The organism is Neobacillus niacini (assembly GCF_023715415.1).
Taxonomy (GTDB): Bacteria; Bacillota; Bacilli; order Bacillales; family Cytobacillaceae; genus Neobacillus; species Neobacillus niacini_C.
The window spans coordinates 1-50,327 of sequence record NZ_JAMBOB010000019.1 but is presented as its reverse complement, the minus strand read 5'-3'; the positions used below and the strand labels follow the sequence as shown (position 1 = coordinate 50,327).

The 50,327-nt window shown below is 37.6% G+C and carries 45 protein-coding genes, 1 pseudogene and 2 riboswitches; of the genes and pseudogenes, 16 read left to right on the top strand and 30 right to left on the bottom strand.

Annotated features, from left to right (window positions below; translation table 11 throughout):
- Positions 1–137: 137 nt before the first annotated feature.
- From M3189_RS25465 to rpiA, 4 genes are all read right to left on the bottom strand, one after another.
- Positions 138–959 (bottom strand): pirin family protein, encoded by an 822-nt coding sequence (locus M3189_RS25465; RefSeq protein ID WP_251639449.1) that lies wholly within the window; start codon positions 957–959, stop codon positions 138–140.
- A 396-nt stretch (positions 960–1,355) separates the two neighbouring features.
- On the bottom strand, positions 1,356–2,015 hold the full coding sequence (gene fsa, locus M3189_RS25460; RefSeq protein ID WP_045517207.1) for a fructose-6-phosphate aldolase: 660 nt from the start codon (positions 2,013–2,015) through the stop codon (positions 1,356–1,358).
- A 35-nt stretch (positions 2,016–2,050) separates the two neighbouring features.
- Positions 2,051–2,944, bottom strand: a complete 894-nt coding sequence (gene gnd, locus M3189_RS25455; protein WP_251639447.1) for a phosphogluconate dehydrogenase (NAD(+)-dependent, decarboxylating) — start codon at positions 2,942–2,944, stop codon at positions 2,051–2,053.
- Between the two features lie 188 nt (positions 2,945–3,132).
- A complete protein-coding gene (gene rpiA / locus M3189_RS25450; RefSeq protein ID WP_251639458.1) occupies positions 3,133–3,789 on the bottom strand; it encodes a ribose-5-phosphate isomerase RpiA in 657 nt (218 codons plus the stop codon).
- Between the two features lie 82 nt (positions 3,790–3,871).
- Here rpiA and M3189_RS25445 point away from each other — a divergent pair.
- Positions 3,872–4,030 (top strand): annotated as a pseudogene (locus M3189_RS25445) (DUF188 domain-containing protein); the annotation flags it as partial.
- Positions 4,031–4,164: 134 nt separating this feature from the next.
- On the opposite strand, the gene M3189_RS25440 reads toward M3189_RS25445, so the two are convergent.
- A complete protein-coding gene (locus tag M3189_RS25440; protein WP_251639445.1) occupies positions 4,165–5,169 on the bottom strand; it encodes a DUF3231 family protein in 1,005 nt (334 codons plus the stop codon).
- A gap of 245 nt (positions 5,170–5,414) precedes the next feature.
- On the opposite strand from M3189_RS25440, the gene M3189_RS25435 reads away from it, so the two are divergent.
- Positions 5,415–6,038, top strand: a complete 624-nt coding sequence (locus tag M3189_RS25435) for an FMN-binding negative transcriptional regulator (protein WP_251639443.1) — start codon at positions 5,415–5,417, stop codon at positions 6,036–6,038.
- Positions 6,039–6,188: 150 nt separating this feature from the next.
- Positions 6,189–6,629, top strand: a complete 441-nt coding sequence (locus M3189_RS25430) for a YaiI/YqxD family protein (RefSeq protein ID WP_251639441.1) — start codon at positions 6,189–6,191, stop codon at positions 6,627–6,629.
- A gap of 4 nt (positions 6,630–6,633) precedes the next feature.
- Here M3189_RS25430 and M3189_RS25425 read toward each other — a convergent pair whose 3' ends face one another.
- Entirely contained in the window at positions 6,634–7,815 is a 1,182-nt protein-coding gene (locus tag M3189_RS25425; protein WP_251639439.1) for an AraC family transcriptional regulator, read from the bottom strand.
- A 249-nt stretch (positions 7,816–8,064) separates the two neighbouring features.
- On the opposite strand from M3189_RS25425, the gene M3189_RS25420 reads away from it, so the two are divergent.
- Together M3189_RS25420 and M3189_RS25415 are read left to right on the top strand one after the other, a co-directional pair.
- Positions 8,065–9,672: a glucose PTS transporter subunit IIA gene (locus M3189_RS25420; RefSeq protein WP_251639437.1), complete on the top strand. Its 1,608-nt coding sequence runs from the start codon at positions 8,065–8,067 to the stop codon at positions 9,670–9,672.
- Positions 9,673–9,845: 173 nt separating this feature from the next.
- Positions 9,846–10,445, top strand: a complete 600-nt coding sequence (locus M3189_RS25415) for a class I SAM-dependent methyltransferase (RefSeq protein ID WP_251639436.1) — start codon at positions 9,846–9,848, stop codon at positions 10,443–10,445.
- Positions 10,446–10,553: 108 nt separating this feature from the next.
- Here the strand turns inward: M3189_RS25415 and M3189_RS25410 are convergent, their stop codons facing one another.
- From M3189_RS25410 to M3189_RS25380, 7 genes are all read right to left on the bottom strand, one after another.
- Positions 10,554–11,867: an amidohydrolase family protein gene (locus M3189_RS25410; protein WP_251639434.1), complete on the bottom strand. Its 1,314-nt coding sequence runs from the start codon at positions 11,865–11,867 to the stop codon at positions 10,554–10,556.
- A gap of 78 nt (positions 11,868–11,945) precedes the next feature.
- Positions 11,946–12,045: riboswitch (purine riboswitch) on the bottom strand.
- 195 nt (positions 12,046–12,240) lie between these two features.
- Positions 12,241–13,101 (bottom strand): amidohydrolase family protein, encoded by an 861-nt coding sequence (locus M3189_RS25405; RefSeq protein WP_251639432.1) that lies wholly within the window; start codon positions 13,099–13,101, stop codon positions 12,241–12,243.
- 311 nt (positions 13,102–13,412) lie between these two features.
- Positions 13,413–13,796 (bottom strand): MazG nucleotide pyrophosphohydrolase domain-containing protein, encoded by a 384-nt coding sequence (locus tag M3189_RS25400; protein WP_251639430.1) that lies wholly within the window; start codon positions 13,794–13,796, stop codon positions 13,413–13,415.
- Between the two features lie 239 nt (positions 13,797–14,035).
- Complete coding sequence (locus tag M3189_RS25395; RefSeq protein WP_251639427.1) at positions 14,036–14,317, bottom strand: hypothetical protein; 282 nt, start codon at positions 14,315–14,317, stop codon at positions 14,036–14,038.
- 161 nt (positions 14,318–14,478) lie between these two features.
- Positions 14,479–16,935 (bottom strand): restriction endonuclease-like protein, encoded by a 2,457-nt coding sequence (locus M3189_RS25390; protein WP_251639425.1) that lies wholly within the window; start codon positions 16,933–16,935, stop codon positions 14,479–14,481.
- Entirely contained in the window at positions 16,907–18,763 is a 1,857-nt protein-coding gene (locus tag M3189_RS25385; protein ID WP_251639423.1) for an HI_0552 family protein, read from the bottom strand. Before M3189_RS25385 ends, M3189_RS25390 begins: the two co-directional genes overlap by 29 nt.
- 204 nt (positions 18,764–18,967) lie before the next feature.
- Complete coding sequence (locus M3189_RS25380) at positions 18,968–20,554, bottom strand: hypothetical protein (protein ID WP_251639421.1); 1,587 nt, start codon at positions 20,552–20,554, stop codon at positions 18,968–18,970.
- Positions 20,555–20,789: 235 nt separating this feature from the next.
- Here M3189_RS25380 and M3189_RS25375 point away from each other — a divergent pair, with 235 nt between their 5' ends.
- The gene (locus tag M3189_RS25375) at positions 20,790–21,125 is read left to right on the top strand and encodes a DUF6054 family protein (RefSeq protein ID WP_251639419.1); all 336 of its coding nucleotides are present in this window, start codon (positions 20,790–20,792) and stop codon (positions 21,123–21,125) included.
- Positions 21,126–21,286: 161 nt separating this feature from the next.
- Here M3189_RS25375 and M3189_RS25370 read toward each other — a convergent pair whose 3' ends face one another.
- From M3189_RS25370 to M3189_RS25360, 3 genes are all read right to left on the bottom strand, one after another.
- A complete protein-coding gene (locus M3189_RS25370) occupies positions 21,287–21,961 on the bottom strand; it encodes a uracil-DNA glycosylase (RefSeq protein ID WP_251639417.1) in 675 nt (224 codons plus the stop codon).
- Between the two features lie 128 nt (positions 21,962–22,089).
- Positions 22,090–22,863, bottom strand: a complete 774-nt coding sequence (locus tag M3189_RS25365) for an SDR family NAD(P)-dependent oxidoreductase (RefSeq protein ID WP_251639410.1) — start codon at positions 22,861–22,863, stop codon at positions 22,090–22,092.
- Positions 22,864–22,919: 56 nt separating this feature from the next.
- Positions 22,920–23,663: an SDR family NAD(P)-dependent oxidoreductase gene (locus M3189_RS25360; RefSeq protein WP_251639408.1), complete on the bottom strand. Its 744-nt coding sequence runs from the start codon at positions 23,661–23,663 to the stop codon at positions 22,920–22,922.
- A gap of 577 nt (positions 23,664–24,240) precedes the next feature.
- On the opposite strand from M3189_RS25360, the gene M3189_RS25355 reads away from it, so the two are divergent.
- The 3 genes from M3189_RS25355 (at position 24,241) to M3189_RS25345 (ending at position 26,400) form a co-directional block, all read left to right on the top strand.
- Positions 24,241–24,645: a CidA/LrgA family protein gene (locus tag M3189_RS25355; RefSeq protein ID WP_251639406.1), complete on the top strand. Its 405-nt coding sequence runs from the start codon at positions 24,241–24,243 to the stop codon at positions 24,643–24,645.
- Positions 24,615–25,307, top strand: a complete 693-nt coding sequence (locus M3189_RS25350; protein ID WP_251639404.1) for an LrgB family protein — start codon at positions 24,615–24,617, stop codon at positions 25,305–25,307. Before M3189_RS25355 ends, M3189_RS25350 begins: the two co-directional genes overlap by 31 nt.
- 256 nt (positions 25,308–25,563) lie before the next feature.
- Positions 25,564–26,400, top strand: coding sequence for a hypothetical protein (locus M3189_RS25345; RefSeq protein ID WP_251639403.1), 837 nt, complete (start codon positions 25,564–25,566; stop codon positions 26,398–26,400).
- A 347-nt stretch (positions 26,401–26,747) separates the two neighbouring features.
- Here the strand turns inward: M3189_RS25345 and M3189_RS25340 are convergent, their stop codons facing one another.
- The 5 genes from M3189_RS25340 to M3189_RS25320 form a co-directional block, all read right to left on the bottom strand.
- Positions 26,748–28,289, bottom strand: a complete 1,542-nt coding sequence (locus M3189_RS25340) for a BCCT family transporter (protein ID WP_251639401.1) — start codon at positions 28,287–28,289, stop codon at positions 26,748–26,750.
- 166 nt (positions 28,290–28,455) lie between these two features.
- Positions 28,456–29,547 carry a tartrate dehydrogenase gene (locus tag M3189_RS25335; protein WP_353057493.1) on the bottom strand — a complete coding sequence of 364 codons (1,092 nt, stop codon included), beginning with the start codon at positions 29,545–29,547 and terminating at the stop codon, positions 28,456–28,458.
- A 21-nt stretch (positions 29,548–29,568) separates the two neighbouring features.
- Positions 29,569–31,020, bottom strand: a complete 1,452-nt coding sequence (locus M3189_RS25330) for an aldehyde dehydrogenase family protein (RefSeq protein ID WP_251639399.1) — start codon at positions 31,018–31,020, stop codon at positions 29,569–29,571.
- Positions 31,013–32,095, bottom strand: a complete 1,083-nt coding sequence (locus M3189_RS25325) for an aromatic ring-hydroxylating oxygenase subunit alpha (RefSeq protein WP_251639397.1) — start codon at positions 32,093–32,095, stop codon at positions 31,013–31,015. The genes M3189_RS25330 and M3189_RS25325 overlap by 8 nt, the downstream gene beginning before the upstream one ends.
- A 38-nt stretch (positions 32,096–32,133) precedes the next feature.
- On the bottom strand, positions 32,134–33,174 hold the full coding sequence (locus tag M3189_RS25320) for an NAD(P)/FAD-dependent oxidoreductase (RefSeq protein ID WP_251639395.1): 1,041 nt from the start codon (positions 33,172–33,174) through the stop codon (positions 32,134–32,136).
- A 233-nt stretch (positions 33,175–33,407) separates the two neighbouring features.
- Here M3189_RS25320 and M3189_RS25315 point away from each other — a divergent pair, with 233 nt between their 5' ends.
- Positions 33,408–34,781, top strand: coding sequence for a sigma-54 interaction domain-containing protein (locus M3189_RS25315; protein ID WP_251639393.1), 1,374 nt, complete (start codon positions 33,408–33,410; stop codon positions 34,779–34,781).
- 492 nt (positions 34,782–35,273) lie between these two features.
- On the opposite strand, the gene M3189_RS25310 is transcribed toward M3189_RS25315, so the two are convergent.
- Positions 35,274–36,167 (bottom strand): LysR family transcriptional regulator, encoded by an 894-nt coding sequence (locus tag M3189_RS25310; protein WP_251639454.1) that lies wholly within the window; start codon positions 36,165–36,167, stop codon positions 35,274–35,276.
- A 253-nt stretch (positions 36,168–36,420) separates the two neighbouring features.
- Between M3189_RS25310 and M3189_RS25305 the strand changes: the two genes are divergently transcribed.
- A complete protein-coding gene (locus M3189_RS25305; protein ID WP_251639384.1) occupies positions 36,421–36,573 on the top strand; it encodes a hypothetical protein in 153 nt (50 codons plus the stop codon).
- A gap of 482 nt (positions 36,574–37,055) precedes the next feature.
- Here M3189_RS25305 and M3189_RS25300 read toward each other — a convergent pair whose 3' ends face one another.
- The 5 genes from M3189_RS25300 to M3189_RS25280 form a co-directional block, all read right to left on the bottom strand.
- Positions 37,056–38,171 (bottom strand): amidohydrolase, encoded by a 1,116-nt coding sequence (locus tag M3189_RS25300; protein ID WP_251639382.1) that lies wholly within the window; start codon positions 38,169–38,171, stop codon positions 37,056–37,058.
- A gap of 89 nt (positions 38,172–38,260) precedes the next feature.
- On the bottom strand, positions 38,261–39,163 hold the full coding sequence (locus M3189_RS25295; RefSeq protein ID WP_251639380.1) for a DUF6508 domain-containing protein: 903 nt from the start codon (positions 39,161–39,163) through the stop codon (positions 38,261–38,263).
- A gap of 149 nt (positions 39,164–39,312) precedes the next feature.
- Positions 39,313–40,173: an EamA family transporter gene (locus M3189_RS25290; RefSeq protein ID WP_251639378.1), complete on the bottom strand. Its 861-nt coding sequence runs from the start codon at positions 40,171–40,173 to the stop codon at positions 39,313–39,315.
- Positions 40,174–40,211: 38 nt separating this feature from the next.
- On the bottom strand, positions 40,212–40,652 hold the full coding sequence (locus M3189_RS25285) for a YybH family protein (RefSeq protein WP_251639371.1): 441 nt from the start codon (positions 40,650–40,652) through the stop codon (positions 40,212–40,214).
- A gap of 173 nt (positions 40,653–40,825) precedes the next feature.
- Positions 40,826–41,380 carry a YhcN/YlaJ family sporulation lipoprotein gene (locus M3189_RS25280; protein ID WP_251639369.1) on the bottom strand — a complete coding sequence of 185 codons (555 nt, stop codon included), beginning with the start codon at positions 41,378–41,380 and terminating at the stop codon, positions 40,826–40,828.
- Positions 41,381–41,529: 149 nt separating this feature from the next.
- Here M3189_RS25280 and guaC point away from each other — a divergent pair, with 149 nt between their 5' ends.
- Positions 41,530–42,513, top strand: coding sequence for a GMP reductase (guaC, locus tag M3189_RS25275; protein WP_251639359.1), 984 nt, complete (start codon positions 41,530–41,532; stop codon positions 42,511–42,513).
- Positions 42,514–42,579: 66 nt separating this feature from the next.
- On the opposite strand, the gene M3189_RS25270 is transcribed toward guaC, so the two are convergent.
- Together M3189_RS25270 and M3189_RS25265 are read right to left on the bottom strand one after the other, a co-directional pair.
- Positions 42,580–43,437 (bottom strand): alpha/beta hydrolase, encoded by an 858-nt coding sequence (locus M3189_RS25270; protein ID WP_251639357.1) that lies wholly within the window; start codon positions 43,435–43,437, stop codon positions 42,580–42,582.
- A 401-nt stretch (positions 43,438–43,838) separates the two neighbouring features.
- Positions 43,839–44,687, bottom strand: coding sequence for a DegV family protein (locus M3189_RS25265; RefSeq protein WP_251639355.1), 849 nt, complete (start codon positions 44,685–44,687; stop codon positions 43,839–43,841).
- 318 nt (positions 44,688–45,005) lie between these two features.
- Here M3189_RS25265 and M3189_RS25260 point away from each other — a divergent pair, with 318 nt between their 5' ends.
- From M3189_RS25260 to dapA, 4 genes are all read left to right on the top strand, one after another.
- Positions 45,006–46,088 (top strand): branched-chain amino acid aminotransferase, encoded by a 1,083-nt coding sequence (locus tag M3189_RS25260; protein ID WP_251639353.1) that lies wholly within the window; start codon positions 45,006–45,008, stop codon positions 46,086–46,088.
- 157 nt (positions 46,089–46,245) lie between these two features.
- Complete coding sequence (locus M3189_RS25255) at positions 46,246–46,827, top strand: M15 family metallopeptidase (RefSeq protein ID WP_285889823.1); 582 nt, start codon at positions 46,246–46,248, stop codon at positions 46,825–46,827.
- Positions 46,828–47,029: 202 nt separating this feature from the next.
- On the top strand, positions 47,030–48,226 hold the full coding sequence (locus tag M3189_RS25250) for a class I SAM-dependent rRNA methyltransferase (RefSeq protein WP_251639351.1): 1,197 nt from the start codon (positions 47,030–47,032) through the stop codon (positions 48,224–48,226).
- Positions 48,227–48,383: 157 nt separating this feature from the next.
- Positions 48,384–48,564, top strand: a riboswitch (Lysine riboswitch).
- 130 nt (positions 48,565–48,694) lie between these two features.
- Positions 48,695–49,573: a 4-hydroxy-tetrahydrodipicolinate synthase gene (gene dapA, locus M3189_RS25245; protein WP_251639349.1), complete on the top strand. Its 879-nt coding sequence runs from the start codon at positions 48,695–48,697 to the stop codon at positions 49,571–49,573.
- 147 nt (positions 49,574–49,720) lie between these two features.
- On the opposite strand, the gene M3189_RS25240 is transcribed toward dapA, so the two are convergent.
- Positions 49,721–50,095 carry a YciI family protein gene (locus M3189_RS25240; RefSeq protein WP_251639347.1) on the bottom strand — a complete coding sequence of 125 codons (375 nt, stop codon included), beginning with the start codon at positions 50,093–50,095 and terminating at the stop codon, positions 49,721–49,723.
- Positions 50,096–50,327 lie beyond the last annotated feature (232 nt).

The following is a 50,327-nucleotide window of genomic DNA, read 5'->3' as shown; positions in this document are numbered from 1 at the left end:
GAATGATGTAAGTTTGAGGTTCCCTGTCAGGTATCTTAATCTTACTTCATGAAGTGTACTGGGGTCTTTTTGTAATTTCTGGAGGAAATACCTTTCGACATGTATTATCTAATACACCAGGCACCATTAATTAGGTTTTAAATGCATCTCTCCCAGCAACTCTCAGATGAACCATTCGTAATCGTGATTTCCTGATCACCGGCAAGCTTTACACGGTGGTACGTTTCAATCGCTGTTTCATCTATATTTAGTTTATCTCCCTGATAATAGTAAATATTTCTCGTCATTGTCGCTGAAACGGATGGCAGGGTGAAGACTGCTTCCGGCTCCATATGAATAACGTAAATCCCCACATGATGACTTTTATCGTTTGCCCAAGAAGCAGAGTTTGGTTCTAAACTAGACTTGCCCTTCATACTTCCAGCAACCAGTCTTATGGTCGTTTTCTGTCCATTCGCAGCAGCCGACTGTACTTCCGGTATATCCTCAGCCCATAACATTTTATATTCAGGATCAGCGAATTTATCTTTTGCCGGTAGATTCAGCCATATCTGAAAGAATTCAAGTGGATTGCCTTTATCCTGATTTACGAGAGGAAACATTTCAGTATGCTGGGCACCCTTTCCTGCTGTCATCCACTGAACATCTCCATTCCCAAATCGTCCAGTGGACCCATATGAATCAAAATGATCAATAAGGCCTTCAAGAACGACGGTTACCGTTTCAAAACCTCTGTGGGGATGTACAGGAAATCCTGGAACCGTTTTGCCGTGATACATTCTAAACCCATCATGCAGTGTAAAATCCTCACCAAGATTTCTGCCTTCCAATGAAGCGTTAGGAACCTGTTGGTCATTTCCTGAAGGATACGCATCTTTATGATGGACTGTCATTAGGAACGGGTCTTCTGTCTCCCATGGAAATCCTAATTTTTGTATTTTCATGATTTTGTTTTTCATTTCTATTCCTCCCCTTTAAAAGTCACCATTGTGTGGAATTCCTTTTATTCCTTGATGCACTTATGAAGGACTAATCTCGTTGGGGACCTTCCTGATTTATCCTTCATTACCCTTATGAAGACCTAATCTCGCTGGGAACATTCCTGATTAGTCCTTCATCATCCATATGAATGACTAATCTCGTTGGGGACCTTCCTGATTTGTCCTTCATCACCCTTATGAAGGACTAATCTAACTGGGTACTTTCCTGATTTGTCCTTCATCGACCTTTCATACTGCTGTACTAAGAATCAACAATGAAATTTTAAAAAACTTTCATTTAAATAATGTAAAAGGACGTTATTTCCTATCCCGGCAAGGATAAGAGATAACGCCCCTTTAGTTTTTCAGCAATATTTATACTGTTTTCCAGTCAGCAGCAAATTTTTCAAGACCTTGGTCTGTTAACGGATGTTTTGATAATTGTTCAATGACCTTAAATGGAATCGTTGCAATATGAGCTCCTGCCAACGCCACACGTGTAACATGGTCAGGATGACGAACTGATGCTGCAATGATTTGTGAATCTAGATTTTGAACACGGAACATCTGAGCAATTTTTGCTACTAGTTCTACACCATCTTCATTAATATCGTCTAAACGTCCTAAGAATGGTGAAACATACGTAGCTCCTGCACGTGCAGCAAGCAATGCCTGATTGACACTAAAAATTAAGGTAACATTGGTTTTAACACCTTTTTTAGTTAAATAGCGGCAAGTCTCTAGTCCATCAAGTGTCATTGGAACTTTGATGGTAATATTCTTATCGCCACCGTTGATTTTAATGAGCTCGTCTGCTTCTGCAATCATTTGCTCAGCTGTTAAAGCATTTGGTGTTACTTCGGCAGAAACTGACTCAACCTCTGGAACGGCATTTAGTATTTCAGCAATACGGTCTTCGAATTTCACGCCTTCTTTAGCAACGAGTGAAGGGTTGGTAGTTACACCTGATAATACGCCAATTTTATAAGCCTTTTTAATTTCCTCTAGGTTTGCAGTATCGATAAAAAATTTCATGATCTTTTTCCTCCAATTTTTAATAAATAATATTTTTAGTTCTTTTCGACAGCATGTCCACCAAATTCATTCCGTAAAGCCGCTACAACTTTACCAGTAAATGTGTCATCCTCTAAAGAACGATAACGCATTAATAAGGACATTGCAATGACTGGTGTTGCTGTTTTGAGATCTAATGCTGCCTCTACAGTCCATTTTCCTTCACCTGAGGAATGCATAATCCCTTTAATTTCATCCAAATTTGGATATTTTGAGAATGCATTTTCTGTTAATTCCATCAGCCATGAACGAATAACGGATCCACTATTCCAAACTCTTGCAACCTTTTCATAGTCAAATTCAAAATCACTTTTTTCTAGTACTTCAAAGCCCTCTCCAATAGCAGCCATCATGGCATATTCAATTCCATTATGAACCATTTTCAAGAAATGCCCGCTGCCTGCTTTACCGGCATATAAGAAGCCATTTTCAACAGCTGTATCTTTGAAAAGAGGTTCTACGACTTCCCATGCTTCTGGATCTCCGCCAATCATATAACAAGCTCCATTTCGAGCCCCTTCCATTCCGCCTGAAGTACCCGCATCCATAAAGCTCACGCCAACTTCCTTTAATTCATTGTAGCGTTGAATCGATTCTTTATAGTGAGAATTACCTGCTTCAACGACAATATCTCCTTTTCCCACAAACGGTAAGATTTCACCGATAACGGAATCAACCACAGCATGTGGGAGCATAATCCATACAATTCTTGGATGATCCAAAGACTGAATAAGTTCTTTATAACTTGATACACCTGTAGCTCCATATTGCTTCATATTTTCTACTGCACTTGGATTCACATCAAATGCTACCACTTCGTGATGGTGATCCAATAAATTTTGTCCTAAGTTTAATCCCATTTTTCCTAAACCAATAAGTCCTACCTTCATTATGTTCTCCTCCAAGGGTGTAAATAATTTGTTTTATCTTCTTCTACTTAGAATGATTTAAGACACTTTTCGCTATACTTACTACATTATTCGAAAACCAAATTCCTTCATTACTGATGCTACAAATAAGACAAAAGTCATTGATTCCATTATTCTTCCCCCATGTTCGTATCTATTCTCTCTACTATCTATCCTCGGATTTTCGTTACTAGTGTGTTATCAACAATGGTAATAACCGTATCCGCCATATCTATAAATAATCCATTATCCACCACACCAGGTATAAGGTTTAGGTTTTTCTCTAAATCTCTTGGCTTCTTAATTTCTTGAAAGCTGGTGTCGATAATATAGTTACCGTTATCAGTAAGAAAAGGGGTTGCTTCCTTTTGCCGCAGCTTTGGATTACCTCCAAGCTCTCGAATGTACTTCATGGTCATTTCATAACCAAATGGCACCACTTCGACTGGCAGTGGAAAAGTACCTAATGTATCCACATTTTTATGAGAGTCTGCAACGACAATAAATGTTTTAGCTGCATTTGCAATTATTTTCTCTCTTAAAAGGGCTCCGCCTCCTCCTTTAATGAGATTTAACTCTGAATCGATTTCATCTGCTCCATCAACCGCTACATCAATTTGCTCAATCTCATTTAACGAAACAAGTGGGATGCCAAGCTCTAACGCTAATTTTTCCGTTTGTTTAGAAGTAGGTACTCCCTTAATGGATAGTCCTTGCTGGACTAAATGTCCGAGCTTAGACATGAAATAATAAACGGTAGACCCTGTACCAAGTCCAACGACCATACCATCTTTCACGAACTCAGCAGCTTTTTCTCCAACCTCCATTTTTTCAATCAAGGCATTATCCCCTTTCAACTAAAGCTGGATTCCTATGATTAATTTGTCCATTGTCTTGTAACTTGTTCCCCATACTAGGTATAGCTATACCAATGAAAACATTGATCAAATATTACTATCACGTTATTTGAGTGCAATGGCTCGAAAAAGCGGCAAGCGTACAAAGGGACTAATACCATTTACTGCAGAAGATAATGAGAAATTTAGGGAGCTTTTTAAAAGAGCAATTTTATGCAAAAAAAGCTGCCATATCGTCCCCTCTTGTGGAACATCCTGTGAATCAAGAGTATTCGGGTGGTGACAGGGACCTCAGCTAAAAAATACAGTGTTACTCCCTCACCAATTAGGGTAACACTGTATTTTTTACTTTTCTTTTGCAATCTCTTTTCTATTAGGAGCAAGTGGAGGCTGTTCTAACCATTTATTTTGTACCATGATATTAAACCATTTCTTCGTTACCATAAGATTTTGTAGAATGGTGCTTTCGTAAGTGGCAACAAGGTCTGTTCGCATTGCGGATGCTAACCCTGTCCCGTGATAGGCTTGTGCAGCTTGGAATAAGAAACCAGTAAGATACAAGATTAACTTATCAGAAAAAGGAGAATCTGTTGAAGTTGTAACTTCAGTTTCCCACGACTTAGGAACGGGTAAATTATCCGTTTGCATAATTTTTGAAAAAACTTTTATTTGTTGGTCGGCCGTTTTTCCGGCATCCTCTAAAAATTTTCTTACTTCTTTTGTTTGTGCGACTTGACTGAATGCGATTGAAAGAGTTTTTGCCATAATACTTTTTTTAAGGTTGAAAGAAATGCTTATGATTTCTGTGGCTGCTAAAGTTCTACCCTTTCCGAAAAGTCCATCTGAGAAATCTTGACTGGAAACATATTCAGGGTTTTCAGCTGGATAAAATAAAGGGTCTCTCTGAAAACTTCCTTTCTCCAGCAATAAATCAATGGTTTGATGATACATCCTTTTCCCATCATTATCACAAGAGTCGTAAAAAAATCTTAAGTCCTCTCTGACAGAAACGCCCAACGAAGTGGAGTGTCCTAGCAAACCATGTAAAGTCATGATGTGTAAATAATTCAGGCAAAATATATCTGTGAATAATCGTTGTTTCCCTTTAAAGAGGTCGGATTCTGTAAAACCAATTGGAACTGAAAACCCTTCGTTCTCTATAAAAGTTACAATTTGTTGCTTTTGTTTTTCGAACGTCTTAATAGCATCCTTAAAAATGGTTTTAATTGACTCGTCCTCAATAATAGAAACCATATATCTATTTACAATATCAACGGCTGTTCCATTTACATACTCTCCCCATAAAGTTCCTATTTCGGAAGATGTGAGTTTTAATTTATCCTTTTCCATTCCGTCACCTCTAGGATATTATTTACCAATACATCAAGAGGTATGAAGATTTTGTTTGATTTATGAAGAGGAAAAACACTGGATGTTAAGTTTATATATTAATGGGTAATTATGTTACGATGAAAAAAAGTTTTTGAAAAAGGGACTTAAGCTAACGATCCAGGTAAGTTCAAGTAGGACTTCTTTCAAGTTGTACCGAATTAATAGCTGATAACACTCTAACTTTTGTTGAAAGGCGGAACATCATGTATATTCCTAAATATTTTAAGGTCACAAATTTTGAAGAAACCAGGGAATTTATTCAAAAGAATTCATTTGGAACACTTATCACCACCAAAAAAGGGAAACCAATTGCAACTCACTTACCCTTGCAGTTGATTAAAAAAGGAGAGGATTACTATATAACAGGGCATATGGCTTATGGGAATCCTCAATGGAGAACATTCGAAACCGGTGAAGATGTATTGATTATTTTCCAAGGACCGCACGCTTATATCTCTTCCTCCTGGTATGAACAGGAAAATGTCCCGACATGGAATTATCAAGCTGTCCATGTATATGGCGCAGCCATCATTTTGAACGAAGAAGAGTTAAAACAGGACCTGACAATGTTGCTGCAAAAATACGAAAAACACCGAAAGAATCCTGTTTTATGGGATAAGCTTTCTCCACAGTTATTAGAAAAAGAACTAAAAGGTATTGTTGGATTTAAGATTAAAGTACAAGAAATTCAAGCTGTCGATAAACTAAGTCAAAATCGTAACGAAGAGGACTATCAGAACATCGTTAATAAACTATATGAAGAAAAAGATATGAACTCTCAACAAATCGCTCAAATAATGGAGAGGACATTAAAAAAGGACAAATAATAGACATATAAAACTTTCTTCAACTATCTGCTTCTTTAACAAATGAAGGAGTGAGAATTCTGACTCCTACGCACCTATTCAAAGGGTCAGGTTAGTTCAAGGGAAATCTTAGTTTAATATATCAGGTAATACCTTTCAGGAGTGATAAAGTTGAAAATTTATGTTGATGCAGATGCTTGTCCGGTAAAAGATATTATTATCGCTGAAAGCAGGAATGCTGCCATTCCTGTTGTCCTTGTTACGAGCTTCTCTCATTTTTCTACTGCGGAACAACCATCTGGCGTAGAAACCATTTATGTCGATTCCGGAGCAGATGCTGCAGATTATCGGATTATGAAGTTAGCAGCAAAAGGAGATATCATTGTTACGCAGGATTATGGTCTCGCTTCGCTGGGTTTAGCAAAAGGGTGTACGGTTCTTCACCATACTGGGTATCGCTATACCAATGAAAACATTGATCAATTATTACAATCACGTTATTTGAGTGCAATGGCTCGAAAAAGCGGAAAACGTACAAAGGGGCCAAAGCCATTTACCGCAGAAGATAAGGAGAAATTTAGGGAGCTTTTTAAAAGAGCGATTTTATCTTAAAAAATCAGCTCCCAGCCTCCCCATCTCGATACTGTGAGGGAGTTCTGCCTGTTTCTTTTTTAAAGACTCTAGAAAAGTAGGAAGGATCATCGTAGCCAATCATATAAGCAATTTCCTCAATGGATAGATTCTCTGTTTTTAATAGCTGTTTCGCTTGTTTCATTCTTAAAATCTGTTGATAAGCGGTTAAGGTCATGTTTGTTTCTTCTTTAAATTTTCGAGATAGATGGCTGGGATGTGTGGACAGTTTTGCTGCCAATTCTTCTTTATTGATTGGCTTATTATAAAAACTTAGAATATATTCAATCACTCTTCGGGTCATGATACTGTATTTACTTAACGAGTTGGATACAACTACATCGCAATATTCCTCAATCATGGTGTCTTCTAATTGATGCAGGGCTTCCACCTGATTGGCATTTTCAATTTCATAGGCGAATTTTTCCGAGATCCGATGAATCATGATGGCAGGGACATCACTATTTCTTGCTGATGTCCGCAGTAGCGTATTTAAGATAATGGCAACATTTTTAAGTCTGCGTAACGGCTGATTTGGAAAACGTTCGGAAAAAGAAAACAGCATATTTTTAGAATTAATGAGTTTTAAAGCTTCCTTTTTATCCCCACGTTCAACCGCATGCATAAAATCCTTTTCAGTCTTATACCTCAATTTAACAAGTTCTCCCTCTTCATCCACATTGAAAGGGTCTTCCTTCCTATGAACAGGGCGGATGCTTTTATCAGAAACAATGACAATCGGGGATATTTCTTGCTCCATCATATTTGTAAACTGCTGTAGAACACTTCCATAACTGAGGGCTTGTTCTGCAGTTAGTACATAAATTTTATCGCATATAACCTTTAAATCTTCACTTTGTGTACTCGTGAGCTGATATTCCCTCGATAAACTGTATAGATTCGGTGTCTTATTAAAATACGGACCGATAATAATCGTCCAGGTTTCCTCACTTTTACTGAAGGAATAGCCAAAATAGTGTAAGTCCCATTCATTCATATAGGAAAAAAGTTGTCCTGTATGTTTCATTTGGTCATACAAAGATAAAACATCTCTCTCCCCAGAACCGGGCATAAATGCTGGGATAGAAATCATTTCATGATGGTAAATGAGCTTACGCTTTTGATTAAATACATACGTATTTAAATTGGTTATAAGTTGAATTTTCATTGCACTTGAGATGATTTTTGATGGTTCCAGGTTACTCCCTCCAATCAAATATAAATTTGTTTTTTATCCGGATATTATCAAATAAGTCCTAATGGATTACGATTGAAATCATTATACTAGTATTACGTTAGCCCTTTCAATTCAAGAAATTTTAACTAGAGAAAATGAAAGCGGTAAAAATATTAATAAGCGATAGTAATAGAGGAAATTAAAGCAAAAGATATAGATATGGGAGTGTGGATAACAACGATGAGTACTCAAAAACAAGACCAAACAAATACAGCAGATTTACCAAATGAGAAAAAAGAAAATAAATTATCTAAAGTATTAGGTGTAATTTCAGGAAGTTTTGCCCCTATTATCGGCGTTCTTGCTGGTGCTGGACTCTTAAAAGCCATGTTATCCGTTTTAAACACATTAGGCTGGATGTCTGATGAAAGCGGTGCCTATGTAATTTTATCAGCAGCTGGAGATGCTGTTTTTCACTTTTTGCCCTTATTTCTCGGTATTTCCATTGCCCTTAAACTGGGTGCCAATGGTTATGTCGGCGGGGTAATTGGTGCTGCCATACTGATGCCTGAAATTATGCACCTTGTAGACGAAGATGTGAAGTCCATCGACTTTTTAGGTATTCCTGTCTTATTAGCTGATTATTCTTCTACCGTATTTCCTATCTTTATCGCCATGTTCGTTTATGCAGGACTCGACCGATTGTTGAAAAAAGTGATTTATAAAGATATTCAGATGTTTATCAACCCATTAATTTCAATAGCCATCCTCGTCCCTTTAACCATGCTGGTGTTTGGCCCAATTGGGACACTTCTTGGAGAAGGATTAGGTTCGGTTATTACTTTCTTGAGCGACCGAAGCGGACTATTAGCAGGTGCTGTCTTAGGTGCTTCATGGACATTCCTAACGATAATGGGTTTACACTGGACGATTATTCCACTTGCCATCGTGAATCTTGCCACTGGTCCAGATCCGATTATAGCTATGGCAGCGGCAGCTCCATTTGCACAAGTGGGAATAGGGATAGCGGTTTTTCTGAAAACACGTGATAAAGATTTAAAGGCTCTTGCTGCAAGCGGAATCCTGCCTGGTGCTTTGGCTGGAACCACCGAGGCAATTAACTATGGAATCATCCTTCGTTATCGAAAAACAATGGTCTATGTGATCATCGCTGCTGGTATTGGCGGAGCAATTAACGGAAGTCTTGGCGTTGTTATGAATGATTTTGTCCTTCCAAGTGTGCTTGCCATTCCTGCGTTTACACCAATTTGGGAATATCTAATTGGGATTGGCGTCGCATTTGCCATCGGTTTTCTTTTAACGTACCTCCTTGGTTATGAAGGTAAAAATGTAAAAGTGAATGACAATTTTACGCAAAATATCTTTGGTGTACGGCCGGAAACCATTACTAGTCCATTGCCTGGGAAGGTGGTCCCAATAACCTCTATCCACGACCCATTATTTGCGACCGAGACCGTAGGTAAAGGGATTGCCATTGAGCCGGAAGCAGGTAAAATTTATTCTCCTGTTGATGGTATGATTACCACACAATTTCCTACAGGACATGCAGTTGGCATAAAGTCTGAAAATGGAGCTGAGGTTTTAATCTATATTGGCCTTGATACTGTACAACTAAAAGGAAAATACTTTACACCACATGTAAAACAAGGTGATCATGTTAAACAAGGCGACCTGCTCATTGAATTTGAAATGGACCAAATAAAAGCAGAGGGATTTGAAACCACAACATTGGTGGTGATTACAAACAGTAATCAATATTTAGACGTTGATGCCACTACTAGCGAAACAGTAGAACAAAATGGTCAGTTGTTGAAACTAACCGTTTAAAGTATTGTTAAAGAGTTGGTCCCCTTTGGATCAACTCTTTTGAGGTTGAGACCCTAGGGAGGGTTCTGGTGGTTTTTTAGACAGGTTACCCCTTCTCAGTAGTTAGAATGCCGAAGACGCTGTAGGTGCTTTATCAGTTTAGCTAACACCTAAAGAAATTGGGGGAGTGAAATATGGAAAATAACGTTTTTGAACAGATGGCAAAAAGATATGATACAGAGGAAAGAATTGAATTAGCGAATATTATAGTTAAGCAAGTAAGACCAGAATTACAAAATAGTAAATCAAAATCTTTAATCGACTATGGGAGTGGTACTGGTCTAGTTAGTTTGGAATTATCAGATCTAGTCGAATCTATTTTGTTGATAGATTCATCAAAACAAATGTTGGAGGTTTCGGAAGCCAAAATTTCTCACAAAGGAATTACCAACTCAAAAGTACTTTATTCAGATTTTACTCAAGAAACTCCAGAAGTTAAGGCAGACATCGTTTTAATGTCACTAGTCCTTCTTCATATTCCGGATACAAAAAAAATTTTACAAGAAATGTTCAACATTTTAAATAATCGCGGCAAGCTAATCATTATTGATTTTGACAAAAACGATAAAATACATCACCCGAAAGTTCATAACGGTTTTTCGCATGAAGAACTGAAAGAAAGATTATTGGAAGTCGGATTTAAATCAATTGCAACGAAAACATTCCATCACGGTGATCTTATTTTTATGAATCAAGATGCCTCAATGTTTATATCCAGTAGTAAGAGATCCTAAGAAATGGAAAGGTTCTTCAAGTCGAAGAACCTCTAAGAATTTATGTGTTATATGGTCACGAGGGTCCACTGTCACTTACAGAAAAATGATAAAAGAGTAAGTAAATATTTAGTTACTAGTTAGTGAATTCTGGAGGCGATTTGCTTCTGCGATCACTCTTTCTTCATCGATCGTTAAACATCTGCCGTTCTTTACAATTGCATTCCCATCAATATAGACGTCACATACATCGCTTCCGCGTGCTGCATAAAGTAAATGTGAATATGCTGTACTAATTGGTTGTAAATGCTCCTTATCGTAAGGATAAATTGTTATAAAATCTGCCTTCTTATTTGCTTCAAGAGAGCCCGTATGTTCCATGCCAATGACTTCAGCCCCACCCCGAGTAGCCAATGTTAACGCAGTTTGTGCAGTGAATTTAGTAGCATCTTTATATATCCCTTTTTGTAGTAATGCAGCAGTTCTAACTTCTTCAAACATATCAAGATTGTTATTAGAAGCTGTGCTATCTGTTGCAATACCTACTTTAACCCCAGCTTGTAAAAGACTAACAACATCCGCAATACCTGAACCTAGCTTCAAATTACTAATTGGATTGTGAGCAACTCGTACATCATGTTGCTTTAAAATGGCTCTCTCTTCATCGTTAAGTATTACACCATGTGCCATTACTGTTAGTTGATCAAAAATACCTAATTTGCGAAGATGCTCGATAGGTCGATTTCCATAACGAGTTTCGATGTCTAAGATTTCAAAATCAGTTTCTGATACATGGATGTGTATCATTAACTCATTTTCCTTTGCAATTCGAGCAGTTTCTATAAGTGTTTCCGGGGTACAAGCATAAGGGCTATGAGGTGCAACCATAGTTGTTAGACGCCCATCAGCAAACATTTTATAGTTTTTAGAAAACTGCTCGGCATTCATAAGATTCATTTGCTGCTCTTTCTCTGTGCCGAAGCTAAAAATCGAATACGAAAAGGCTCCACGAATTCCTGTTCCACTAATTGTTTCCATTACAGCGCCCGGGTCAATACCGTTAGGATTAAACATATCTGAGAATGTAGTTGTTCCCGACTTTAACATCTCCAAAATACCAAGCTGTGCACTCACTGAGGCAATCTCTGTTGTAAATTTCTTTTCAATTGGCCATATTTTAGTTTCAAGCCAAGGCTTTAGCAGCATATCGTCTGCAATACCACGTAAAAGAGTCATTAAAATATGAGAATGGGTATTCACAAGACCAGGCATAACCCATTTACCTGCAAGATCCACTACGTGGTCTGCATCTCTCAGTAGCTCTTCAGAACGTTCGCCTATATAGGAAATAAGTTCATCTTCTACAACCATCATTCCGTTTTTTATGATTCGATTTTCCTTATCCATAGTAAAAAAAGTAGCGTTAACATAAATTGTTTTCATTTTTTTCCTCCTAAATCGCTTTTAAACATTAATATAAGTTGATTTTTCAAAAAAAAATCCTGATTACGAAGAAAAATGTAGAAAATACATTTTTTTCGTAATCAGGATTTTACGGTTCCTGGTAGAGACCCCCATACCTTATCAATGAGGTTATACAATCGATTTATGCTTTTATATAACCAAATGATAAGTGATAAATGAGCAAAGTTCAACATTTTCTATAATTTAGCATCCTTGTTAGATCATTTTATATTGGCTAACTATTTATTTTATCCCTAAAAAAGCGGTTAAAAAATTTTAGGCTTTAGAAAATATAACCATGGGTGGTTATGGGAGCCGTCCCCATTATTGAAAAGTTGGGATAGAGTTTTGGTTAATCAATCAATTCTAAAAAGGTTTTTCCAAGGATATATTCCTTATGGTCATCAGGAATGTCAAGTGAATCAATCCAACCCCTCTTTGAAGAATAATCATATTCATTAAATTTTTTCATTCCATATGGTCCGTCACAGCCAAAAAGGACTTTTCGATATCCTAAAGCTTCCACTGCTTTTTTTACAAGAGATGCATTTAGATAATCGCTAGAGGTATCGACAAATACATTGGGTTGATCGTTAATGTATTTCCATAATTTTTTCCAAAAAGGAAGGCCGGCATGTGCATAAATCAATTTAAGCTTAGGGAAGTTCTCAGGTAAATATTTATAAGAGTCTGGTTCTGAAGAGAGATGGATAATCAGTGGTACGCCTTTTGATTCACACATAGCGGCAACTGAATCAAGTGCCTTAATACTATATGCATGCATGAACGGATGAGCCTTCACTCCAATAAAACCAGGTTTATTAAGATATGATTCTACTTCTTCTATGGATTCAGGAATCATTGGGTTTACGGCTGCCCACCCTAGAAGCCTGTCTGGAAATCGATCAATTGCAGCAGCAACAAGATCATTCCTCGGCTTAGAAAAGATTTTGTATGAATGACCATAAAGGTTGAAATGGCCATCCTTCACTAGACCATCATAAATTTTAAGCCCAATTTGTGGTGAATGAAGGATTAGAAAACGGAAAAACCTTTGTAAATGATGTTGATACGTGCTTTCCACTTCAAACATTGTTTCGTTCATGGGTGCTATGAGCACTGTTTTCGTTACATTATTTTCATCCATACCCTCTATCATTTTTTCTAGAGTCAACATCGTTTCATCCACATGAAAATGGCAATCAACAATCATATTCATTCTTCCCTTCGATTTCTGTTATCAACTACTTAACTATATCTAGGACCCTTATTTTCTAGTTAAATACATATTCTGTTTAGGTGTGGAATATCCTTTCTATCGTTTTCTCACCTTCCATAATCTAATTTAAAATATCTACTTGTATACTTCTCAAGATTAAATCCCTCTTTTGAAAATTTCTCATTTTCGATTAAGGTAGGATTCAAATTTCGTTCCAAACAGGGTCTAAATAAATTTTGTAAAAAAATAACCAAGAGTTACTCTTGAATCATTTTCAAAAGTAAATCTTGGTATTATAATTGATTTTATTTCGTTGGTTTTGCTAGATCCTTATTCTTCCGATTTTTAACTTCTTCCATTTTGGCATAAAAGCTTGCTTCTCCATCGATTCCAAAGAAATTATAAAATTTCAGCATATAAGCGAGACAATCTGATAACTCCTTGCCTATATTTTCTTTAATCTCATTCTTAGCTAACTCAAATGCCTGCTCTTCGTCCATTCCATTTTTAACATTAGTAGCCGTTAGATTAAAGGCTTTCCGCAGCTCCTCCGCTACTTCGGCAACCTCCGTCGTTAGCAGCATGTAATTATTTAAAAGAGAATCTCTGCTCTCTGCATAGGTTTCCTCAGAAATTTCCCATCCCATTTCTTTTTGATACTGTTTAGTAAAAGTTTGTAATTCTTTCATGATAGTCCCTTCCGTCATTTGACAGCTAAATTTGTTAATCAAACGTTTGATTAGATTCTAAGCGCAGGCGTACCAAGGCTTCACACCCCTTAATCAAACGTTTGATTAGTTTACCACCCGATTTAATTAAACGTTTGATTGGTTTTCCTGAATCATATTTCCAAGACATCCACCCGTTTTATCCGGTAGAAATGATATTCTAGTTGAGTTTAGCAATATCGTTGTTACACTTAGGCGAATTACAAATTAGTCATTTTATTAACTGTTTGAATAGTGCCGATTTCCTTATGTAATGCGTCTCTCATTTTATCTCCACATTTCTCACTACATATTGGAAAAATACCATCAACTCCTTGTTTATCTGCTTCAGAACCTTCACCAGGAACAATCATTGGAACACTCGTATTCCTAGACTCAAGATGTATATGTATAATTCTTCCTTCAGGATCAATAATCTTCTTCCCTTCAACAAATTTTACATTCAGACCATAAATTGGTTTTCCATTCTTAAACTTTTTCATACACCAGGAACATCTAAACATTTTAATCACCTTTTATTGAATTTATTTTAAAGACTGACATAACAAACTAAAAATAAATGACCGCTCATATAACAATTTTCATATGTACTAGGGAGGATATTAAAATAAAATAACCCGAAATAATGAACTCTAATTTATTTCTAATCAATTAAGGACAACACCTCTTTAAAAACCAAAGAAGGCTGTTGAATTAGTAATTTTGAATTAACAATCCGAAATTTTTCACCTTGTTTAATAGAAAGTGTTTGTTTTTCTATATTAAAATGAATGTCAATATCCTTATACGAAAAGGTTTCGACCTTCGATGCCTCATCGAGAAAATGATTATCGAGCTGAATTACTATCCTATCAGAGACCCTTCGTAACATTTTCCAAAGAGTGGTTTCTTGTTTGTTTTTCATATAAAGCTCTGGAAGTTCGGTCGCTTCCTCTAACTGAGTTAAAGTTGTTATCATATAACTAGCTATTCCGTACTTTACAGGTTTAATTAGCTGTTTTGTAGGTTGCCAACTTTCAATGTGAAATAAGACGTTTCCATCATTAATTGAAATTCTGTCAATCTTACCGTACTCAGCAATACCATTTTGTTTAGGAACTTCAGCTGTTGTATATAGCGCCACATATTTGGCTTCTTGCCATCCTTGTTTCAATTTGTCTTCCTGTATTTGAAAATAACCATTCTGAATAAAACCAATGTAGTCATCTTGATTTGATACAGTTCCTACTAATACCTTCTCAACGAGACTGGACTCCCACTCCTCTTTTGTACCTCTTGGTAGAATACCCTCCTGTTGAATTTCCTCAGGACTTTTTTCAATTAATCGTTCAACAAATTGCTCCACTAAATCGGTTGCTTGTGGTAAAAAAGGCAATCCTCCAATGTTAACCTGATTAATACTTTTATAAAGTGGATGCTCACGATACCCTTCTTCATCCCACCAAGGAAACAAAACGTAAGCACCAAATGCAGTTCGCTCATATGGACCATTTTGCATAACCACTAAAGAATCTCGGTATCTGTGCATAGTATTAATATCCTCTTCAAGCGGTCCTGGCGAATGGTAACGTGATTTGTAATAACTATCCTCTTGAGCATAATCAACCCTGTACTTTGCATCAAACACATAATTAAACTGATAATCTTTACCCTTTTTAGAAATAGTCAGCATTGTATCGGGCTTTTGAGAAATAGTAGGTAGGCGTCCCTCATATTTCTGATAAGTTAGCGTTATGCGTTCCTTAGTAATCGGATGTTCAAATTTCCTTTCTGCCTTTTGATTCGTATCTAGATTGACAAACAGGCCATCGCGATTTACCTGAATGATATCCTGACTTAACATTTTATATTTACGACTCAATATTTGCCCGAGCTTTAAATATGTCCAATATTCATACAAGGTGGCAACATCCTTGACTGACATTTTGTACAAATTACCTTGAAGCATTAACCCTTTAGATACAATTAGGAAAGTCTGATACGCATCGCGATACCCGGGTGCCATTTGAAGGACAAGGCTCATTACCGAACGGTCAAGCCTACCAATATTCTTCCAGAAATGACTTTTTACTCTTGATTGCAGGGCATCTTTCATTTTTACTAAACGGTCGATTAATTCTTTGTCAGGCACTATCTTCCATCGTTTATTTGGATTTTCAAGTGTAAGGATTAAATCTGCTACTTTATCTCCGAGTCTCTGAATCATCCATTTTACATAACGATTCTCTATAGTATCGTAAACTAACTCCTTCTTTGCCTTTACACCATCACGTGGCATGATTGTTCTACCATGAATATTTATTCCGTGCTTTACGTCAACAAACTGAGTTCTTCTTTGGAGGTATTTACGGATATAATTATCTATTTTACCAAGCTGATCTCCTCGCGCCCTTACATACCTAGTATCCAGTGTATGATGTGGCTGTTGTTCAATACGATTAATTGCTTGTATAAACTGTTGAAAATGTTTTGTCATTAAACGGTAAAATTCCGCTTGGCTCGGATTACCATCCAATTTAATGTTTGCTCCCAAATATGTTTTTCTTATGAAGTGGAAGGCCAGATTATAAATTTCATCATTTACTTCCCTTAGTAGTCTTTCATAATCGTTTCGATAATCTAACTTGGACGGAAAAATCTCAAGAGTTACTTCTAATAGTGTCTTCCCCTTATCTCGAATCTCAAAGGTTGAATAACCGACTTCATTTTGAAACTGAAGATTCCCCATTAATACCGGGATTCCTCCTAAATCGCTATTTGAAATTGCTTGACGTAATTTCGGATGTTCATGATAAAATTCCAATTCTTGCTTCTTTTTTGAAACAATAATCACTTGGTATATTCCGTTTTCAAAAAAGATTGGCCGAACCTGCTGTTCGAAAGTTAGTTGATCAAGATCAATGTTATAAACTTGTACCGACTCCAACGAATTCCCAATAGCTGAAAACTTCATAACGTCATGCCGATTAAGTTTCCGATACTGTCTTAGTCCTTCATAAAGGTTGTGGAATGGCTTCCCTTTTATCACTAAAGAGAAATCGGTTACTTCTATCTTGACCAATTCTATATCATCACGAAATCCAGAAGGAAGTGAATCCATCGTCCCTTAGCCTCCTAAGCATCTCCAATACCTTTTCAGCACTATTAGGATATTTAGCCATCTCAATTTCGTTTTGATAACTATCTTTACCTTCTATATAGACTCTTCCAGTAAATATGTTATAGAGTTCTGACAGTAACTGTTCAACACGCTGGTCACTACCAGAAATACGAGGCAGGATTTTTTGTAGAATACAATTATCAAAGGCTTCTTCAAATTTCAAAAGGTCTCCATCTTCGTTATAGTCAAGATAAAAACAAATCTCATCACGAACACGATATCCTACATGAGCATTTATAAGCTGCAGCGGCTTATTTATGTTTTCCAATTCGTCAGTAACCTTTATAACAAGGTCTTTATTTGCACTATATAGATCTTTTAAATGAAGATATCTTGAACGAAATTTACTATCTGGAACACTAATGGCTTCGACCTCAATATTATCATCTAGAAAGGTTAAATTGGACAACTCCACACGATTAAACTCTATTGTATTTGCACGGTCCAGCACTTTCTTACTAAAAGGGTGTGTAGTTTCATCCATATTGACTGTACCTATAATATAAAGATTAGTCGGAAGTTTAATGCTTCTCCCTGCAACTTCCTCTGTTAGTAAATTAGAAGTTACAATTTTACGATCCTGCCATTTACGGCTTTCCATTACGCTTAAAATATCACTAAAATAATGCTCCACTCTGGCCAGGTTCATCTCATCCAGTATAGCGAAAAAGGGAAGGTCAGGATTTTTTTCCGCGTTTTCTATTACCCTGGTAAGTGGACCCTTTCTAAATCCACCTTCAATATCGACATAACCAAGTAAATCAGAACTATCATTCCAATCAGGTCGCACTGGAATCAAGGTAAGTTGCCCATTCTCTTCGGTGGCCCCAACACTTTCTGCAAACAACTGGACAATCTTTGTCTTTCCTGTACCAGAAATACCAGATAAAATAACAAATGGCTTTGTCTTTATTGATAAAAAGAGATTTGTTACTTCTTCTATTGTATAAAGAAAACCCTTGGATTTTATGTAGGTATGAATATGATTTACCAAATCTTTATTCATCAAAAAATTAGTAGGCGGTTCATTAACTTTATCTGTAGATTCTTCTTGGTTTAATTCACCTTCTGAATCAGAAATATAAGAATCAAATTTGTCATTTAATGAGTTTGTTACTTGGTTATATAGCCATTCCAATTCATTAATGGTTCTTCCCATTTCGCTAGTAATATTATCATCCTTTAGGACCGTGGATTTTAATAGTACCTTTCCAATCCTAACCCAGTTTTTGTTATCACTTTTAAGGAATTGCAATAGACTTTCTGTTAATTTTTTATTCCGTAAAAAATCCTCTAGCGTCCAATAATTTTGATAATCCTCATCTGCATCTTTATTAGTCCATATTTTATACTCAGTAATGTTAATCTGCTTCTCTTTTATCCATTCTTCCACAGAGGAAACCCATCCATTATGTATCTTTCTTTCTTGAACTAATTTTTCGTTCTTATATCCATGCCATTCAAGATATACCCGTAAATTGTCTTTGCTAATCATTGCAGCAATGCATGATGGCTTATCTAATAGTTGAATATTTTTGATTCTTGACCAAAATCGTCTTCGTAAATTCCCACTATTTTGCCAGTGTTCAGTATTTTCTACTGTTAAGTTTTTACTTCCAGAATCTATCACTGATGTTTCAACAATCTTTTTCCACTCATTCCAAGCAGAAACGTAATCCTCTTTTACCTTTCCAGAACCTTCTGCTTCTACTCTGTAAACAAAATTATCTCTATCAAATACCTCAAATGAGTGATTTTCAATTTTCATTATTTCACCTTCCATTACATTTTTATTCCTTAAAGTTAATTTCCCAATTTAAGGAATGTCATCTTCAACAGTTTGAACTTCATAGAGGTTATTGATATTTACCCATTTGTTATCTTTATTTAGATAAAATAATTGGATTTTTGTAATTTAATCATTTCAAATACCAGTACTGGCAACGAAGTACCATTGTTATCTATATCAAGCTTAATCCATGTAGGTTATGTTGATTTTCTTTTTTAAATCTTTTTTCATTCCCATCTGGAAAAAAGTTAAGAACCCTTTTAAGAGATACTGTACATTTGAATCTTTTTGATTAAAGGTTATCCCAAAATCTTTCATATCACTTAATAGCTTTTTCATTGAAACTTCTAAATCTTCCTCTTGCTGGTGTTCCTTTATCCATTTTAAAATAAACTTCCGCCATATCGCGGATTGCCCATCAATAAAATGATCCCCTCTTATTGGGTGTGAAAGTAATTTTTCCTTAAATTTTTCTCGATGCTCTTTTAATATCTTCTCTTCTGTTGTCTCGTACAGTGCTACTGGCTGAGCCTGAATAAATCCATTGGTTTTTTTTGCATTCGTCCTTCCAGTTTTTTTGAACCAATCCCATTCTTCTGGGGACATACTTACAGGTCGCTCGTTTGCAGCTTTTGCTATTTCCAGCATTTCACGCTCTATTTGTTCATCGGATATTCGCACTCTTTCATTTTCAGGCTTATAACGGTCTTTTGCTTCCGTACTCCATTTTTCTGAAGCTACCTGCTTTTCTTCATTTTCTCGCTGCCATTTTCCCAATGCCTCTTGTTGAGCTTTTACCTCATCTTCAGCCTGTTTCATCTTGTCCATTAATGATTCCATAAACTCTAGTCGCAGGTCCTCTTCATTTTCATGGTAGAGAAGGAAATTTTGCAACTGATTATTCAAGGTTAGTGCTCGTTCCAAAGGAATGGTAGGTTCAGAAAGTTTGTAAAAAGTAAGGTTACGATTATTTTTCTCTGCCTCTAAAAAACGGATAATTTTGCATGTTCGACTTTCAATATTTACGTATGCGATACTCTTGGTGTCAATCGTGACGTCAATCCTTGTCTCTAAAAATTGTAATGCTGGTCTAGGAATCTTTTGAGTTAAATACTGATCCCAGTGCTGGTCTTCCTTACTCTTATTGGCTGCCTGCAATTCAGCAATCAGCAGCGTCCCTTTATTTGTTTCTGCATTTATCGCTAGCCAAATGTCATCAATAAAAGCAAACACTCTAAATCCTTCTGCTTTATATGCATTCATCCGTTTTGCAAGATTTTGAGCATAGCTGCCTTCTGAGATTGAAGTATAATAATCAATCGCCCAAATTTCTTTTGAAAAAGGAAAGCTCACAGTAAAATCAGGAATAAAGGAAAGCTTCTTTTTATAAAAATAGCCGCGTTCTATCTCGGCACCAAAGGGCTTTAGCTGACCTTCTAGTATCTCTCTAAATACCGTCAATCCAATATCTTTCTTTTTCTTATCTTGATGAGTAGAAACATGATTTTCATATGTATTGCTGTTTTCTGAGTAGGTACATTTTTTCCCGTCTAGGTGCTTAAAGTAAAAGGGTCTTCCTTCCTCAATTGTTAGATTCATATTTACTGGTTCATCACAGCAAGGGCAGGTAAATGCTTTTTTCTTCGAAAAAGCTCGAAGTTGATCATCAAGTTTTCTTCTAATTTCGATTCTACTTAAATTTTCCCCTTCAAGCTCTATTCTCATTGCTTCAATGTTTACTAGGTCCCCATGTAATAACGCCTCATCCAAACTTTACACATCCTTTTTAGAAAAATACCTATATTTTACTATTATTATAATATAAGTAAATTGAAGTGGGTATTTTTTCCCTAATCTTGCTATCCTTACCGAACAGATTGGAAGTATAATGGAAAGAAAAGGAATGAAGAGAAGGAAATAATTTGAACCATATCCTAAAGATTCAAATCAAATAGTAAAAGATGAATTTAACGAAATAATTATTATTGTGGAGGAGGCGTTAATAATGGCAAAGTATGAAGGAGAAATTATTGGTAAATTTGAGGAAGTGGTCAATCATTTACAAAACGATATTGGTAATAGTGGAATAAGTATGAAATTAGTTGATGAAAGCAACCATACTATTGGAGATACTAAAATTGCAGTTCGAGTTTATGATAAATATTTTATGAGAAATGGAAACAGAGCAAGTTTGAGCCTTACTGTAGTAGGTTATGACAGTAGTATTTTTATTTCAGCAATTGGTGCTGGTGGGGGACAAGGTGTTTTTTTAAACTTTAGTCTTGGTGCTGAAGATGATTTGGTGGCAATCGTGCAAAAAAGTATAGAACAAATGGAATAATACTAAATTTTTATACCTAATCGGAGTTTCCTCTCAATACGGTGGAATTATTATGTTGAAACAGTCACGATTTTCATCCAAAATCGTGACTGTTTGTGTTTTTCAATGCTGCCAGCAGTCAATAGCTACTTATTATTAAATGTTGCTGCAATAGTTTATTCTTATATATTATTTATTTGCCAACCAATCTCTTTACTCCCGATTTCCCTCAAAAATATATTTGCTTGTGAAAATGGCTTACTGCCAAAGAAGCCATTATGGGCAGAAAATGGGCTCGGGTGGGGAGATTTAATAATGTAGTGGTGTGATGAGGTAATCAATTGTTGTTTCTGCTGTGCGAAATTACCCCACAGGATGAATATGACTGGTATCTCCCTTTGATTCAATATTTCTATGACTCTATTGGTAAACAACTCCCATCCGAGACCTTTATGCGAGTTTGCATTTCCTGCTTGCACAGTCAGTACCGCATTTAACATCAATACACCCTGTTTGGCCCAGTCCACAAGGTAACCATGATTAGGAATCGTGCACCCCACATCATCCTGTAGCTCTTTATATATATTGCGTAAAGATGGAGGGATTTTCACTCCAGGTTTAACAGAGAAACTTAAACCATGAGCTTGTCCAGGGCCATGATAGGGATCTTGGCCAATGATGACTACTTTTGTATCTTTATAGGAAGTGTAGTGAAGGGCGTTAAAGATATCAAGTTGGTCCGGATAAATGACCTTTGTTTGATATTCCTCCAGTAGTTTTTCCCTTAATTGTTGGTAATACGTTTTCTCAAATTCCGTCTCCAATAAAGGTGCCCAATCATTTTTTAAAATTCCCATTCTCATTCACTCACTTTTCTAGATCGTTGAATAATTTTAATTATAGTTTAAAAAGTAAGTTAGAAACAATTTGCCCATAAAAAATACGAACAGTGCCACAGGCACTGTTCGCTTAGTTATTCGTTTAATTACACGTTGTATAATGCACCATCAACAGTGAATGAAGATGAGCTTACATATGATGCTTCGTCAGAAAGTAAAAACGCAATTACGTTAGCTACTTCTTCAGGTTCACCGTAGCGTTTCATTGGTACTGCATCGTTATAAGCTGCTTTTGCAGCTTCTGCTGCACCTGGCGCAACGTTTGCTTCAATTTTACGCATCATTTGTGTATTAATTACACCTGGGTTTACTGTGTTCACACGAACGTTAAATGCTGCAGCTTCTAAAGCCGCAACTTTATTAATACCCATTACAGCGTGTTTAGATGAGTTGTATAATACCATGCTTGGTGAACCAATTAAACCAGCTACTGATGAAGTATTGACAATGGAACCAGATTTTTGTTCTTTCATGATCGGTAATACGTATTTAAGACCGAAAAGTACGCCTTTTACGTTAATTCCATAAACAAAATCAAAATCTTTTTCTGTAATTTCTTCAATTGATTTAGCTGGACCCTCAACGCCTGCATTATTAACAAAGCCATCAATGCGACCAAATTTAGAAATTGTTGTAGTTACATAATTTTTAACACTTTCTTCATTCGAAACATCTGCTTTTACCACTAAGCTATTTTCTTCTGTTAGACCAAGCTCAGTTTGAACGGATTTGATTGCTTCTTCGTTTAAATCAACTAATACAACTTTCGCTTGTGCATTCGCTAATTTTCGTACGACTTCTTTCCCGATACCGCCTGCTGCACCTGTTACGATTACTACTTTATCTTCAAATTTCCCCATTGTGACATTCTCCTTTTAACTATATATTAGTAGATTTCTATAATAGAGTTATTATGTTATTTAGCCGTATATCCACCATCAACATGAATAGTCGTACCTGTTACAAAGTCATTTTCAGCTAAGAAAACAACTGCATGTGCAATTTCATCCGGATTTCCTAATCGGCCAATTGGGTGCTTCGCGACTAAACCATCATAAAAATCTCCCAAAGCCTCTTTGTTCACTAGACCAGATTCGATAAATCCAGGTGCAACCGCATTTACACGAATGTTACGATCCGCATATTCTAACGCTAATGATTTAGTCATTAGGTTAACAGCACCTTTACTTGCAGCGTATGGAATTGAATTTGGTTCCCCAACCGTTCCTAGAATGGAAGAAGTGTTAATAATAGAACCTCCACCAGTCTTTAACATTTCGCGAATCGCATATTTTGAGCCATAAAATACTCCGTCTTGGTTAATCGCAATGACTCTTTTATATTCTTCAGCTGTCATTTCATGAGTTGGTTTTTGTATTCCAATACCAGCATTGTTATAGATGATATCTAATTTACCGAAATGATCAACAGTTTTAGCTACTAGATTTTCAACATCTTTTTCATCAGCAACGTTTACCTTCAAAAATAATACATTGTCATAGGTTTCTTTTAATTCTTTTTCTACTGAAAGTCCTGCATCCTCGTTGTAATCAGCGATGACAACTTTTGCCCCTTTATCTAAAAACGCTTTCACAGAAGCAAGTCCAATACCGGAAGCGCCTCCAGTTACAATTGCTACTTTATCTTGTAAATTTGTCATGGTAACTCCTCCAATGTTGTAGTATTATATTAAAAAAATTTATGAACTTTTTGTGAACACTTTTATATTAATACTTAATTAAAATAGTTTCAATTAAAAAGTCTCGAATTAAGAATAATTATGTTTTAAACTTCTACTATTTTTCGGTTTTTTGGTAGGTACTCGAATTGTTTTATACCAGATTCACCATTTGAAGACCCTGAAGAACCCCATTATCTTCAACTGACTATGAAACTTAAATTGGTTCAAAATATCACAACCAGAAATAGAGAAGAATCCGCTTAAGCTGTTCCTCTCGCAATTAGCTTTACTGATAGTTCCTTATTCAACAAACTCCCTATATGCTTATTGATGGGAGTGGTTCTGCCGTTTTCTGATCATCCATAGTTCCGCCATATTATCCCATTTCTTTTACCTCTATTTATGATACAATTACTAAAGTCTAATATTTTTGAAAAAAATCAGCGCTTATCATTCCCTGAAGATTGTCATTTATTTGGCAAAAGACGGTCGTGACAGGCATTTTTTATCTATGAGAAGGAAGATAGATCTTCCTATAATTAGGAGCAATTGAGAAATGAAAATTTTAATCATCCTTTTGCAAACTGGTATTTTGTCTCTTTTTTATCTTGTCGGTACCATTATTCATAATCTTTTTGACTTGGTCATTCCAGGAAGTATTATAGGACTTATCCTGCTTTTCCTATGTTTATGTTTGAAAATAATCCCTGTAACGTTTATCGAGAATGGAGCAGGTTTTCTGTTAAGCATATTAGTGTTATTTTTTATTCCAGCAACCGTTGGGATCATGAATTATTCTTCCCTGCTTTCTTTTCACGGTGCTTTATTCATTTCTGCGATTCTATTAAGTACGATCTTTACTATTGGAGCAGCAGGCATAGCAGGTCAACTTTTTGAAAAAAAGGCGGAAAAGAGAAAGGATGAGAAGGAATGGAAAAAGCCCTATTCGCATTCTGGATGATTCTTTTAACGGTCTTCGCCTATTCTATGATGACTAGAATTTACAAACGATTTTCTTACTCATTTTTAATTCCTGTTTTAACGGCTACGACCCTTATTGTCATCATCCTTGTACTGTTTCATATTCCTTATGAAGACTATATGATTGGCGGACAATGGATTAGTTCTCTATTAGGACCATCCGTTGTAGCACTTGCTTATCCTTTGTATAAGCAGCGTCATTTTTTAATCAATCATTTATTCCCTATTTTGGGAGGGGTTTTGGTTGGTGCTATTTCCGGTATGGTAAGCGTTGGGCTCCTATCTAAGTTATTCGGACTGAATCAGTCATTGATTCTTTCGATCATCCCTAAGTCCCTTACAACCCCAGTTGCCATAGAAGTGACGAGAGGATTGGGAGGAAATGCCTCACTGGCAGTCGTAGGTGTCATGATTGCTGGAATCTTTGGTGCAATAGCAGCTCCTGCGATTTTTAAGTTTACTCGAGTTTCTAGTCCGATTGGCAGAGGAATCGCTTTTGGCAGTGCCTCACATGCTATAGGAACTGTAAAAGCTGCCGAATACGGTGAACTGACCTTTTCGATGAGTTCCGTTACGATGACATTATGTGCGATCATTGGCTCATTTCTAGGGCCCATCATCGTATGGATATTTCAAATTTAAAAAATCAGTGCCTCTCACCTATTTAATTTATAGTTGCATACTTTTATAAACCTACTGCGAACAGTGCCAGTGGCACTGTTTGCAATAGGCTGGCTGAGGTTGGACAACCATTATCCAACAAAAATTGATTCGGCATTTTGCCGAATCTTTTTTTATTCTACGAAGTACACAATTCTGTAACAACTTTCTGCAAACGACCCTGTCCTATTGCCCCCTAATTCCATATATAGAGGGTAGAAAAGGGCGGTGCATTTATATGAATTTAAAATCAGGCAGAATTGAAGGGTTTGAAGGGTATTCTCAGTTTAATAGTGTGAAAGAGTTTAATACACATGTGGAGATGTGGTTAGCGGTGAAGAAGCAGGAGTTTTCGAAGGGGGAATTGGTCGGGTTGAAACGGCTGGTTCGTTTTTCTGCAAAAGTTCCTGGAGTTTCTAATGCAAAGATTGGAACGTTACTTAAAGCAATTAATGAAGAGTATCAAGGTAACGGTATCTCCCGCTCAACGTTTAAACGGATGATCATCAAAGCGAAGGATTTGGGAATCCTCACTATCTATGAAACCGAACGAAAAAATGGTTCACAGTCTAGTAACTTATATAGCTTTAATCGTTTCCCACAATGTGAACCACCCAAGGCGAAAAAATTGGACCAGCCTAAAGAAACTAATAATCTTTTAAAAACTACTAACCAAAAGAATACTAAACGTAACGAAGCGCCAATTGAACTCGATTACACTTTTGTTAGTGAGAAAGTTCCTCAAGCTTTTGTTCAAACCGTAAAATATTTCTTTTCTGATGCGAAGACGATTGAAGAATACTGGCATATGGTACAAATCGCTGCTTTTCGATTTGACTATGATCAAAATACAGATGACATGCTCAGTATGGCGATTCAGTCCTTTAAGCAGCTGATTCGTAAACTGAAATCGACTAAATCCGTATTAAAACCAATTGCCTTCTTTTACGGAATTGTAACCAACAAAATAAAAGACATCCTTTATAAAAAATTATTTAAAGTTCGTGAAAGTAAGCCGCTACACTATGTGGCAGGATCAGGTGAAGGCATTTACTATGATTGGCTGAACGCTTGATGAGAGTGGAAAATGATTGAAGGTTATACAATCCGTAATTAATATGGAAAAAGCAATCGATACTTCTTTCGATGTCCGGCAACTTACAATCGATAGTTAAATAACACGAACAGTAGTATTATCATGGGTTTTCTTCGGAGAATGAGTACGAGGTTTGTCGGGAATTAGGGCATGAAAAAAAGACAGTACCCCTGATAAAATATGTAAAATGACGGGAACAACCTTCAGTGAGGCACTACTAAAGGAGGCTATCCTTTAGTAGTGCCTCACTGCCTGTAATACAAACATACAAGGGGCACTAATACCAATACGCCCTTCGATTTTCTCTAAGGACGTACGGTGTATCTCTACGCTTTTTTTGAGATAATTTTATTCTTTACTGTGATCGGTTGTTCATTTTTCGCTGACATGATTTTTAATTCGTTCGTCAGTCCCTTATAGGTGGAATAACACATAACTAGCATTAACACTGCCAGTGGTATCGACGTTGCCACGAGGGCTGATTGCAGACCCGACAAACCCCCTGTCATAATTAATACAGCGGAGACTGCTGCGATTACGACACCCCAAATAATTTTAGTAGTATGGGTAGGATTTGGATTACCGTTTTCACTAATCATTCCTAGTACAAAAATAGCTGAATCCGCGGATGTAATAAAGAAAATAAGCACGAGTACCATTGCTAAAATACTTAAAAATGTACTCATTGGGAAGTGCTCAAAAAATTTAAATAGCGCAGAAGTTACGTCTGAGGATACAGCCTCTGCGATAACAGTTTGGCCCTGATTTTGGATAAGATCAATCGCTGAGCCGCCCATAACAGCAAACCATAAAAAGGAACCAAGAACTGGGATAAAGATAGCTCCCATCATAAATTCTCTAATGGTTCGTCCTTTCGAAATCCTCGCCACAAAACTTCCGACAAGCGGCGCCCATGCAATCCACCAGCCAAAATAGAAGAGTGTCCAGCTTCCGATCCATGATCCATCATTATAGGGCTCGGTTCTGAATGACATTCCGATAAAGTTTTGGGCATAATCGCCAATGCCTTGGAAAAAGATTTTTAAGATTGATTGTGTTGGTCCAAGTACCAGCACAAAAGCTAATAAAAGAAACGCTAACAGCATATTCAGATTGGATAAATGTTTCATGCCGCTTTGCAGCCCTGAAACCGTTGATCCCAGATAGAGTACCGTTACGACAGCAATAATGATAACTTGAGAGAGAAACCCTACTGGAATACCCCAAAGGTAATTCATTCCACTATTCACTTGCAATGTTCCAAACCCCAGGGACGTAGCAATTCCAATTACAATAGAAAGGGTTACAATGATATCAATAAACTTGCCGAAGGAGCCTTTAATTTTGTCTCCTACTAACGGGTGAAGGGTGGAACTTAAGGAAGAAGGAAGTTTTTTTCGAAATTGGAAGAATGCTAGAGAAACTCCTACAACTCCATAACATGCCCAAGCAGAAACACCCCAGTGCAGATAGACAAACTGCATAGCGAGCTTTGCTGATTGTTCGGAGGATGCCTTTCCGAACGGAGGATCAATATAGTAAGATACAGGTTCGGCAACTCCCCAGAACACAAGACTAATACCGATAGAAGCACTGAAAAGCATGGCAATCCACGTACTTGTTTTAAATTCAGGGCGATCGGCATCATCACCTAACCGAATATGTCCAAACTTCGACATACCAATATACATACAAAAAGCGAAGAAGATAAAAACACTGCCTAGAATAAACCAGCCTAAATTATTATAGATAAAACTCAACGAGGAATTAGAAAAGTTCTCCAGCTGTTTTGGTGCAAATATACCAACACTTATTAAGGCTAAGCTTATAGCCAATGAGAAATGGAATACGGTTTTCTTACCATTCATATAAACACTCCTTTAGACTAGATTGATTCGAAAATGTAAGCGATTTCTAATTATGGTAAAAAAAACGTAGATAATCACGTTTTACCAATATCGAACGAATATTTTGAAAATTTAAATTGACATGATATCACATGAAACAAGCTCCTTCATATGATATCATACATTCTTACACTATTAACTTATTTGAAGAAACGGTAGATTCAATGATTTCAATAATCTTGTCAGCTACTTCGCCAGTAGAAGCCGTTCCACCCATATCTGGTGTTAAGACCTGGTCTTCCACCAAAAGCTGTTCAATGGCTTCCAGCACCAATTTTCCATATGCTTCATAGTCGAAAAAGTCGAGCATCTGACTTGCTGACCAAATCGTTGCTAACGGATTCGCAATCCCTCGTCCCGCAATGTCAGGCGCAGAACCATGAATAGGCTCGAACATGGATGGATAGTCTCTTTCCGGATTAATATTTGCCCCTGCAGCCAGCCCAATTCCCCCAGCAATGGCTGCACCTAAGTCGGTCAAAATATCACCAAACAAGTTAGATGTGACAACCACTTCAAATCGCTTCGGATCCTTAATCATCAGCATGGCCGCTGCGTCGACAAGGTACGATGCAGTTTCCACTTCAGGATAGTCAGCACTCACCTCTTCAAAAACCTGATCCCAAAAAACCATCGAATAATTCAATGCGTTCCCCTTCGATATACTTGTCAGGGACCTTCCTTCTTTTTTGGCCGTTTCAAATGCATAACGGATAATCCGCTCGGTTCCCTTTCTGGAAAATACACTGTTTTGTAAAACCACTTCGTGATCTTGTCCTTTAAACAGCCAATCTCCAGCACCGGAATATTCCCCTTCACTGTTTTCACGGATAAACAGCATATTGATATCTTCCCGTTTCACATCACTTAAGGCGGTTTTTGCCCCTTTTAATAATGTCACGGGACGTATATTCACATATTGATCAAAGCTTTTTCGGATTTTCAGCAATAAATCCCACAAGGATATATGGTCAGGGACACCTGGAAAACCGACTGCCCCCAAGTAGATCGCATCAAACTCTTTGAGTTGCTCAATTCCATCCTCATCCATCATTTTTCCATGCTTCGAATAAAACTCACAGCCCCATGGAAAATAGGTGAAGTCAAAATGGAAAGTAGAATCGATGCTAGCCACTTTATTTAAAACTTTGATTCCCTCGTTAATAACTTCCGGCCCAACACCATCACCGGCGATTACCGCAATTTTTAGTATTTTCACAATAGTTAACTCCCTTTATTTTCAGCTATGATTCCAGACAATCAGTTTCATTTCGGTCATTTCTTCGACTGCATATTTAATACCTTCACGGCCTGTACCACTTTCTTTTACACCGCCGTATGGCATTTGATCAACACGGTAGGTTGGTATGTCATTAATTATAACACCGCCTACATGCAATTCCTGTGAGGCAAAAAGGGCATTTTTCACACTATTTGTATAAATACCAGCCTGAAGTCCAAAGCGGGAGTTATTTACTTCTTTAATTGCTTCCTCTACTGAACTTACCTTGTTCACAACGACAACCGGTGCAAAAGCTTCCTGACAAGATACCTTTAAATCGTGATCCGCATCAGTAATAATCGTTGGCTCAAGAATACCGTTCACAAGCTTTCCTCCTGCCGCGATGTTTGCGGTGCTGCCCTCTGTTTCGTTAATCCAGCCTAATACACGTTCAGCTTCCCCTTTTGAAATTAATGCTGAAATATAGGTTTCCGGATCAAATGGGTCACCAATTTTCAATTGCTTCGCCGCTGCCGTGAATTTGGTTACAAATTCCTCATATACCGCTTCATGGGCAAATACACGCTGTAAGGAAATACATACCTGTCCTTGGTTCGAGAATGCTCCCATGATACAACGATCGATAATTTGATCAATGTCAATGTCTTTATCAATAATTAAGGCTGAATTGGAACCAAGCTCCAATGTCGTCTTTTTTAATCCGGCTTTACTGCGGATACCAATCCCAACACCCACGCTCCCCGTAAAGGTAACCATGCTCACTCGATCATCCTCCACAATCGCATCTCCTACTGTACCGCCAGGACCTGTCAAAACATTTAATACGCCGGCCGGAAGACCTGCCTCTTCAAAAAGTTCAGCAATAAAGAGGGCGGAAAGCGGTGTCTGTGAAGCAGGCTTTAAGACAATCGTGTTTCCTGCGGCAATCGCTGGCCCTACTTTATGAGCGACAAGGTTCATCGGAAAGTTAAAAGGTGTAATGGCTCCGATTACTCCAATCGGTTCTCTTACCGTATATCCGAATCGGCCAACACCGCCTGTTGCGGCATCGAAAGGAATCGTTTCGCCATGAATTCGTTTTGCTTCTTCAGCTGCAAACTTATACGTTTCAATGGTTCTCGCCACTTCTGCCTTAGAGAACATAATTGGTTTTGCGGATTCACGTGTAATGATTCCAGCCGCTTCATCTGCTCTTTCTTTTAAAAGAGTAACAACATTTTCCAAAATCTCTGCCCGCTGATAGGCCGGCATTTTCGCCATTACTCCACGTGCGTTGTAGGCAGCATCGATTGCTTTTTTCGTAAGCGCTTTATCTGCCATCGCAATTTGGGCGATTTCCTCTCCAGAATAAGGGGAGCGAAGTGGTGCATAGTTCGTTGTTTCTACTTTTTCTCCGTTGATCATTAGGAACTGTTTCGTCGACGTTAATTCACTCACAGGATTACTCATTTAGGGCCTCCAATACCATTTCATGAAATTGTAATATCGCTTTTTCTGAAGATGAATATCTGCCTTTATTAAAGGCACGAGAACGGAAGCCAATTTGCTCCAGCTCTACAAGCTCAATATCTTCCTGGCGAACCTGTTCTGCAAATGCCACTAAGTCTTTTTCTTCTTGAGTTAAGTTTTCATCACGGAAATAATAGGTATAGACAGCCAAAGATGTTTCGTGATCAATTGGGATCATTTGGATGGTAGCCATATTTCCAGGACCCGGATAAATGGTCACCATCAAATTCGGCCATAACCAGTAAAATGATCCGCCTTGCATTTCGGCTTCATCTAGATTAACACTTCCATATTTTTTATCTGGTTTTACAATTGTACCTTGGATCGAATAATTGTCACATGTAATGATTTGGTAATCATTCATATCCAGAGCTGCAACGAAACTTGGATGGGCAACATGACAATGGTCACATTCCAAATAGTTGTCAATATAAGCCTTCCAGTTTGCTTTCACCACACGTGTTCTTTGGTGAGTTCTTTTTAACTCACTTAAGAATGGGAACTTGCTTAATTTTTCAAAGAAATCGCCGTATGACTCGCTTAACGGCTTCGCATTATCATCAAGGTTCACAAAGATTAATGATTCCATAATCCCGATGGAGACAGAACGCAAACAAGCATCTGACACACAAGCCGCATCTTCCCCTCGAAAGTTCGGTGCTTTATTCAACTGTCCATCAAGTTTGAAGGTCCAACCATGGTAACCACATTGCAAGATTTTCTTGTTTCCTGCCTCTGTTCTTTCAAGCTTTGTCGCACGATGCGGACAAACATTGTAAAAAGCGCGTATCACTTCATCTTTTCCGCGAGTTACAAGAATCGGCTCTCCTGCGACATCAAGAGTAAAAAAGTCCCCTGGCTTTTCTAATTGGCTGACATGGCCCACAAGCTGCCATGATTTTGAGAAAACAAGCTCCATTTCTTTTTCCAATACTTTCGGGTCTGTATATTTGTCATATGGTAACGGTCTTTCAAATGTACGATTCGTTGCATTTTGCACTTTATTATAAGCCATGATTTTTTCCTCCATAAATAGATTCGATTTTTTTACTATTAAACTCTTACTATCTGTTCCTTAGCGGATTCACTGCTTTTCTCTTTTTTCTCCATCATGCTTGTACTGTGAAGCGGCTGCACCTTCGAATTGGGATCCAGGTAGACCTTAGCATTACTTACAGCTGTCGGCGCCTCTCCAAAACCGCTGGCAATCAACTTTACTTTGCCTTTATACGTGCAAATATCGCCCGCGGCATAAATCCCTTTTATATTTGTTTCCATATTAGAATTGACAACAATCGAGTTCCCTTCGATGTCTAAACCCCAGTCTTTTATCGGGCCGAGTGTGGAGACAAATCCGTAATTGACAAGGACATCATCAACGAAGATTTCCATCGGCTCGCCACTGTTCGCTTCTGTCAAAACTACCTTTTCTACCTTGTTTTTCCCTATTAGTTCGACCGGAACATACGGCGTTAAAACCTCTACTTTCGATTTTTTCAATAATTCAACACTGTGTTCATGGGCACGGAACTTATCTCTTCTGTGAATGAGTGACACTTTTTCTGCGATAGGTTCAAGCATTAATGCCCAATCAACTGCAGAATCACCGCCGCCAAATACAGCAACCTTTCGTCCGGCAAATCGACTTAAATCCTGAACGAAATAATGGATATTGGCTCTTTCAAATTTTTCTTCGTCTGGCAATTTCAGCTTCCGCGGTTGGAATGCACCATTTCCAGCTGTAATAATGACGGCTTTCGTATAATGAGTTCCTTTGTTCGTTAAGATGGCAAAAGACTGATTTGGAAGACGCGTAATACTTTCAACGGATTCCTCTAAGCAAAGTGCTGGTTCAAACTGATTCATCTGCGTCATTAAATTATCAACGAGCTCACCAGCTCTCACCTTAGGAAACCCAGCAATATCATAAATATTTTTTTCAGGGTACAACGCAGACAATTGACCGCCTAATTGGGGAAGACTTTCAATTACTTTTACAGAAGCTTGGCGCATCCCCGCATAGAAGGCAGTAAATAGACCAACTGGCCCTCCACCGATAATGGTAATATCAAATGTTTCTAGCTGCTCTCCCATATCTTCCCTCCCTATTTGTTTTATGGTAAACGTGCACCGCTCACCAACGAAACAAAATAATAAATGACTCATACCTTTTATAATGCAAGTACTGTGCCAATGTTGTTAAACCAAGAAATATGCATGAAAATAGTAAAAACATGCTGAATATTATAAATAAATGAGTTAAAATGAACTCATTGTTACTTTCTTTGAAGCAAAAATAACTCACTTTTAAATGAAAGGGCTTTCAAATGAAAATATCTAATCACACAGGCCATGTAGAAATGACCGTACAAACTCTATTAAAAATTCTTGATCACTCCTCTGACGAAATCTTCGTCCTTGATGGTGAAAAGCGAATTCTTTATGTCAATCAGGTTTGCGAAAAGCATTATGGTCTTAAACCAACAGAGGTCATTGGAAAATTCAATGTCGAACTCTTTGAAAAAGGGTATTGGAAGCCTTCGATTGTACCCGAGGTTTATAGAAGAAAAGTGCCATGCTATATGAGGCAGGTCACAAATATTGGAGCGGAGTTAATGACCTCCGCCGTGCCTATATTGAACGAAAAAGGGGAAATAGACCTCGTCGTTATTACATCCACTCAGGTTCAAACCATAAAAATGATGAAGGCGAAAGAAGAGAAGAATGAGTTAAAATCAACTCAAGAGATTAAAAGTGAGGCCCAAATTATAACAAATAGCGGTAAGATTAAGAGTATCTTAGAGTTTTGCAAAAAAGTAGCTCCGACAGATTCAAATATTCTAATTCTTGGAGAGTCTGGAACAGGAAAAAGCGTGCTGGCCCAATATATCCATAAATTAAGCAGACGAAAAAATGGACCATTTCTTGCCATCAACTGCGCGGCCATTCCAGAGGAGTTATTAGAGTCAGAGCTGTTTGGCTATTCGAAAGGGGCCTTTACCGGTGCAAGTAAACTGGGAAAAGAAGGACTAATGGAGGCTGCAAATGGCGGCACTTTATTTTTAGACGAGATTGGGGAAATGCCTCTATCTGTGCAGGCAAAACTTCTTCAGGTCATTCAGGAGAAGCAGTTTATCCCTGTCGGAAGTAATAAAGTAAAAAAAGTGGACATACGGATTATGGCAGCAACCAATAAAAACTTAGCGGATATGGTGAAAGACAAAGCATTTCGCGAAGATTTATTTTACCGGTTGAATGTGATTGATATTTATTTACCGCCGTTATCTGAAAGAAAGGAAGATATTATTCCGCTCATATATAACTTTTTAAATAAATTCAATCAAAAATATAATGAAAATAAAGTTATTTCCGATGAATGCCTGAACATCCTCGTTCACTATTCCTGGCCAGGAAATATTCGCCAGCTGGAAAACTTAATGGAACGTTTAGTTATTATAAGCAATTCCATTATTCAACTCGCCGATATACCAGATATTATCAGTGCAAGTGTCGGACAGGTTACTCAGCTTGCCCTGCCAAACTCATTGGATAAAGCTCTTGAAGAAACAAAGAGGACCCTTGTCAGAAGATCCTATCAAACGTGCAAATCTTCTAGAAAAGTGGCGAACGACCTCGGCATCAGCCAAACCAAAGCTTCAAATTTGATTAGAAAATATTGCTCAGATTTACTAAATGGATAAGAAAAAAGCGCTATGGGGACGGTTCGAGACTACTGAAAAAGTCCATTTTTGATAAACAAGAAGGCAATCACCTACTTTATGTAGATAACTGCCTTCTTTTAATTTGTCCAGGAGATTAATCCAACTGACTTTCCTATTTTAACAATAAGAAACTTTGCAATGATTAATGAAAACAAGCTATAGGTTAGCTGATTTGCTAGATGAGGATTATACATGTTAACTGTCCCATGACATTAGAGGTAAGATGCAATGCGGTATTTTCAGAAGCGACATTGAACCTTCCCTCTAACACATTATCTACTAATATTAAGAACTATCAATCTTCGACAAAACTCGGGGAGTGACACCGATAATAATATTTACTATTAATCGGTCTAATAATCAGTTTATATTTTTAAGTTGAGCTTTTTGATACGGTTCACCTTAAAGTATCTAAGTGATATCTTTCATTTAACCTTTTTGAATTTGGATATCAGCGTTAACAAAATGGTGTTATATCTTTTTTGAAGCATCCGAAACTAATGTTTCAATAAAGTTTACAAAAGCCTTGACGACATTCCATTCCAAGGATTCCTTATGGTAATACATCCATGTTCTGCGTAGTATAGGATTTCCTTTTTGATCTGTTAAAACGATTTTATATAAATCATCTATATTATTTAGAATACGGCTGGACAAAAAGCCATAGCCTAATCCATTAATAACCATTTCCTTACAAGTCTCAATCTGGTCCACTTCTATACTAATAAAAGGAGACTGTGAATAGTTTTCAGCCCACCAATTATCAATTAATGATTTTAATAAGTAATCTCCGTTAAAGTCAATTCTGGGGAGATTAGGCAAATCAAAAATATCAATCGCTTCCCTCGACGTAACTGAAACCGTTTCTTCAAATAATAAATGTTTCTTCAGTCCTCTGCCGCTATAGTCGCCTCGAACAAAGCCGATATGAACATCCTTATTGTGTATAAGTTTCGTTACATCTTTACTCCAGCCCGTAACCACTTTAAATTCCACATGAGGATACCGGCTTTTAAATAATTTAAAAATATAGGGCAGCTCATAATTTGCAAAAAAATTGGATACCCCCAGTTTCAATGTCCCTACAACTTCATTACCAGACGTTTGATTCATATTCCTAACATGCTCTTTTATTTTGTTATATTGAGCAAGGATATCGTCGGCACACTGAACAAGATATTCTCCCTGCGGGGTAAAATGAACTCCTCTACTTTCACGGGTTACAATTTTGACACCTAATTCTTCCTGCATATGCTTTATTCGGGTGGTTAATGCAGGTTGTGTAATAAATAAAAGCCGTGCTGCTTTTGTTAGGTTCTTCTGACTATAGAGGACCTTCAGTATTTCCCAATCACGATAATCCACCATTTTCACCTAATTTTTCCCATATAAAATTTTTTTATATGTCATTATAATTTTTTAGCATTTTATATATTTCCATTATTGCATTATCATTAATCCGTAGCAATTCATAATTACTTCTTCAATACCTGGTTTGAAACTTGATTAAAACAGAATCATCTTTAAGGTTAAACACAACATATGACATCTTTGGCCATATTTATTGATATCTTGTTTGCAGGAAAGAAAAAATTTATAAAAAATAGGAGAGAATTTTATGTGGATTATAACTTGTTATTTAGATTCAAACATTTCCCAGTTTGAATTCGAAACGGAAGAAGAAGCAAGAGATGCTCTTAAAAACATGAAGGGCTGTAAAATACTCTCTGAAGTTGTATATTTTAATGATCCTTGTTTTCAAGCCGCTTAACATGTTTTCATTCTGATAGGATTAAAGATTAAAATCCAAGTTTCAAATTACTGGGTGATTTCCTCCTATTGAATGAGGGGGCAGTCAAGAGCCTTGTTTATACTAAAATAAGAGCCTAAATTAGGCTCTTATTTTTTTAATGCTTTGCTAGAAACTTTGTAAGGATCATTCGAATTTTCATTCTTCCATTACAAGACCTTGATGTCTAATTGATTTAAAGTTGATGGTCGTGAGAACTGAAGTTAATAGTTTTATATTCTTGGTCACTAATAATCCCAAACATTTTACATAAGTAGGAATTTAATAAGATTTTTTTCTTTATTCGTTTAGTTGGAGTCACCCTTTTCACTCCCTTTATTCTTATTATATTTCACTCCTTCAAAAAAGTTTCCTTTAACCAAAAGAAATACCTGAATGAAAATTATTGCCTATTTAGCAAAAATAAATGCGAACAGTGCCAGGCACTGTTCGCTTCCGGGATACTATATTTCTGCAAGTCCTTTAAAAAGCTCCACCGCAATTTCGATGATTTCATCTCGGAAGTCATACTCATAGGTATGAATATGAGGGTAGTTTTCACCGTTGCCAATGTAGAAAATAGAACCCTTTGTCAACTTCGTGTAGTGGCCAAAATCTTCTGAGGCACGAAAGGCTTCCTTCATTTCTACCAACTGATATCCTTTTTCTAGGCTGACCATACGAATCTTGTCAGAACTGTCTTTATGGTTTACCGTCTCCGGAAATTCATCGTTGAAGGAGATACTCATGTTTAATCCATACTTTTCTGCTTGCTCTTGTGCAAGAGCTTCAATGTTTTTCTGAAGGTTATCCAATTCTGCTTCGTACTGAGCACGAATGGTTAAGAGAAGTTCACCCTTACTCGCTGCTAAACCGAATGCTCTCTCCCCTATGTTTACTTGAATAACTGTACAAAGTACCAATCCCTCATTGTTTTCCGGAGAGGTTAGCTCTGGAATGCCATCAATAATCTTGGCAATCGCAAATGCAGGATTGACTCCATTCTCAGGCTGGCTGGCATGAGCAGGAGAACCTTCCATTTGGATTGTCATGCCTTTGGACGCACAATGAGCGGTTCCGTCGATTACATTGATGGAATGAAAAGCCATACCACTCATATTATGAAAGGCAAAAATCTCCTCAATGTGATATTCCTTAATAAAACTGGCACATTGGATAGCGCCATCTCCCGTTTCCTCCGCGTGCTGGAAAAGAAAAAAGATGTTTTTGTCAGCACCCTTTTGGTCCACTTCCAGTGCAAAGCATGCCAGGCTTGCAGCATGCCCATCATGTCCACATTTGTGGGATACCCCTGGATTCTTGGAAGCGTGTGGAATGTCAATCACTTCCGGCATCGGAAGTGCATCAAAATCTGCACGAAAAGCAATGTTCTTTTTATCTGCACCGGACTGGTAAATCGCATAGAACCACTGGCCCTTATCTACGATTTCCAGCTTCGTATGCTTTTTTAGAAAATCGATCAAGTGCTGTTTCGTCCAAACCTCTTCATTCGAAATTTCAGGGTGCTGGTGCAATTCATGACGCAGTTGTTTTGCTAATTCTAAATTTTTTATTTCCATTGTATCCTTTCCCCTCCAAAATGGATCTGTAAAAATAAACTTGTTTTAATGCTTCCCTAATAATAGAGTAAGCTAACTCTCGAGCTTTTTTAACCTCTTATTTGCCAAATGACAAAGTCTACTTTCTTAATATCTGTTATACCGGTGTTTGGGTACGCTTCATCAAATAATTCTATAATTTTCTGCCCTTCTTCATCTTTAAGGTAATCCTTATACCAATCAACGATCCGTTCATATAGCCTAATACTCTCTTCGATTCTATCTTTTCGATAATACGCTGGCGGCTTTAATTGCAGGTTGTTCAGGACGACAGAGTCCCAAATAGGAAGATTTGGATTGATGGTTGCTACTAATTTGCTTGAAAAAGATGGTTCAATTCTTCCTAATTCCTTATGAATGTACCTTAAAGTTTTTTCAAATGATGGTGCACTTTCTTTATGTACTTCCATAAACGAATAGAACGTATCATAGAAAACCTGCGGCCGCTGCCTTACTCGATAAAAACCATTAAACGCTCTTTGAAATTCTTTATCCTTTGATACATCTACACTTTTCACTAGATTCATTATTTTTAAATATTTCTCAAGCCCTGGTTTTACCTTTTTTAAAGCCTCTGTTATTTTTCCATCATCCATTTTCCCATATCCATCTAATTCTTTTAAACGATTGAGAATTCTTAAAAACACACCTTCCTTTGCGGAATTTGCCCATGCACCATCACTGAAACGTTCCGAGCGCACATAGTAAGTTAAAATTGCTCGTAATAATTCAAAATCGGCCGTAGGAACAACCGCAGCGTAATCCCTGTTTATTCGTTTTTCATCCAAGTAATCTAAATAATTGCTTTTCATTAAGTCCGTTTTATAAACTTCCTTTATAAATTCCTCTAGCTTTTCATCATACTTTGGATACATCCCCTCCCACACGCAAAATTCTATGTTCTTATCTTCAAAATAAGGTATGTAGCTTAATAGCTGTATATAGGTGTGCATCATAGGCTCCTCACATAACATCAGTTAGATTCCTTTTACTTCCACCTTCTATTATAGTACGATTTGATAATATTTTTTTTGATATTTTTGTACTCCTATATGTAATAAAAAAAGACGGTATCTCCTAAAAGAAGTTACCGTCTAATGTATCATAAAATTAGTAATACCGTTCCTATCGTTATGACTATACCACCGATAATCGTGTGTTTAGCCGCCTTTTCTTTTAGAATAGTAAAACTTAACACCATCGTAAGGACAACGCTAAATTTGTCAATCGGAGCGACGATAGATACCTTCCCCATTGCGAGTGCTGCAAAATAGCATAACCAGGATAAACCAGTAGCCACTCCTGACAGAACTAGAAAAAGATACCCTTTTTTCGAGATGCTTTTCAATTTCTTGTGAGTGCCCTGGAAAAATACTATGGCCCATGCAAAGATAAGGATCACAATGGTTCGTAGAAAAGTCGCCAGATTGGAATCGACATCTTCCATCCCAATCTTCGCTAATATCGAAGTTAAGGCAGCAAATACTGCTGCCAAAATAGCATACACAATATATTGCTGCGAACCTGAAAAACGTTTCTTATCTTCATTTTTTCCAATCAAAATAAACGTTCCTATCGCTATTATCGCTCCCCCAGTTAAAACCAGTGGCTCCGCAGGCTCTCCTAATACAAGAATAGAGAAAATAATGGTGAGGACTACACTGGATTTATCTATCGGTACCACTTTGGAAACATCGCCAATGGCAAGTGCTTTAAAGAAAAACAACCATGAAAAACCCGTTGCTAAACCAGAAAATAAGATAAACCATAATGCGCTTGTAGAAATCTGTGGAATATTGTCTAATTGCCCGGTTATGATTACTATCAAAAATGCCATGATTAATACCACAACGGTCCGAATCGCTGTCGCTAGGTTTGAATTTACATTTTCAATCCCGACCTTAGCCAAAATCGCTGTAATCGAAGCAAATAAAGCCGCCAATAATGCTAAAACAATACTCATCCTACACCTGCTTATCACCAATCAAGATAGTTTATTTTTTACTTTAAGTTAAAAATCCCCTTACCTGTTTCCATATTAATAGGCAATGATGAATGTTCATGAGCTATGACCCAAGAATCATTCACTTTTTTTAAACCATATGTGAATCGATTTGTTATTTGACGAAGTTTCTCACCAGTTTCTTCTTGGTGAGCAGCAAATGTTACAGCACAATGAACAAATGCGAGATATGAATGTTCTTCAACTACTAGGTCATTAAATTCAACTTTAAGTAAAACTCCATCCTCACTCAATCCATTGAACCAGTCTGCCACATTTTCCTTCCATGAAGAAATACCTTTGATCTCCCAGTTTCCCCAGCAATCATAAATATGCATATCGGGAGCATACATAGACAAGAACCTTTCGATATTTTTTTCGTAAACTGCTGTTTTGTAATTTTCAAGAACGTCTTGAACTTTTAAAAAAACCTCCGCCATTAAGTCCATCCCCTTTACTAATTTCAGAAATTCTATATTCATGTCCAACATAATATGATGTCTATTGTTATGTCAAAGTTAAAGAAATTTCGAACATACCTTGAGCAATAAAGAAAAAGACGTATGAGTTCATACGTCAATTCTTGTGTCATTTATTAAGAAAGCTCTCGATATTAGTCCTGGTTAATCCTCGCATGATGATTAAAGAATCTGTGCACCATTTCATTAAATCCACTATTCATTCCTTCTGCTTTTCTACCATTTTGTATTTGGTCCCTGTATTGGCTCATCTGTCTGACAAAGTCGCGATTACTTGAGATATATACATTTTGAATAGATGCGTCCGCATCCCTTATCTGTTGTGCAATTTGATCCTCGAGGTAAGGATAAAGCTCGCTATGAAAGTCGTCATCCATATCAACCGCTACATAAGCAGTACGGTTCGCCATAATGATATTCGCACGTTTAATTTCAGGTAAGTTCTGAACATTCTCTTCTGCTTCATTTACTACCCGTAAACCTGTTTTATTAACCTGGGTAGGAGTGTTATTCATATTCGTTAAATTAAAATTTGGATTACCTAAACTATTTCCTACATTTAAAGAACCAGCATTGCGGTTATTGATCTCGCCGTGCTGATCTGTTGCTCGTCCTTCTTCCTTCATATTACACCCTATAGCTAATACAGAAATGCATAAGCAGGTTAATAGGATTCTAAATTTCTTCATACGATTCCTCCTAAAATGAGTTCATGCTTACAATTACCTTTATCCCTTCTTTTTATGTAGAGATTTGGATGTATTTTTAAAAAAAGAATAAAAAGAATCTATTCAAAACACACTAAACCATTGATGATTTTGTTTCTAGGAGGAGTCTAATGGATAGTGTGTTTGATTATGAAGATATTCAATTGATTCCGGCAAAAAGTGTAGTGAATAGCCGGACTGAGTGTGATACTACGGTGTCTTTTGGAGGTAGAACTTTTAAACTGCCAGTGGTTCCTGCCAATATGCAGACCATTATTGATGAAAAGATTGCAATCTTCTTAGCGGAAAATGGGTATTTTTACATCATGCATCGCTTTGAGCCAGAGAGGCGGCTAGATTTTATTAAGGATATGAAATCACGCGGGTTATTTGCCTCGATTAGTGTTGGTGTCAAAGAGGAAGAATACACATTCATTAAACAACTAGCAGACGAGCAGCTTACGCCTGAATACATTACAATTGATATCGCGCATGGACATTCCAATGCGGTGATTAAGATGATTCAACATATAAAGAAATACTTGCCACAGAGTTTTGTGATTGCTGGAAATGTTGGTACTCCAGAGGCTGTTCGGGAATTAGAACGTGCTGGTGCAGACGCGACTAAGGTTGGGATTGGACCAGGAAAGGTATGTATCACGAAGATTAAGACTGGATTTGGAACAGGCGGCTGGCAATTAGCGGCTCTTCGCTGGTGTGCAAAAGCAGCAAGTAAGCCGATTATTGCGGATGGCGGTATTCGTACCCATGGGGATATTGCAAAATCGATTCGATTTGGGGCATGTATGGTGATGATTGGTTCCTTATTTGCTGGACATGAAGAATCTCCAGGGGAAACGATTGAGAGAGATGGAAAGCTTTATAAAGAATACTTCGGCTCCGCCTCGGAATATCAAAAAGGGGAACGGAAAAATGTAGAAGGCAAGAAAATGTTAGTGGAACACAAAGGTGCCCTAATAGATACTCTCGTTGAAATGGAGCAGGATTTACAATCTTCTATTTCCTATGCTGGAGGAAACAAGCTGGAAGCCATCCGTTTTGTAGATTATGTCATTGTGAAAAATTCTATTTTTAACGGTGATAAAGTCTATTAGGAACTTTCACAAAAAAGAAGAGCAGGATAAATCTAATCCTGCTCTTCTTTCGTTGTTTTGCTATAGTTAAACTGCCTTAACTTTACCTTTTTGAATTTTCTCAACCCGACTGTCCAGCCATTCAATCATATCTCTTAGAAACTGCTCTTTGCCTGGTCCCTCAAAAGGTCGATGCTTTGCTGTGGGGTATTCAATTAGCTGTTTATCCTTGGATGAAACATGCTCAAAAAAAGAACCAAGCTTTGTTGGCGGTGTAATTTTATCACGAAGTCCGTATTGTAATAGAAACGGCATCTTTAGCAAAGGTGCCTGATTTAATACCTTTGATATCCCTTGGATCAGACCACGTCCTAAACCAGGTGTAATAGTATTGTGACGTAAAGAGTCTGAATAATATTTGGCAGCCATCGCTGTATTCTTCGCCATTAATTGAAAGTTCCTCGACTTATTTATGCTGAGATCAGGCTTCAGTTTGCCGATTAAGGTGATACCTAACCGCTCAAATCTGGTCACTTCATAAGAGATGGCAGGTGCTATTGCAATGATCCCTGAGATTCCATTACTAAAATCGAGAGCATAATCCAGGGCAATGACCCCGCCCATACTATGTCCGATCATATACAAAGGCAGTCCGGGCTGCTTTTTCGAAACTAACTTATGAAATTCGTGTAAGTCACCACGAAACTCATCCCAACTTTTTATAAAACCCCGTTTCCCCGAGCTTTTTCCATGACCGCGCAAATCATATGTGTAAACAATGTATCCTTCATTAACTAAGCTAAAACTTATGTTCTGCAGGCCGCCGCTATGGTCGCCGTGTCCATGTACGATAATAACTGATGCTTTGGGAGCACTTGTTGGTTCAATTATTGTATAAAATAATTCCGCTCCATCGACACCAGTAAAAGTTCCTTCTCTTGCCATTCTAGACAATCCTCCTGATGCACCCATACTGAATGATGTCTAGTATATCACAATGTTTCTTATTAAATGTAATGAAATTCACCCGATATGGAGCAGTAGTTTTTCAAACTGTTTAAATGTTTTGTCGGGCAATTGGTGACATATTTATCAATAACACTGAATAAAAATAGTATAAATATACATTTTCACTGGAAAGGGGAGTTTCTTCTTATGGATGTCTGCATTTCTTGTGGTGAGGAATTATGTATTATGGAGAGGAATCGCTGTCAGTGCTGGGATTGCAGGGACACAACAACCGAAGCATATACAGAGGATGAATAGGTTGTTTAATCCTAAATGAAGAAATTCAAAAAGGCCGTTTGATTCATTCAAACGGCCTTTTAACTGTTTTATTTGCAAAATTATTCGTTTACCCACGATAGTCCAAGTGTCCCAACCCCCGTATGCACACCAGCAACGGTGATAAGCATTAATTTCACTGTTTCTATATTTGGAAAAGTTTCATTGACTAATTGTTCAAGCCCCGCAGCTCTTTCAGTGTCATTCGCATGGACAATGGCAACCTTCCGAACTGTTTTTGAATGAAAATCATCCTTTAAATGATTTACCAGCCACGCAATAGCCTTCTTCTCCGTTCGGACCTTGTCTTTAATCTTTGCCGCTCCATCTTCAATCGATAAAATCGGCTTAATATTAAAAAGCGAAGCTAATATTTTTTGGCTTCCAGACACTCTGCCGCTTTTATGAAGCTGGTCGAGGTTGGATGGAACCAGGAATAATCGAGTGTGCCTGCGCAAGGCGTTTAACTGTGAAACTACCTCGTCTATATCGAGCCCCTTTTCAACTAGTTCTATCCCTCTTTTCACAAGGAATGATAAAGGATAAGAACCCGTATGGGAATCAATCGCAAATAATTTAAATCCGGCCATTTCCGCTGCCATCACAGAGGTCTGATAGGTGCCAGTTAATGTACTAGAGGCATGTATCGCAATTCCAAAGTCATATTCTTCTTTTAACTTTTCATAAAGATCCACGATATCTCCGATAGTTGGCTGGGAGGATTGGAATTTCCCTTCCTCATTCTTCATTCGATCATAAAAATCTTCTTCGGTAATATCGATTGTTTCTTTGTAAAATGTATCGTTAATGACAACATGCAGGGGTATGACATGTATATTATGCTGCTTAATAAACTCTTTGCTAAGAGAAGAAGTCGTATCCGTAATCCATGCAATTTTAGGCTTGTTCATATTATCCTCTTCCTTCTTAAAATTCGCTTACTCTATATAGGCAATAATCTTATAAATAGTAGTATGGTAATGAGGTTAACATTACAAAAATGAGTACTTTTTCACCAGTTATATTTGTCATATATGACATTGATTTTTAGGTATGACAAACAGGATTGTCACCAATTTGTCATATCTAAATCAAAAATAGCCAGATTTATTTAAATAATGGTATAGTAAAAGAAAGTATTTTTATTATTTCAAAAATATAATTTTTAAAGTAATATAAGTAAATAAAGTGTTTAAAACAGAACTTATAAATAAGAATGAGGTGTGAGCATGAAACAAGAGATTTCATTTATTCCTAGAGAACAATTAAAGCCAAAGCCAGATCCCGCTTCACTTGGTTTCGGCAAGTATTTCAGTGATTACATGTTTGCAATGGATTATCATAGTGACCTAGGCTGGTTTGACCCGAGAATTACTCCTTATGAGCCGTTAACGCTTGATCCATCCGCAATGGTTTTTCACTATGGACAAGCAATCTTTGAAGGAATGAAGGCATATAAAACGAAGGATGGGTCTATCCAATTATTCCGTCCGGAGAAGAATATGAAGCGTTTGAACGAATCCTGCGAGAGGCTGTGTATTCCCCAAATTGATGAGGACTTCTTATTAGAAGGAATTAAAGAATTAATTATGACCGAAAAGGATTGGGTTCCTAGTGGTGAGGGAACTTCGCTTTACATTCGACCATTTATTTTCTCAACGGAGCCATATCTTGGTGTGCGACCAGCGAAGCAATATAAATTGTTAGTCATCCTCTCCCCTTCCGGTGCTTATTATGGCAGCCAACTAAGTCCTGTGAAGATCTATGTGGAAGAGCAATTCGTCCGTGCGGTAATTGGAGGCGTCGGCCATGTAAAGACGGCAGGCAACTATGCAGCCAGCCTGAAAGCGCAAGAGAAAGCAGATGCAGGCGGTTATGCGCAAATCCTTTGGCTCGATGCGAAGGAGAATAAGTACGTGGAAGAAGTCGGCAGTATGAATATCTTCTTCAAGATAAATGGAGAAGTGGTAACTCCGAGGTTAAATGGAAGCATTTTACCAGGTGTCACTCGTGATTCAGTGATTCAATTATTAAAACATTGGAACATCCCTGTACGTGAAGAGAAAATCTCCATTGAAGAGGTCTTTGCAGCACATAAACGCGGGGAATTAGAGGAAGTCTTTGGAGCAGGAACCGCTGCTGTTATTTCGCCGGTTGGTGAACTGACTTGGAAAGATCAATCGATCGTTATCAATAACAATCATATTGGCCAGCTATCTCAGGACATTTATGATGAAATGACAGGCATTCAACTGGGGAAAAAAGAAGATCCATTTAACTGGACCGTTAAAGTAGCCTCTGTTGAAGCTTAATAGGAATATGACTTTGTAAAGATCCAGGTTACCTGGATCTTTTTTTATGGATGAAAGATTAGATTTACTAATAAAAGGAAATGAAATAATTGAAACAATGAGTCCATCTTTCTCGTCTTTGATAGTGAAAAGATATTTAGGTTAGAAAGGAAATACGATGTTGAAACTTACCTGGAGAGGAAAACTAGTACTCACATTATTTATTGCTTTTTTCCTATATTTTATGATAAAAAACCCTTTAGGACTTAACTTGCTTAATCGAATAAGTATGGAATCTGAGGATTTCCCTACTGAACTCCATCCCATTGTACTGGAACGGAGCAATCAATTAATCCAGCAATCTGCCGAAAAAGGGATTGTGATCTTAATTACGGATGACTTTCGCAGTGCGGAGGATCAGGACCGACTATATGAACAAGGCCGGACAGCTGCGGGGAATATCGTAACGCATGCCAGAGGAGGAGAATCGTTTCATAATTTTGGGCTTGCCATCGACTTTGCCATAAAAACCCCTTCTGAAAATGTCATTTGGGATATGCAATACGACGGGAATCAGAATGGAAAACCAGATTGGGACGAAGTCGTAGAATTGGCAAAAGCGCTAGGTTTTGAATGGGGCGGTGACTGGGCTCAATTTAAAGATTATCCTCATTTGCAAATGAACTTTGGGTTAACACTTGCTGACTTACAGAACGGAAAGAGACCTGATGAATCATCTTTAACAGTGGATACCCACTAAGTGGAGCAGCATTCCTCCCTTTTTTAAAGAAACTAATAGAAAATCATGATCCAGATACTTTCTGGATTTTTTTATGCTTTTCTCTATCTTGAAATACGCATCACTCGTAGGAAAGAGTGTTATGATTAATGGATTGTGATTGATTTTACAAATATTTGTTTACAATGCTACTAATGATAAATACAAGAGATAGGATGAAGACATGAAAACAGAAGTCAGGTTAAAGGTGAAATCAAAGTTCGTTACTAAATATAAAAATGGCTACCCGCTTATTACAAAAGACAACATACTAAACCCTGCTGCTCTAGATGAAGAAGGGTGCATCATAAACCTTGTTGATGAACAGAACCACTTTATTGCCAAAGGCTATTATGGGAAACAAAATAAAGGCCTTGGCTGGATGCTTAGCAATATTGAAAAAGAACAGTTTGATCAACGTTTTTTTGAAAAGACCTTAAAGGCTGCCTTTGATAGAAGAGAACATTTTTTTCAGAGCACTGAAACCACTGCCTTTCGGGTGTTTAACGGTGAAGGCGATGGCATCGGAGGTTTAACAATTGATTACTTCGATGGGTATTACGTCATTACCTGGTACAGTAAGGGCATCTATCACTTTCGGGAGTTTATCATAGATTCATTGAAGTATTTGGTGGAGTATAAAGCCATTTATCAGAAAAAGCGGTTTGATGAAAGTGGTAAGTACATTGAAGAAGATGACTTCGTCGCAGGCAAACGAGGAGAATTCCCCATCATTGTAAAAGAAAATGGGGTCAATATCGCGGTTTATTTGAATGAAAGTGCTATGGTCGGTGTGTTCTTAGATCAAAAGGATGTAAGAAAAACATTACGAGATGTCTATTCAAAAGGGAAACGAGTATTAAATACGTTCTCTTATACTGGCGTGTTTTCAGTGTTTGCCGCTTTAGGCGGTGCGACGAAAACAACCAGTGTTGACCTCGCGAATCGAAGCAAAAGTAAAACGATCGAGCAATTTAGTGTGAATGGAATTGATGCACAAGCTCAAGATATTATCGTAGAGGATGTATTCAAATACTTCAAATATGCAGTGAAAAAGGGGCTGCTGTTTGATGTTGTCATCCTTGATCCTCCAAGCTTTGCAAGATCAAAGAAGTTTGTCTTCAGCGCCGAAAAGGATTATAAAAACCTATTAAAAGAAGCTATTTCCATCACAGAGGATAACGGAATCATCCTCGCATCAACCAATGCCAGTTCCTTTGGTATGGATAAATTCAAAGGATTCATCGATACCGCCTTCAAGGAATCCAATAAACGCTATAAACTAATGGAAGAATTTTCACTCCCTGAAGACTTCAGAACCAACAAGTATTATCCAGAATCCGACTACCTCAAAGTAGTCTTCATTAAAAAACTAAAATGACTGTCCGCCTGAGGTGGACAGTGTCCACGAGTGGTGCCTGTCACCGTGACTTTGTCACGGTGACAGCCACCACTTTAAGGCAACCCTCTTGAACACTAGTGAATTTTCTGTTATATTTGTTTGTAATTAAATATTTTCTTACTTCATTACCTTTTGAAGTGAGGATAGAGGCGCAAAGACCATTAGTACGCAGTTTGAGGATGATGAGGTCCTAGGACGATTGTGGAAAGGGGAATTTGCCGAAGCGGATGGAATCTCATTGATCTAGACCGCTGGTTCTGCTATTGAAGAAATACAGAACTGTCATATAGGAGACTATATGGAGGGCTATCTTACGCAAAGGAACGTTTTTTTATTATGTTTCTACTGCAGCAGCGAGCCTTCGTTGCTGCTTTTTTGCGTTAACTTTTGACTGACCTCAAAGCCACCTCTAATTTTCAAAAAAAAATGATAAAAAGGGTGAATATGATGAATTTTGGCCAAGTGTTAACAGCGATGGTGACGCCATTTGATCAGCATGGTGAGGTTGATTTTGACGCAGCGAGAACATTAGTAAATTATTTAATAGACAATGGTTCTGATGGTTTAGTCGTTTCAGGTACAACCGGAGAATCCCCCACCTTAACTACAGAAGAAAAAGTGGAATTATTTAAATTGGTGGTAGAAACTGCCGCAGGCAGGGTGCCTGTCATTGCTGGAACCGGCTCCAATAATACAAGAGCTTCTATCAGCTTAACAAAGCTGGCTGAAGAAGCGGGTGTGGATGGAATTATGCTCGTTACTCCTTATTATAATAAGCCTTCACAAGAAGGCATGTTTCAGCACTTTAAAACCATTGCCGAAACCACTTCCTTACCGGTTATGCTTTATAATATTCCAGGGCGCAGTGTCGTAAACATTTCAGTAGAGACCGTTGTACGACTCTCGGAAATTAGTAATATCGTGGCAATAAAAGAAGCTAGTGGAAATCTAGATGCAATGGCAGAAATTATTAGCCAAACTCATGATAATTTTACTTTGTATAGCGGTGATGATGGATTAACTTTACCTGTTCTAGCGATAGGTGGTGCTGGCGTCGTTTCTGTTGCCTCGCATATTATTGGGAATGAGATGCAGGAAATGATCAACCAATTTAAAAATGGACGTGTTCAAGAAGCTGCCGTTTCGCATCGCAGACTTCTTCCTATCATGAAAGCATTATTTGCAGCACCAAATCCAACACCTGTAAAAGCCGCACTAAATATGCACGGCGTCCAAGTGGGAGACGTCCGCCTGCCAATGGTAGCTTTAAATGATGAAGAAAAAAGTGCACTCCAAAAGGTTCTGCCTGCTAAGTCTTTTGTTTAAACTTGAATCCAAAATTGCTTGTTCCTTTAGTGGGGCAGGCTCCTTTTTTTTTCACAGCTAACGCCACCCTTTAGTTGAACTAGGTAAATGCGACTAATAGCCATTGAGCTTCACACCTGATACTTGAAGAAAAATGAAACTTGACCATTATTCTCTCTTCTTGAAGTAGTGGATAGGGCGGATTTCAATCCGCCAGTCAAACTGCTCACCTGCATCCAATTGTGTGGTCGGATGTAAGGAGGCTACCCTAATTGCTTCCTTAATATCAAGTGCCTCTATGATGAACACACTGCCTATCATCTCATTAGTTTTGGCAAAAGGACCTTCAGTAACCTCAACTTTCCCGTTCATCCGCTTCAAGCATTTTACTTCCAAGTCAACACCAACATCCATAATTACTTGACCGCTCTTGTATAGTTCCTCTAGGTGGGGCTGACATTCGCTAAGGACAGTTTCGATCTCCGCCTTGGGGCTGGCATCCATTTTCTCTGGGCTGAAGTAACCCAAACACAAGTATTTCATTTTAACGTCTCCTTTTTATGAAAGCAGTTTTTGATTCCAATGGTCTTTTTACTATTAAGTAAAATTCGACTAGTCTTTATAAAATCCTTCTTCAACTATACCCGATAGAATTCCTGTAGATGGTTAATTTTCACCTTTGAAAATAAAAAGGCTCCTCAGTAAGATATGAGTCTAGACACCACTCTAACTCAAACCCTAAGGAGGAACCTAATATGAAGTTTAAGATGCAAGA

Coding starts and splice junctions, on each gene's coding strand:
- M3189_RS25300 (WP_251639382.1), bottom strand. CDS start 38,171: ATGGAAATAAAAAATTTAGAATTAGCAAAACAACTGCGTCATGAATTG.
- M3189_RS25405 (WP_251639432.1), bottom strand. CDS start 13,101: ATGATTGTTGATTGCCATTTTCATGTGGATGAAACGATGTTGACTCTA.
- M3189_RS25375 (WP_251639419.1), top strand. CDS start 20,790: ATGGCAAAGTATGAAGGAGAAATTATTGGTAAATTTGAGGAAGTGGTC.
- fsa (WP_045517207.1), bottom strand. CDS start 2,015: ATGAAATTTTTTATCGATACTGCAAACCTAGAGGAAATTAAAAAGGCT.
- M3189_RS25420 (WP_251639437.1), top strand. CDS start 8,065: ATGAGTACTCAAAAACAAGACCAAACAAATACAGCAGATTTACCAAAT.
- M3189_RS25260 (WP_251639353.1), top strand. CDS start 45,006: ATGAAACAAGAGATTTCATTTATTCCTAGAGAACAATTAAAGCCAAAG.
- M3189_RS25285 (WP_251639371.1), bottom strand. CDS start 40,652: ATGGCGGAGGTTTTTTTAAAAGTTCAAGACGTTCTTGAAAATTACAAA.
- M3189_RS25270 (WP_251639357.1), bottom strand. CDS start 43,437: ATGGCAAGAGAAGGAACTTTTACTGGTGTCGATGGAGCGGAATTATTT.
- M3189_RS25350 (WP_251639404.1), top strand. CDS start 24,615: ATGGAAAAAGCCCTATTCGCATTCTGGATGATTCTTTTAACGGTCTTC.
- M3189_RS25255 (WP_285889823.1), top strand. CDS start 46,246: ATGTTGAAACTTACCTGGAGAGGAAAACTAGTACTCACATTATTTATT.
- M3189_RS25320 (WP_251639395.1), bottom strand. CDS start 33,174: ATGGGAGAGCAGCTAGAAACATTTGATATTACCATTATCGGTGGAGGG.
- M3189_RS25330 (WP_251639399.1), bottom strand. CDS start 31,020: ATGAGTAATCCTGTGAGTGAATTAACGTCGACGAAACAGTTCCTAATG.
- M3189_RS25295 (WP_251639380.1), bottom strand. CDS start 39,163: ATGCACACCTATATACAGCTATTAAGCTACATACCTTATTTTGAAGAT.
- M3189_RS25240 (WP_251639347.1), bottom strand. CDS start 50,095: ATGAAATACTTGTGTTTGGGTTACTTCAGCCCAGAGAAAATGGATGCC.
- M3189_RS25360 (WP_251639408.1), bottom strand. CDS start 23,663: ATGACAAATTTACAAGATAAAGTAGCAATTGTAACTGGAGGCGCTTCC.
- M3189_RS25465 (WP_251639449.1), bottom strand. CDS start 959: ATGAAAAACAAAATCATGAAAATACAAAAATTAGGATTTCCATGGGAG.
- M3189_RS25410 (WP_251639434.1), bottom strand. CDS start 11,867: ATGAAAACAATTTATGTTAACGCTACTTTTTTTACTATGGATAAGGAA.
- M3189_RS25385 (WP_251639423.1), bottom strand. CDS start 18,763: ATGAAAATTGAAAATCACTCATTTGAGGTATTTGATAGAGATAATTTT.
- M3189_RS25395 (WP_251639427.1), bottom strand. CDS start 14,317: ATGAAAAAGTTTAAGAATGGAAAACCAATTTATGGTCTGAATGTAAAA.
- M3189_RS25315 (WP_251639393.1), top strand. CDS start 33,408: ATGAAAATATCTAATCACACAGGCCATGTAGAAATGACCGTACAAACT.
- M3189_RS25365 (WP_251639410.1), bottom strand. CDS start 22,863: ATGGGGAAATTTGAAGATAAAGTAGTAATCGTAACAGGTGCAGCAGGC.
- M3189_RS25280 (WP_251639369.1), bottom strand. CDS start 41,380: ATGAAGAAATTTAGAATCCTATTAACCTGCTTATGCATTTCTGTATTA.
- M3189_RS25355 (WP_251639406.1), top strand. CDS start 24,241: ATGAAAATTTTAATCATCCTTTTGCAAACTGGTATTTTGTCTCTTTTT.
- rpiA (WP_251639458.1), bottom strand. CDS start 3,789: ATGGAGGTTGGAGAAAAAGCTGCTGAGTTCGTGAAAGATGGTATGGTC.
- M3189_RS25435 (WP_251639443.1), top strand. CDS start 5,415: ATGTATATTCCTAAATATTTTAAGGTCACAAATTTTGAAGAAACCAGG.
- M3189_RS25250 (WP_251639351.1), top strand. CDS start 47,030: ATGAAAACAGAAGTCAGGTTAAAGGTGAAATCAAAGTTCGTTACTAAA.
- M3189_RS25265 (WP_251639355.1), bottom strand. CDS start 44,687: ATGAACAAGCCTAAAATTGCATGGATTACGGATACGACTTCTTCTCTT.
- gnd (WP_251639447.1), bottom strand. CDS start 2,944: ATGAAGGTAGGACTTATTGGTTTAGGAAAAATGGGATTAAACTTAGGA.
- M3189_RS25370 (WP_251639417.1), bottom strand. CDS start 21,961: ATGGGAATTTTAAAAAATGATTGGGCACCTTTATTGGAGACGGAATTT.
- M3189_RS25290 (WP_251639378.1), bottom strand. CDS start 40,173: ATGAGTATTGTTTTAGCATTATTGGCGGCTTTATTTGCTTCGATTACA.
- M3189_RS25340 (WP_251639401.1), bottom strand. CDS start 28,289: ATGAATGGTAAGAAAACCGTATTCCATTTCTCATTGGCTATAAGCTTA.
- guaC (WP_251639359.1), top strand. CDS start 41,530: ATGGATAGTGTGTTTGATTATGAAGATATTCAATTGATTCCGGCAAAA.
- M3189_RS25305 (WP_251639384.1), top strand. CDS start 36,421: ATGTGGATTATAACTTGTTATTTAGATTCAAACATTTCCCAGTTTGAA.
- dapA (WP_251639349.1), top strand. CDS start 48,695: ATGAATTTTGGCCAAGTGTTAACAGCGATGGTGACGCCATTTGATCAG.
- M3189_RS25400 (WP_251639430.1), bottom strand. CDS start 13,796: ATGAAAGAATTACAAACTTTTACTAAACAGTATCAAAAAGAAATGGGA.
- M3189_RS25425 (WP_251639439.1), bottom strand. CDS start 7,815: ATGAAAATTCAACTTATAACCAATTTAAATACGTATGTATTTAATCAA.
- M3189_RS25440 (WP_251639445.1), bottom strand. CDS start 5,169: ATGGAAAAGGATAAATTAAAACTCACATCTTCCGAAATAGGAACTTTA.
- M3189_RS25325 (WP_251639397.1), bottom strand. CDS start 32,095: ATGGCTTATAATAAAGTGCAAAATGCAACGAATCGTACATTTGAAAGA.
- M3189_RS25390 (WP_251639425.1), bottom strand. CDS start 16,935: ATGGATTCACTTCCTTCTGGATTTCGTGATGATATAGAATTGGTCAAG.
- M3189_RS25345 (WP_251639403.1), top strand. CDS start 25,564: ATGAATTTAAAATCAGGCAGAATTGAAGGGTTTGAAGGGTATTCTCAG.
- M3189_RS25415 (WP_251639436.1), top strand. CDS start 9,846: ATGGAAAATAACGTTTTTGAACAGATGGCAAAAAGATATGATACAGAG.